This window comes from Enterobacter sp. RHBSTW-00593 (assembly GCF_013784105.1).
GTDB lineage: Bacteria > Pseudomonadota > Gammaproteobacteria > Enterobacterales > Enterobacteriaceae > Enterobacter > Enterobacter ludwigii.
This window is the reverse complement of record NZ_CP056393.1, coordinates 1,267,071-1,324,741: the sequence shown is the minus strand read 5'-3', so window position 1 is coordinate 1,324,741 and position 57,671 is coordinate 1,267,071. Positions and strand designations below refer to the sequence as shown.

Annotated in this window: 55 protein-coding genes and 7 tRNA genes (1 of these 62 only partly in view); 46 read left to right on the top strand and 16 right to left on the bottom strand. The window is 53.6% G+C overall.

Going from position 1 to position 57,671, the window contains the following annotated elements; translation table 11 throughout:
* Positions 1–9: 9 nt before the first annotated feature.
* The 3 genes from chiP to nagE form a co-directional block, all read right to left on the bottom strand.
* Positions 10–1,407 carry a chitoporin ChiP gene (chiP, locus tag HV242_RS06220; RefSeq protein ID WP_020884980.1) on the bottom strand — a complete coding sequence of 466 codons (1,398 nt, stop codon included), beginning with the start codon at positions 1,405–1,407 and terminating at the stop codon, positions 10–12.
* Positions 1,408–1,853: 446 nt separating this feature from the next.
* Positions 1,854–3,521, bottom strand: coding sequence for a glutamine--tRNA ligase (gene glnS / locus HV242_RS06215; protein ID WP_025204665.1), 1,668 nt, complete (start codon positions 3,519–3,521; stop codon positions 1,854–1,856).
* Positions 3,522–3,690: 169 nt separating this feature from the next.
* On the bottom strand, positions 3,691–5,640 hold the full coding sequence (nagE, locus tag HV242_RS06210) for a PTS N-acetyl glucosamine transporter subunit IIABC (RefSeq protein WP_040016938.1): 1,950 nt from the start codon (positions 5,638–5,640) through the stop codon (positions 3,691–3,693).
* Positions 5,641–5,966: 326 nt separating this feature from the next.
* On the opposite strand from nagE, the gene nagB reads away from it, so the two are divergent.
* The 12 genes from nagB to HV242_RS06150 all read left to right on the top strand — a co-directional run bounded on the left by nagB (position 5,967) and on the right by HV242_RS06150 (position 12,839).
* Entirely contained in the window at positions 5,967–6,767 is an 801-nt protein-coding gene (nagB, locus tag HV242_RS06205; protein WP_008501061.1) for a glucosamine-6-phosphate deaminase, read from the top strand.
* Positions 6,768–6,822: 55 nt separating this feature from the next.
* Entirely contained in the window at positions 6,823–7,971 is a 1,149-nt protein-coding gene (nagA, locus tag HV242_RS06200) for an N-acetylglucosamine-6-phosphate deacetylase (protein ID WP_032681419.1), read from the top strand.
* Between the two features lie 8 nt (positions 7,972–7,979).
* Positions 7,980–9,200, top strand: a complete 1,221-nt coding sequence (nagC, locus tag HV242_RS06195) for a DNA-binding transcriptional regulator NagC (protein ID WP_014169139.1) — start codon at positions 7,980–7,982, stop codon at positions 9,198–9,200.
* Between the two features lie 45 nt (positions 9,201–9,245).
* Positions 9,246–9,998, top strand: coding sequence for a ribonucleotide monophosphatase NagD (gene nagD / locus HV242_RS06190; protein ID WP_020884984.1), 753 nt, complete (start codon positions 9,246–9,248; stop codon positions 9,996–9,998).
* Between the two features lie 249 nt (positions 9,999–10,247).
* The gene (asnB, locus tag HV242_RS06185; protein ID WP_050737388.1) at positions 10,248–11,912 is read left to right on the top strand and encodes an asparagine synthase B; all 1,665 of its coding nucleotides are present in this window, start codon (positions 10,248–10,250) and stop codon (positions 11,910–11,912) included.
* Between the two features lie 227 nt (positions 11,913–12,139).
* Positions 12,140–12,216, top strand: a tRNA-Met gene (locus HV242_RS06180).
* Positions 12,217–12,224: 8 nt separating this feature from the next.
* Positions 12,225–12,309 (top strand) — tRNA-Leu (locus tag HV242_RS06175).
* Positions 12,310–12,332: 23 nt separating this feature from the next.
* Positions 12,333–12,407, top strand: a tRNA-Gln gene (locus HV242_RS06170).
* Positions 12,408–12,439: 32 nt separating this feature from the next.
* Positions 12,440–12,514, top strand: a tRNA-Gln gene (locus HV242_RS06165).
* Positions 12,515–12,531: 17 nt separating this feature from the next.
* Positions 12,532–12,608 (top strand) — tRNA-Met (locus HV242_RS06160).
* A gap of 44 nt (positions 12,609–12,652) precedes the next feature.
* Positions 12,653–12,727, top strand: a tRNA-Gln gene (locus tag HV242_RS06155).
* A gap of 37 nt (positions 12,728–12,764) precedes the next feature.
* Positions 12,765–12,839 (top strand) — tRNA-Gln (locus tag HV242_RS06150).
* Between the two features lie 96 nt (positions 12,840–12,935).
* On the opposite strand, the gene ubiF is transcribed toward HV242_RS06150, so the two are convergent.
* Positions 12,936–14,111: a 3-demethoxyubiquinol 3-hydroxylase gene (gene ubiF / locus HV242_RS06145; protein ID WP_050737389.1), complete on the bottom strand. Its 1,176-nt coding sequence runs from the start codon at positions 14,109–14,111 to the stop codon at positions 12,936–12,938.
* Positions 14,112–14,247: 136 nt separating this feature from the next.
* Here ubiF and miaB point away from each other — a divergent pair, with 136 nt between their 5' ends.
* The 10 genes from miaB (at position 14,248) to rihA (ending at position 24,456) form a co-directional block, all read left to right on the top strand.
* Complete coding sequence (gene miaB, locus HV242_RS06140) at positions 14,248–15,672, top strand: tRNA (N6-isopentenyl adenosine(37)-C2)-methylthiotransferase MiaB (RefSeq protein WP_020884986.1); 1,425 nt, start codon at positions 14,248–14,250, stop codon at positions 15,670–15,672.
* A 164-nt stretch (positions 15,673–15,836) separates the two neighbouring features.
* Positions 15,837–16,883: a PhoH family protein gene (locus HV242_RS06135; protein WP_020884987.1), complete on the top strand. Its 1,047-nt coding sequence runs from the start codon at positions 15,837–15,839 to the stop codon at positions 16,881–16,883.
* Entirely contained in the window at positions 16,880–17,347 is a 468-nt protein-coding gene (ybeY, locus tag HV242_RS06130; RefSeq protein WP_040016936.1) for an rRNA maturation RNase YbeY, read from the top strand. Before HV242_RS06135 ends, ybeY begins: the two co-directional genes overlap by 4 nt.
* Before the next feature lie 89 nt (positions 17,348–17,436).
* On the top strand, positions 17,437–18,315 hold the full coding sequence (corC, locus tag HV242_RS06125; RefSeq protein ID WP_014169132.1) for a CNNM family magnesium/cobalt transport protein CorC: 879 nt from the start codon (positions 17,437–17,439) through the stop codon (positions 18,313–18,315).
* Between the two features lie 5 nt (positions 18,316–18,320).
* A complete protein-coding gene (lnt, locus tag HV242_RS06120; RefSeq protein WP_044857535.1) occupies positions 18,321–19,859 on the top strand; it encodes an apolipoprotein N-acyltransferase in 1,539 nt (512 codons plus the stop codon).
* A gap of 331 nt (positions 19,860–20,190) precedes the next feature.
* On the top strand, positions 20,191–21,096 hold the full coding sequence (locus HV242_RS06115) for an amino acid ABC transporter substrate-binding protein (protein WP_020884991.1): 906 nt from the start codon (positions 20,191–20,193) through the stop codon (positions 21,094–21,096).
* Positions 21,097–21,251: 155 nt separating this feature from the next.
* Positions 21,252–21,992 (top strand): amino acid ABC transporter permease, encoded by a 741-nt coding sequence (locus HV242_RS06110; protein WP_020884992.1) that lies wholly within the window; start codon positions 21,252–21,254, stop codon positions 21,990–21,992.
* Positions 21,992–22,666 carry a glutamate/aspartate ABC transporter permease GltK gene (gltK, locus tag HV242_RS06105; RefSeq protein ID WP_014169128.1) on the top strand — a complete coding sequence of 225 codons (675 nt, stop codon included), beginning with the start codon at positions 21,992–21,994 and terminating at the stop codon, positions 22,664–22,666. The genes HV242_RS06110 and gltK overlap by 1 nt, the downstream gene beginning before the upstream one ends.
* The gene (locus HV242_RS06100) at positions 22,666–23,391 is read left to right on the top strand and encodes an amino acid ABC transporter ATP-binding protein (RefSeq protein WP_014169127.1); all 726 of its coding nucleotides are present in this window, start codon (positions 22,666–22,668) and stop codon (positions 23,389–23,391) included. Before gltK ends, HV242_RS06100 begins: the two co-directional genes overlap by 1 nt.
* Positions 23,392–23,511: 120 nt before the next feature.
* Positions 23,512–24,456: a pyrimidine-specific ribonucleoside hydrolase RihA gene (gene rihA, locus HV242_RS06095; RefSeq protein WP_032681425.1), complete on the top strand. Its 945-nt coding sequence runs from the start codon at positions 23,512–23,514 to the stop codon at positions 24,454–24,456.
* Between the two features lie 79 nt (positions 24,457–24,535).
* Here rihA and HV242_RS06090 read toward each other — a convergent pair whose 3' ends face one another.
* Entirely contained in the window at positions 24,536–25,018 is a 483-nt protein-coding gene (locus HV242_RS06090; protein ID WP_025204671.1) for a zinc ribbon-containing protein, read from the bottom strand.
* A gap of 214 nt (positions 25,019–25,232) precedes the next feature.
* Here HV242_RS06090 and leuS point away from each other — a divergent pair, with 214 nt between their 5' ends.
* From leuS to lipA, 14 genes are all read left to right on the top strand, one after another.
* Positions 25,233–27,815, top strand: a complete 2,583-nt coding sequence (gene leuS, locus HV242_RS06085; protein ID WP_020884994.1) for a leucine--tRNA ligase — start codon at positions 25,233–25,235, stop codon at positions 27,813–27,815.
* A 14-nt stretch (positions 27,816–27,829) separates the two neighbouring features.
* On the top strand, positions 27,830–28,399 hold the full coding sequence (gene lptE / locus HV242_RS06080; RefSeq protein WP_020884995.1) for an LPS assembly lipoprotein LptE: 570 nt from the start codon (positions 27,830–27,832) through the stop codon (positions 28,397–28,399).
* Positions 28,399–29,430: a DNA polymerase III subunit delta gene (holA, locus tag HV242_RS06075; RefSeq protein WP_040016926.1), complete on the top strand. Its 1,032-nt coding sequence runs from the start codon at positions 28,399–28,401 to the stop codon at positions 29,428–29,430. The genes lptE and holA overlap by 1 nt, the downstream gene beginning before the upstream one ends.
* Positions 29,423–30,088 (top strand): nicotinate-nucleotide adenylyltransferase, encoded by a 666-nt coding sequence (gene nadD, locus HV242_RS06070; protein WP_047743931.1) that lies wholly within the window; start codon positions 29,423–29,425, stop codon positions 30,086–30,088. The genes holA and nadD overlap by 8 nt, the downstream gene beginning before the upstream one ends.
* Positions 30,089–30,358: 270 nt before the next feature.
* Positions 30,359–30,676, top strand: coding sequence for a ribosome silencing factor (rsfS, locus tag HV242_RS06065; RefSeq protein ID WP_003858696.1), 318 nt, complete (start codon positions 30,359–30,361; stop codon positions 30,674–30,676).
* Between the two features lie 3 nt (positions 30,677–30,679).
* Positions 30,680–31,147, top strand: a complete 468-nt coding sequence (gene rlmH / locus HV242_RS06060) for a 23S rRNA (pseudouridine(1915)-N(3))-methyltransferase RlmH (RefSeq protein ID WP_003858701.1) — start codon at positions 30,680–30,682, stop codon at positions 31,145–31,147.
* A gap of 28 nt (positions 31,148–31,175) precedes the next feature.
* Positions 31,176–33,077 (top strand): peptidoglycan DD-transpeptidase MrdA, encoded by a 1,902-nt coding sequence (mrdA, locus tag HV242_RS06055; protein WP_014169119.1) that lies wholly within the window; start codon positions 31,176–31,178, stop codon positions 33,075–33,077.
* A gap of 2 nt (positions 33,078–33,079) precedes the next feature.
* Complete coding sequence (gene mrdB, locus HV242_RS06050) at positions 33,080–34,192, top strand: peptidoglycan glycosyltransferase MrdB (RefSeq protein ID WP_014169118.1); 1,113 nt, start codon at positions 33,080–33,082, stop codon at positions 34,190–34,192.
* A gap of 16 nt (positions 34,193–34,208) precedes the next feature.
* Positions 34,209–35,321: an endolytic peptidoglycan transglycosylase RlpA gene (rlpA, locus tag HV242_RS06045; protein ID WP_025204674.1), complete on the top strand. Its 1,113-nt coding sequence runs from the start codon at positions 34,209–34,211 to the stop codon at positions 35,319–35,321.
* A gap of 139 nt (positions 35,322–35,460) precedes the next feature.
* Positions 35,461–36,672 carry a D-alanyl-D-alanine carboxypeptidase DacA gene (gene dacA / locus HV242_RS06040; RefSeq protein ID WP_014169116.1) on the top strand — a complete coding sequence of 404 codons (1,212 nt, stop codon included), beginning with the start codon at positions 35,461–35,463 and terminating at the stop codon, positions 36,670–36,672.
* A 105-nt stretch (positions 36,673–36,777) separates the two neighbouring features.
* The gene (gene ybeD, locus HV242_RS06035) at positions 36,778–37,041 is read left to right on the top strand and encodes a DUF493 family protein YbeD (RefSeq protein WP_003858718.1); all 264 of its coding nucleotides are present in this window, start codon (positions 36,778–36,780) and stop codon (positions 37,039–37,041) included.
* Between the two features lie 95 nt (positions 37,042–37,136).
* The gene (gene lipB, locus HV242_RS06030) at positions 37,137–37,778 is read left to right on the top strand and encodes a lipoyl(octanoyl) transferase LipB (RefSeq protein ID WP_020885000.1); all 642 of its coding nucleotides are present in this window, start codon (positions 37,137–37,139) and stop codon (positions 37,776–37,778) included.
* A 291-nt stretch (positions 37,779–38,069) separates the two neighbouring features.
* Positions 38,070–39,023, top strand: coding sequence for a YbeF family transcriptional regulator (locus HV242_RS06025; protein WP_020885001.1), 954 nt, complete (start codon positions 38,070–38,072; stop codon positions 39,021–39,023).
* Between the two features lie 207 nt (positions 39,024–39,230).
* A complete protein-coding gene (gene lipA, locus HV242_RS06020) occupies positions 39,231–40,196 on the top strand; it encodes a lipoyl synthase (protein WP_014169113.1) in 966 nt (321 codons plus the stop codon).
* A gap of 81 nt (positions 40,197–40,277) precedes the next feature.
* Here lipA and tatE read toward each other — a convergent pair whose 3' ends face one another.
* Positions 40,278–40,481 (bottom strand): twin-arginine translocase subunit TatE, encoded by a 204-nt coding sequence (gene tatE / locus HV242_RS06015; RefSeq protein ID WP_014169112.1) that lies wholly within the window; start codon positions 40,479–40,481, stop codon positions 40,278–40,280.
* Positions 40,482–40,607: 126 nt separating this feature from the next.
* Positions 40,608–41,396 (bottom strand): deaminated glutathione amidase, encoded by a 789-nt coding sequence (locus HV242_RS06010; protein WP_047357100.1) that lies wholly within the window; start codon positions 41,394–41,396, stop codon positions 40,608–40,610.
* Positions 41,397–41,463: 67 nt separating this feature from the next.
* On the opposite strand from HV242_RS06010, the gene crcB reads away from it, so the two are divergent.
* Positions 41,464–41,847, top strand: a complete 384-nt coding sequence (gene crcB, locus HV242_RS06005) for a fluoride efflux transporter CrcB (RefSeq protein ID WP_014169110.1) — start codon at positions 41,464–41,466, stop codon at positions 41,845–41,847.
* 219 nt (positions 41,848–42,066) lie between these two features.
* Here the strand turns inward: crcB and cspE are convergent, their stop codons facing one another.
* Both cspE and pagP read right to left on the bottom strand, forming a co-directional pair.
* The gene (gene cspE / locus HV242_RS06000; RefSeq protein WP_002439184.1) at positions 42,067–42,276 is read right to left on the bottom strand and encodes a transcription antiterminator/RNA stability regulator CspE; all 210 of its coding nucleotides are present in this window, start codon (positions 42,274–42,276) and stop codon (positions 42,067–42,069) included.
* A 190-nt stretch (positions 42,277–42,466) separates the two neighbouring features.
* Entirely contained in the window at positions 42,467–43,084 is a 618-nt protein-coding gene (gene pagP / locus HV242_RS05995) for a lipid IV(A) palmitoyltransferase PagP (protein WP_014169108.1), read from the bottom strand.
* 495 nt (positions 43,085–43,579) lie between these two features.
* Between pagP and dcuC the strand changes: the two genes are divergently transcribed.
* Both dcuC and rna read left to right on the top strand, forming a co-directional pair.
* Positions 43,580–44,947, top strand: a complete 1,368-nt coding sequence (dcuC, locus tag HV242_RS05990) for an anaerobic C4-dicarboxylate transporter DcuC (protein WP_020885003.1) — start codon at positions 43,580–43,582, stop codon at positions 44,945–44,947.
* A 94-nt stretch (positions 44,948–45,041) separates the two neighbouring features.
* Positions 45,042–45,851, top strand: coding sequence for a ribonuclease I (rna, locus tag HV242_RS05985; RefSeq protein WP_020885004.1), 810 nt, complete (start codon positions 45,042–45,044; stop codon positions 45,849–45,851).
* Here the strand turns inward: rna and HV242_RS05980 are convergent.
* Positions 45,845–46,462 (bottom strand): flavin reductase family protein, encoded by a 618-nt coding sequence (locus HV242_RS05980; RefSeq protein WP_025204679.1) that lies wholly within the window; start codon positions 46,460–46,462, stop codon positions 45,845–45,847. The genes rna and HV242_RS05980 overlap by 7 nt on opposite strands.
* A gap of 89 nt (positions 46,463–46,551) precedes the next feature.
* Positions 46,552–47,382 carry an alpha/beta fold hydrolase gene (locus HV242_RS05975; protein WP_020885006.1) on the bottom strand — a complete coding sequence of 277 codons (831 nt, stop codon included), beginning with the start codon at positions 47,380–47,382 and terminating at the stop codon, positions 46,552–46,554.
* Positions 47,383–47,636: 254 nt separating this feature from the next.
* Here HV242_RS05975 and rnk point away from each other — a divergent pair, with 254 nt between their 5' ends.
* Both rnk and yldA read left to right on the top strand, forming a co-directional pair.
* Positions 47,637–48,047, top strand: a complete 411-nt coding sequence (rnk, locus tag HV242_RS05970) for a nucleoside diphosphate kinase regulator (protein ID WP_014169101.1) — start codon at positions 47,637–47,639, stop codon at positions 48,045–48,047.
* Positions 48,048–48,184: 137 nt separating this feature from the next.
* Entirely contained in the window at positions 48,185–48,274 is a 90-nt protein-coding gene (gene yldA / locus HV242_RS24390) for a small membrane protein YldA (RefSeq protein WP_271661446.1), read from the top strand.
* 9 nt (positions 48,275–48,283) lie between these two features.
* Here the strand turns inward: yldA and HV242_RS05965 are convergent, their stop codons facing one another.
* The gene (locus HV242_RS05965; RefSeq protein ID WP_047357099.1) at positions 48,284–49,522 is read right to left on the bottom strand and encodes a zinc-dependent alcohol dehydrogenase; all 1,239 of its coding nucleotides are present in this window, start codon (positions 49,520–49,522) and stop codon (positions 48,284–48,286) included.
* 180 nt (positions 49,523–49,702) lie between these two features.
* Here HV242_RS05965 and uspG point away from each other — a divergent pair, with 180 nt between their 5' ends.
* Positions 49,703–50,131: a universal stress protein UspG gene (gene uspG, locus HV242_RS05960; protein WP_020885008.1), complete on the top strand. Its 429-nt coding sequence runs from the start codon at positions 49,703–49,705 to the stop codon at positions 50,129–50,131.
* A gap of 59 nt (positions 50,132–50,190) precedes the next feature.
* Here uspG and ahpF read toward each other — a convergent pair whose 3' ends face one another.
* Complete coding sequence (ahpF, locus tag HV242_RS05955; RefSeq protein WP_032681429.1) at positions 50,191–51,756, bottom strand: alkyl hydroperoxide reductase subunit F; 1,566 nt, start codon at positions 51,754–51,756, stop codon at positions 50,191–50,193.
* Between the two features lie 175 nt (positions 51,757–51,931).
* Complete coding sequence (ahpC, locus tag HV242_RS05950) at positions 51,932–52,495, bottom strand: alkyl hydroperoxide reductase subunit C (RefSeq protein ID WP_008501015.1); 564 nt, start codon at positions 52,493–52,495, stop codon at positions 51,932–51,934.
* A gap of 639 nt (positions 52,496–53,134) precedes the next feature.
* Here ahpC and citR point away from each other — a divergent pair.
* Positions 53,135–54,034, top strand: a complete 900-nt coding sequence (gene citR / locus HV242_RS05945; RefSeq protein ID WP_050737394.1) for a DNA-binding transcriptional repressor CitR — start codon at positions 53,135–53,137, stop codon at positions 54,032–54,034.
* Positions 54,035–54,188: 154 nt separating this feature from the next.
* On the opposite strand, the gene HV242_RS05940 is transcribed toward citR, so the two are convergent.
* Entirely contained in the window at positions 54,189–55,349 is a 1,161-nt protein-coding gene (locus HV242_RS05940) for a pyridoxal phosphate-dependent aminotransferase (RefSeq protein WP_050737395.1), read from the bottom strand.
* 123 nt (positions 55,350–55,472) lie between these two features.
* Here HV242_RS05940 and HV242_RS05935 point away from each other — a divergent pair, with 123 nt between their 5' ends.
* Genes HV242_RS05935 through HV242_RS05925 form a run of 3 tightly spaced genes read left to right on the top strand, consistent with a single transcriptional unit; the run spans position 55,473 to position 57,312 of the window.
* Entirely contained in the window at positions 55,473–56,087 is a 615-nt protein-coding gene (locus HV242_RS05935; RefSeq protein WP_050737396.1) for a methylthioribulose 1-phosphate dehydratase, read from the top strand.
* Positions 56,084–56,773 carry an acireductone synthase gene (mtnC, locus tag HV242_RS05930; protein WP_050737397.1) on the top strand — a complete coding sequence of 230 codons (690 nt, stop codon included), beginning with the start codon at positions 56,084–56,086 and terminating at the stop codon, positions 56,771–56,773. Before HV242_RS05935 ends, mtnC begins: the two co-directional genes overlap by 4 nt.
* Positions 56,770–57,312 (top strand): 1,2-dihydroxy-3-keto-5-methylthiopentene dioxygenase, encoded by a 543-nt coding sequence (locus HV242_RS05925; protein WP_014169089.1) that lies wholly within the window; start codon positions 56,770–56,772, stop codon positions 57,310–57,312. Before mtnC ends, HV242_RS05925 begins: the two co-directional genes overlap by 4 nt.
* A 40-nt stretch (positions 57,313–57,352) precedes the next feature.
* Here HV242_RS05925 and HV242_RS05920 read toward each other — a convergent pair whose 3' ends face one another.
* Positions 57,353–57,671 carry the 3' portion of an SRPBCC family protein gene (locus HV242_RS05920; RefSeq protein WP_050737398.1) on the bottom strand. It continues 152 nt past the right edge of the window, so 319 of the gene's 471 nt are visible here — the last part of the coding sequence; the start codon falls outside the window, past its right edge; its stop codon occupies positions 57,353–57,355.

The following is a 57,671-nucleotide window of genomic DNA, read 5'->3' as shown; positions in this document are numbered from 1 at the left end:
GAGCGTTCATCAGAAGATAGTGAATGGTGCGATAACCATGAATTTCACGTCACGTTCATCCTGGAAGATGTTGCCGTAACCGCCCGCGTAGCTTGGAATATCAGAGTGGTTGTCATACTGCGTGAAGTGCAGCTTGAACATCGTGCCTTTCGCACGTCCGTCCTGCACGGTATAGATGGCATCCAGGCTGTAAGAGGACTCTTTCAGACGGTAGTTCGGATCGTAGTACGCATCCGGTGTGGCCATGTCGCCCGGTTTAGCGTCCCAGGCATACGCGTAGGAGGCGCCCACCGCCCAGCCCGGCAGGTTCCAGTTTTTCAGGTCATACATTGCGCCGAAGAAGACCGCTTTTTCGCCGTCGGCGTTGAAATCAGAGCGGTTATCCCACCAGATATCCAGACGACCGTTGGAAGATGCGTAAGTCGGGGTCATACGCTGCAGGAAGTAACCCTGCTGCCCTTCCGCCTTCACCCATGTCCCTTCCAGACGCAAATCCACCTGACCCACTTTGTAGCCAAAGGTCAGCGCCTGCAGCCAGGCCGTGCCGTCATAAATATCGTTGACGCCACCATCGCTGACTTTATCTCGCGTGCCGTAGAACTGGTAACTGGTACTCAACGGACTCCCTGCGATATCAAACTTGTAGCTGGCTTTGGCAAAATACTGATCGATATAACCTTCAGCCTGACCAAAAGCGGCTTCTAACACGAGGTCGTTTTTAAAATCGTACTTCGCACCCAGCGAGTGGAGGTAATCCACTTTGGTCTTTTTATCGTTCTGGTAAAACTTATCCATTTCGATATGCCACGGGGCTTTGTATTCGTTGGTCCACATATAGGAGAAACTCAACGCACCCGCATCACCGTAGTCAAAGTTAGCGCCAGCTTCAGCGCCCTGGTAAGTACCAGGCATAAAACTCCAGTGTGGCGCTAACAGGGTTTGGCCAGTTGGCTGAATATATCCGCCGCGCGCCCAGACTGGACCATATTTGAATTTTGCAGCGGCTTTATACAGACTGATACCGCTTTTATCGCCGGACCAGTCTTCTTTATAGGCCTTATTGCTGGACGAGAAGGCAATTTCGTTCGGGTGTCCGCTGTCGCCATTTTCCGCCATTTCAATTGCCGTGAATGCGGCAATATCCAGGCCGAACATATCGGCGGCATAGCCTGACTGGAAGTCGAGGTTGGCGTTCCAGGTAGAGTGAGAAAGGTTGGTTTTGTATTTGTCTTCGGTAACGTCTTTACGGTCACGTTCACGCTGCCAGTAATAAATACCGCCCGTGAGGGTAGAATCTTCGATGAAGCCTGCTGCCTTAGCCTCTGGCGCAATCACCAGGCCTGACATTGCTGTCACACCGGCGATAGCCAGCGCCAGCGCACTACGTTTGCCACTGAACGTACGCATAGATTATTCCTCTTTGACGAATTAAAACGCCTGAACGGCGAAAAATATAAAAGACCAAAAGGTCAGGGGTAGTCAGAAATACCCTCGAATTAACTACCGCCTTTAGGTTATTTTTCGCGACGCGAATTATCAATGCTTTTCAGTGGGCAAAAGTCAGGATTATGACGAAGTGCACATAATTCGTAGTGCTTTGTAACATTTAGCGGGAGACGAGATTTGGCGGGGCAAGTCATTAAATTTAAGCCAGTAATTGTGTAAATTACTGGTTATTTTCAGGTCTTCACTATTTTCAGAAATATACAAACTTTTTTTAGAAAAATAAGTAGCACCACATTGACCTGAATATTGCGCAGACATTATTTTTGCTCGCGCTTAACGATATGATCATTCAATAAAAAAACGCCGCATTACGCGGCGTTTGTCTCTCATTGACCAGAGCAGCGTTATTATTCGCCGACTTTAGTCCAGGTATCACGCAGGCCAACGGTACGGTTAAACACCGGTTTTTCCGAGGTACTGTGACGGCTGTCGAGGCAGAAGTAGCCTTCACGTTCGAACTGGAACGCTTTGCCCGCTTCAGCGGCTTTCAGAGACGGCTCAGCATAACCCTGCTTGATGACCAGAGATTCCGGGTTGATTGTCGCCAGGAAGTCTTCTGCTGCACCTGGGTTAGGCACGCTGAACAGACGATCATACAGGCGAATTTCAACCGGCAGCGCATGTGTTGCACTTACCCAGTGGATCACGCCTTTCACTTTGCGGCCATCTGCCGGATCTTTGCTCAGGGTTTCAGCGTCGTAAGAGCAGAAGATGGTGGTGATATTCCCTTCCGCATCTTTCTCAACACGCTCAGCTTTGATCACGTATGCGTTACGTAGACGCACCTCTTTACCCAGCACCAGACGCTTGTACTGCTTGTTCGCTTCTTCGCGGAAGTCAGCACGATCGATCCAGATTTCACCGCTGAACGGCACGTCACGGGTGCCCATTTCCGGTTTGTTCGGATGGTTAGGCATGGAGACCATTTCGCTCGCGCCTTGCGGGTAGTTTTCGATAACCAGTTTTACCGGATCGATGACGGCCATTGCGCGCGGCGCGTTGTCGTTCAGATCTTCACGGATGCAGGATTCCAGAGAGGCGATCTCAATGGTGTTATCCTGCTTGGTCACGCCGATGCGCTTACAGAACTCGCGAATAGACGCGGCAGTATAACCACGGCGACGCAGACCCGAGATGGTTGGCATACGCGGATCGTCCCAGCCCTCAACGTGCTTGTCGGTCACCAGCAGGTTCAGCTTACGCTTGGACATCACCGTGTATTCCAGATTCAGACGAGAGAATTCGTACTGACGCGGATGCACCGGGATCGTGATGTTATCCAGAACCCAGTCGTACAGACGGCGGTTGTCCTGGAACTCCAGCGTACACAGGGAGTGCGTAATGCCTTCCAGCGCATCGCTGATGCAGTGGGTAAAGTCGTACATCGGGTAGATGCACCACTTGTTACCGGTCTGATGGTGTTCAGCGAACTTGATACGGTACAGAACCGGATCGCGCATCACGATGAACGGTGATGCCATGTCGATTTTGGCACGCAGGCAGGCTTTACCTTCCTCGAAGCCACCCGCACGCATTTTTTCAAACAGCGCCAGGTTCTCTTCAACGCTGCGATCGCGGAACGGGCTGTTTTTACCCGGCGCGGTCAGCGTGCCGCGGTATTCGCGGATCTCTTCAGCAGACAGCTCGTCGACATACGCCAGACCTTTATTGATAAGCTCGACCGCATAGGCGTACAGCTGATCAAAATAGTCAGAGGAGTAGCAGATATCGCCAGACCAGTTGAAGCCCAGCCATTGCACGTCATTCTTAATAGACTCAACGTATTCGATGTCTTCTTTTACTGGGTTGGTGTCATCGAAACGCAGGTTGCACTGTCCCTGGTAGTCTTGCGCGATGCCAAAGTTCAGGCAGATCGATTTTGCATGACCAATATGCAGGTAGCCGTTTGGCTCCGGCGGGAAACGGGTATGAACTGTGGTGTGCTTACCACTGGCCAGATCTTCATCGATGATCTGACGAATAAAGTTACTCGGGCGGGCTTCAGCCTCACTCATCGTGGATTCCTCAAAGCGTAAACAACGTATAACGGCATATGATCTTATAAGCCGGACGTAGTGACAACCCTTAAAACGTCTCTGAAGAAAATAATGGGGGCAATTGCTGCAAAAAAAAGCGGCGGAGGAAAACCCCCGCCGCTTAAGGCATGACTCTACTCAGGAGCGATTACTTGCCTTTAATCTCATATAGTGGCGTCTGGCCCGCAACGACCTGACCTTTCGCCTGAATCACCAGGCCGCTGAAGTCGTCGATATTGCTGCAAACGACCGGGCTAATCATGGAGCGCGCGTTAGCGTTCAGGTAATCCAGATCCATTTCCAGAATCGGCTGACCTGCCACCACGTCGGCCCCCTCTTCCACCAGGCGAGTGAAGCCCTGGCCGTTCAGCGCGACGGTATCGATACCCATATGGACAACGATCTCCGCGCCCTTTTCAGTTTCGAGGCAGAACGCATGGTTGGTGTTGAAGATTTTAACGATGGTCCCGGCAGCCGGTGACACCACGGTTTTGTCCGTTGGTTTCACCGCCACACCGTCACCGACAGCTTTGCTGGCAAACGCTTCGTCAGGCACCTGCTCAATCGCAACCACTTCACCGGTAATCGGTGAAACCAGCGCGGCAATGGTCGTTGCGTTAGGGACGGCCTGCGGTTTTGCCACTGGGGCTTCCGTCACTGGCGCGCTGTTCGCTGCAGAAGCCGCGATCGGTCCACGGGCAACCACTTTCTTCATTTCATCGCCAATCGATTCCGCTTTCGCACCCACGATAACCTGGATGGTCTGCTTGTTCAGTTTCACCACGCCGGATGCGCCAAGGCGTTTACACATGGCATCGTTAACGCGCGCAGAATCACCTACCGTCAGGCGCAGACGGGTAATACATGCATCGATAGCTTTCAGGTTATCCGTACCGCCTACTGCGGCAATATAATTGGTTGCCAGCTGGGTCAGCCCTTCTTCGGTATTGCTGTTAGCTTCGCCAGTAACGATGTCGTCTTTCGTATCTTCGCGGCCTGGTGTTTTCAGGTTAAACATACGAATGACTGCGGTGAACAGAACGAAGTAGATAACGAAGAACACCAGACCCATTGCGACCAGCATCCAGACGTTCTTGCTCGCCGCGGGCAGGTTGTACATCAACACGTAGTCGATCGCGCCGGCGGAGAAGGAGAAGCCCGCATGGATACCCAGCAGCGTTGCAACAAACAGGCTAATACCCGTCAGCACAGCGTGCATGAGGTACAGCAACGGAGCCAGGAACATGAACAGGAATTCCAGCGGCTCAGTAACACCGGTCAGGAACGCGGTGATGGCAACTGACAACAGCATCCCGCCAACCATTGGACGACGCGCTTTCGGTGCGGCCAGGTACATAGCCAGCGCCGCGCCCGGCAGACCAAACATCATGATAGGGAAGAAGCCCGACATGAACATGCCCGCGGTGCCGTCACCTGCATAGAAGCGGTTGATATCCCCGTGGAATACCGCGCCAGCGGCGTTGGTAAACTCACCAATCTGGAACCAGGCAATGGTGTTCAGCACCTGATGCAGGCCGGTTGGGATCAACAGACGGTTGATGAAACCGAAGATACCCGCACCCACTGCGCCAGCGGAAACAATCCACTCACCGCCCGCATGGATAGCGTGCTGCACCGGTGGCCAGATGTAGCCGAAGATCGCGGCCAGAATCAGACAGAAGAAGCCTGTCGCAATCGGCACAAAACGTTTTCCACCGAAGAAGCTCAGGAAGTCTGGCAGTTTGATCCCCGCCCAACGGTTATAAACAGCCCCGCCGACCAGACCGGTAATGATACCTGCCAGAACGCCCATGTTAATTTCTGGGTTTATCGTCACCATCGCTTTCGTCAGGATGAAGTAACCGACAGCCCCGGCCAGCGCCGCTGCACCCGCGCTGTCTTTTGACCAGCTGGATGCCACACCGATGGCGAAAATCAGCGCCAGATTGTCAAAAATCGCGCCACCCGCTTGCGCGATAAATGGCACATTAAGCAGATCGGGTTGCCCGAATCGCAGCAGCAGTGCTGCAACCGGTAGCACGGCGATAGGGAGCTGCAAAGCCCTACCGAGGCGCTGGAAAAAACCTAAAATATTCATCCTATTCCCCCTACGAGACCCTTATTAAGGCTCGTGCATAAACTATGTTTTTATTGTGTCGACAACGATAAATACAGTTGATGATTCACTGGCATTGTGAGTGTGTGAAAAATTAATTCGTATCGCAAATTAAACACGTATTTTTTGTGATTTTTGTCACCAAATATCGTTAATAACCCTCCCTTTCTCTGGCTAACAGTGAAAACTTATTTTATCATTCAAAAAATCAAGACGGATTGATCCGGCCTGAAAGGTTCCAGGTTACGCTTAGTTCAGGTTCCGATAGCCATCCGCCCACTCTTCTACTTTAACTCTTGAGGTGAACAATGAGACTGATTCCCCTGGCAACTGCTGAACAAGTCGGTAAATGGGCCGCCCGTCATATCGTTAACCGTATTAACGCGTTCAAACCCACCGCCGATCGTCCTTTCGTTCTCGGCCTTCCTACCGGCGGCACGCCGCTGACCGCGTATAAAGCCCTGGTTGAGATGCATAAAGCAGGCCAGGTTAGCTTCAAACATGTTGTGACCTTCAACATGGATGAGTATGTCGGCTTACCCAAGGATCATCCGGAAAGCTACCATAGCTTTATGCACCGTAATTTCTTTGATCACGTTGATATTCCGGCTGAAAATATTAACCTGCTGAATGGAAACGCGCCTGATATTGACGCAGAATGCCGTCAGTATGAAGAAAAAATCCGTTCCTACGGTAAAATCCACCTGTTCATGGGTGGCGTGGGCAACGATGGTCATATCGCGTTCAACGAACCGGCCTCTTCTCTGGCTTCCCGTACGCGTATTAAAACCCTGACCCATGACACGCGCGTGGCAAACTCCCGCTTCTTTGACGGTGATGTTAACCAGGTACCAAAATACGCCCTGACCGTAGGCGTAGGCACCCTGCTGGATGCCGAAGAAGTGATGATTCTGGTTCTGGGCGGCGTGAAAGCGCAGGCGCTCCAGGCTGCCGTTGAAGGCAACGTTAACCACATGTGGACCATCAGTTGCCTGCAGCTGCATCCAAAATCAGTCATCGTGTGCGACGAACCGTCCACGATGGAGTTGAAAGTGAAAACGCTGAAATACTTCAACGAGTTAGAAGCTGAGAACATCAAAGGTCTGTAATTGAATAACCGCCTCTTCATCAAGAGGCGGCCGCTTTTTTTAACCGGGGGTCGTTATGTACGCTTTAACCCACGGTCGGATTTATACCGGCCATGATATTCTGGATGACCATGCGATTGTTATCGCCGATGGCCTGATTGAACGTGTTTGCCCACTGGCAGAGCTGCCGCCGGGGATTGAACAGCGCTCACTCAATGGAGCAGTAATCTCCCCCGGTTTCATCGACGTACAGCTGAACGGCTGCGGCGGTGTGCAATTTAATGATACCGCGGAGGCGGTGACGGTCGACACGCTGGAAATCATGCAGAAAGCCAACGAGAAATCGGGCTGCACCAGCTATCTGCCAACCCTCATCACCAGCAGTGATGAGCTCATGAAACAGGGTATCCGCGTGATGCGCGACTACCTGGCAAAACACCCTAATCAGGCGCTGGGTCTGCATCTTGAAGGACCGTGGCTGAACATCGTGAAAAAAGGGACGCATAACCCGGATTACGTGCGTAAACCTGACGCTGAGCTGGTCGACTACCTGTGTGCCAACGCCGATGTGATCACCAAAGTGACGCTGGCTCCTGAAATCGCGGGACCTGACGTTATCAGCAAACTGGCCGCCGCCGGGATTGTCGTTTCAGCGGGCCATTCAAACGCAACGCAAAAAGAAGCGAAAGCAGGTTTCCGCGCCGGCATTACCTTTGCGACGCACCTGTACAACGCGATGCCGTATATCACCGGTCGTGAACCTGGGCTGGTCGGGGCAATTCTCGATGAGCAGGACGTTTACTGCGGCATTATTGCTGACGGCTTGCACGTTGATTACACCAACATTCGCAACGCCAAGCGCCTGAAAGGTGACAAACTCTGTCTGGTAACCGATGCCACCGCACCGGCAGGGGCAAATATTGAGCAGTTCATTTTTGCCGGTAAAACAATATACTACCGCAATGGACTGTGTGTTGATGAAAACGGTACGCTGAGTGGTTCCTCCCTGACGATGATAGAAGGGGTGCGTAACCTGGTTGAACATTGCGGGATTGCGCTTGATGAAGTCCTGCGTATGGCGACCCTTTATCCTGCGCGCGCGATGGGCGTAGATAAACAGCTTGGCGGAATTGCACCAGGTATGGTTGCAAACCTGACGGCATTCACACACGATTATAAAATTATCAAGACCATCGTTAATGGTAACGAGGTCGTCACTGAGTAAGTAAAAGTATGACACCAGGCGGACAAGCTCAAATCGGTAATGTCGATCTCGTTAAACAACTTAACAGCGCGGCGGTTTATCGTCTGATTGACCAACACGGGCCAATCTCGCGCATTCAGATAGCCGAACAAAGCCAGCTTGCTCCCGCCAGCGTGACAAAAATTACCCGTCAGCTCATTGAGCGCGGACTGATCAAAGAAGTCGATCAGCAGGCCTCCACCGGAGGCCGCCGCGCCATCTCTATTATTACCGAAACCCGCAATTTTCAGGCGATTGGCGTCCGTCTTGGTCGTCATGACACCACCCTTACGCTCTATGATCTGAGCAGCAAAGCCATCGCGGAAGAACACTACCCGCTTCCGGAGCGCACTCAGGAGACGCTGGAACACGCGCTGCTGAATACCATTGAACACTTTATCGAGAGCTGTCAGCGCAAAATCCGTGAACTGATTGCGATCTCGGTGATCCTGCCAGGCCTGGTAGACCCCGAAAGCGGCGTGATCCGTTATATGCCCCATATAAAGGTTGAGAACTGGGGGCTGGTAGATGCGCTGGAAAAACGCTTTAAAGTGACCTGTTTCGTGGGGCACGACATCCGCTCACTGGCCCTGGCAGAGCACTACTTTGGTGCGAGCCAGGATTGTGAAGATTCGATTCTGGTGCGCGTACACCGCGGGACAGGAGCAGGCATCATCTCTAACGGCCGCATTTTTATTGGCCGCAACGGTAACGTCGGTGAGATTGGTCATATTCAGGTAGAGCCGCTTGGCGAACGCTGCCACTGCGGAAACTTTGGCTGTCTGGAGACGATTGCCGCCAACACGGCGATTGAACAGCGGGTGCGCCATCTGCTTGAACAGGGTTACCAGAGCCGCGTCACGCTGGACGATTGCAAGATAGGGACTATCTGCAAAGCCGCCAACAAAGGCGATGCGCTGGCCTGTGAAGTTATTGAGCAGGTGGGTCGCCATCTGGGTAAAACCATCGCCATCGCCATCAACCTGTTTAACCCGCAAAAAGTGGTGATCGCCGGTGAGATTGTGGAGGCCGAGAAGGTCCTGCTGCCCGCCATTGAAGGCTGCATTAACACTCAGGCGCTGAAAGCCTTCCGCCAGAACCTTCCCGTCGTTCGTTCTAAGCTTGACCATCGCTCAGCGATAGGCGCATTTGCGCTGGTTAAACGCGCCATGCTCAACGGTATTCTGTTGCAACATTTGCTGGAAAGTTGATCGGGTCTTATAGTAACGCCTTCTTTTTTTGATGTCGGAATGTCCATGACCATTAAGAATGTAATTTGTGATATCGACGGCGTGCTGATGCACGACAACGTTGCTGTACCAGGTGCTGCGGAATTTCTTCACCGCATCATCGACAAAGGAATGCCTCTGGTTCTTCTCACGAACTACCCTTCTCAGACCGGTCAGGACCTGGCAAACCGCTTTGCCACAGCAGGCGTCAACGTGCCGGACAGCGTGTTTTATACCTCTGCCATGGCCACCGCTGATTTCCTCAAGCGCCAGGAAGGAAAAAAGGCCTACGTGGTGGGTGAAGGGGCGCTGATCCACGAGTTATATAAGGCAGGGTTTACCATCACAGATGTGAACCCGGACTTTGTGATCGTTGGCGAAACGCGCTCCTATAACTGGGAGATGATGCACAAAGCCTCCTACTTTGTTGCCAACGGTGCGCGTTTTATTGCCACCAACCCGGATACCCACGGCCGTGGTTTTTACCCTGCCTGCGGCGCGCTGTGTGCCGGTATCGAAAAGATCTCTGGCCGGAAACCGTTCTACGTGGGCAAGCCCAGCCCGTGGATCATCCGTGCCGCGCTGAACAAGATGCAGGCCCACTCCGAAGAAACGGTGATTGTCGGCGACAACCTGCGCACCGATATCCTGGCCGGATTCCAGGCGGGCCTGGAAACCATTCTGGTGCTTTCCGGTGTCTCCACGCTCGACGATATTGACGCCATGCCCTTCCGACCGAGCTGGATTTATCCCTCCGTCGAAGAAATTGATATTATCTGATCCCAAACCACGCCTCAGCGCGTGGTTTTTTATTTTCACGCCCGACAAACAACCTCACATCTAACAAAACAGCCGATTTATTGCATAATCATCAATAAAAGCGTTCATGACGTACTCGTTTTTCACTATTCGGCAATCAGCATTGCACTATTTCCGTTTTATCCCGTAAAACCCTTGCGCGCCCTCCCCCTTTGCGGCATTTTCATAAGCAAGCAACATTACAAAGCAACAGGGTTAACGGAGAAGGTTATGTGTTCAATTTTTGGCGTACTGGATATTAAAACTGACGCAGGCGAACTGCGTAAAAAGGCACTCGAATTGTCCCGCCTGATGCGCCATCGCGGCCCGGACTGGTCCGGCGTTTACGCCAGCGATAAAGCCATCCTGGCACACGAACGTCTGTCCATTGTTGACGTCAACGCCGGTGCGCAGCCGCTGTATAACGAGAAAAAAACACACGCGCTGGCTGTCAACGGTGAAATCTATAACCATCAGGCGCTGCGCGCCGAGTACGGCGACCGTTACGCCTTCCAGACCGGTTCTGACTGTGAAGTGATCCTGGCGCTGTATCAGGAGAAAGGCCCGGAATTCCTCGATGATCTGCAGGGTATGTTTGCCTTCGCCCTGTACGACAGCGAAAAAGATGCCTATCTGATTGGCCGCGACCATATTGGTATTATCCCGCTGTATATGGGTCACGATGAACACGGCAACTTTTATGTCGCCTCAGAAATGAAAGCCCTGGTGCCGGTTTGCCGCACCATTAAAGAGTTCCCGGCAGGAAGTTACCTGTGGAGTAAAGACGGCGAGATACGTCAGTACTATCAGCGCGACTGGTTCGACTATGATGCGGTTAAAGACAACGTGACTGATAAAGCCGAACTGCGTCAGGCGCTGGAAGATTCTGTTAAAAGCCACCTGATGTCAGATGTGCCTTACGGTGTACTGCTCTCCGGCGGGCTGGACTCGTCCGTGATCTCCGCGATCACCAAGAAATTCGCCGCGCGTCGTGTTGAAGATCAGGAACGTTCAGAAGCCTGGTGGCCGCAACTGCACTCCTTTGCTGTGGGCCTGGAAGGCGCACCGGATCTGAAAGCCGCGCAGGAAGTGGCAAACCATCTCGGTACCGTGCACCATGAGATCCACTTCACCGTGCAGGAAGGCCTGGATGCGATCCGCGATGTTATCTACCACATCGAAACCTACGATGTGACCACCATTCGCGCTTCCACGCCGATGTACCTGATGTCGCGTAAGATCAAAGCGATGGGCATAAAGATGGTGCTCTCCGGTGAAGGGTCTGACGAAGTGTTTGGCGGCTACCTCTATTTCCACAAAGCGCCGAACGCAAAAGAGCTGCACGAAGAGACAGTACGTAAACTGCAGGCGCTGCATATGTTTGACTGCGCACGCGCCAACAAAGCGATGTCTGCCTGGGGGGTGGAAGCCCGTGTTCCCTTCCTGGATAAGAAATTCCTCGACGTGGCAATGCGCATCAACCCGCAGGACAAAATGTGCGGCAACGGCAAAATGGAGAAACATATCCTGCGTGAATGTTTCGAATCCTACCTGCCGGCGAGCGTGGCATGGCGTCAGAAAGAGCAATTCTCTGACGGTGTCGGGTATAGCTGGATCGACACCCTGAAAGAGGTGGCGGCAAAACAGGTTTCCGATCAGCAACTGGAAACCGCGAGCTTCCGCTTCCCGTACAACACGCCAGGCTCCAAAGAAGCGTATCTGTACCGTGAAATCTTTGAAGAGTTGTTCCCGGTGCCGAGTGCGGCGGAGTGTGTTCCGGGCGGCCCGACCGTTGCCTGTTCTTCGGCTAAAGCCATTGAATGGGATGAATCTTTCAAGTCAATGAACGATCCATCAGGACGTGCGGTAGGCGTACACCAGTCTGCCTATAAGTAATCGAAAAGCATCCAATCAGGCCCTGCGGGGCCTGATTTTTTTTGCCCCCTATTTCACTCCCCAAAAACGATAAATAACCAATAATTGCCGAATATTCGGTCACGCTGTTCGCAACCTAACCAAACAGTCACATTCCGGCTATTTTCGTTGAAAAAGGTGTTGACGCTGCAAGGGTCTATACGCATAATGCGCCCCGCAACGCCGATAAGGTAACGCGAAAAAAAGATGGCTACGTAGCTCAGTTGGTTAGAGCACATCACTCATAATGATGGGGTCACAGGTTCGAATCCCGTCGTAGCCACCATCTTTTTTGCGGGAGTGGCGAAATTGGTAGACGCACCAGATTTAGGTTCTGGCGCCGCAAGGTGTGCGAGTTCAAGTCTCGCCTCCCGCACCATTCCCAGGTAAGCGTTGCACGGATGGGGTATCGCCAAGCGGTAAGGCACCGGTTTTTGATACCGGCATTCCCTGGTTCGAATCCAGGTACCCCAGCCATATTTCTTCGATTTTGCGGTTCTCCGCGGTATTGGGGTATCGCCAAGCGGTAAGGCACCGGTTTTTGATACCGGCATTCCCTGGTTCGAATCCAGGTACCCCAGCCATCGAAGATTGCAGTACTGGCTACGTAGCTCAGTTGGTTAGAGCACATCACTCATAATGATGGGGTCACAGGTTCGAATCCCGTCGTAGCCACCAAATTAGTCATCTGTCGAATGATTCGGTAGACGAGAAAAAATTGTTGGGGTATCGCCAAGCGGTAAGGCACCGGATTCTGATTCCGGCATTCCGAGGTTCGAATCCTCGTACCCCAGCCAATTTAAAAAAGTCGTTAAGCACATTGTTTAACGCAATTGGGGTGTCGCCAAGCGGTAAGGCTCTGGTTTCTGATACCAGCATTCCGGGGTTCGAATCCCTGCACCCCAGCCACTTAGTAACAAAAAAGCCCGCTCTGCGGGCTTTTTTGTTTTTGTTGGATTATGTACCGCATCCGAAAGCCCTCTCCCGCAGGAGAAGGCGCCCAGATTAAAGGCCTAACGCGTACTTCAGCGCCTGACGCTTCAGCCCACCGGCACGCTCCGCCGCCATCAAACCAATGTTACGCAGAATGCGCACCGGACCAAGATCGTTACTGAACCCGGCGTAAAACAGATCCATCCCCGACTGCATGATAAAGTTATCCGCCATACGTCGCGTCTGGTAACGTTTCAGTACCGGATGGCTGGCCCAGGCCTCCGCGTGGGCGCGCGCATTGCCCAGCACATCCAGTAAAGCCTCAACGTCACGGTATCCCAGGTTCACGCCCTGCCCCGCCAGCGGGTGAATGGTGTGTGCCGCATCCCCCACCAGCGCCAGCCCTGCACGGGCATACTGCAATGCATGGCGACGGGTAAGCGGAAACGCCCCGGCGGCAACCGGCATGACGTTGCCCAGACGGCGTGGGAAGTGCTGATGGATCTCTCGCTGCAGCTGCTCCATTGACAGCCCCTGCAACTGACGAATGCGCGCCGGTTTGTCATACCACACCAGCGACGCCCAGCGATCAAACAACGGTAAAAAGGCATGCGGGCCATTCGGGGTAAAGTGCTGCCAGGTGCTCTCACCCGGGTCATTCTCACACTGCACGGTGATCAACATGCACGCCTGCTGGTACTGCCAGGCATGAATGCCAATTCCCGCCATTTGCCTGACCTGTGAGTTGGCACCATCCGCTCCGACAACCAGCCTCGTGGCCAGCTCATCCCCCTTATCCAGCTCAAGCAAATACCCGCCTTCGTGGGGATGCAGTGCGTTAAGTGACGCCGGGACGCGCAGCGCCACTTTCGGATGCGCCTCCAGGGCCTGCCAGAGCGCCAGCTGGAGGACCGTGTTTTCCACCATATAGCCCAGACGGGGCAGCTTCAGTTCAGCGGCATCAAACGCGACATGCGCATTCTCCCACTCCCAGGTTTCGAGACGGCTGTAAGGGTGCGCGCGCATCCCGAGCACGGCATCCCAGACGCCCAGCCCGCGCAGCAGATCGACAGAGGCGGCGCTGATAGCTGAAATTCGCACATCCGGCTTTGCCGTCGGGTCAAACGCAACAGGGGCAGCCTGCTCGATAACCGTCACCTCAAATCCCTGCTGCGCCAGCCCCAGCGCGAGTGCGCCGCCGACCATACCGCCGCCGACAACGGCAATTTCGGTTTGTTGGAGAGTCATGGTCAATTATCCTTAATGGTATATACCTTAAGTTTACCGGATTTTTTCGGTCTTGAGGTTGACAACCTTCATACTGGTCACAACCGCAGCAAAGCATTACAATACGCGCCCTGCATTCCTGAGCATGAGCAAGTCGATGACAAAAAAACTCCATATAAAAACCTGGGGCTGTCAGATGAACGAATACGATTCATCCAAGATGGCCGATCTGCTGGATGCCACGCACGGGTATCAACTGACTGACAACGCGAACGAAGCGGACGTGTTGCTGCTCAATACCTGTTCGATCCGTGAGAAGGCGCAGGAGAAGGTGTTCCATCAACTGGGCCGCTGGAAGCTTATCAAACGCAAAAGACCCGATGTGATCATTGGCGTGGGTGGGTGTGTGGCCTCGCAGGAAGGCAAACTGATCCGCCAGCGTGCTCACTATGTTGATATTATTTTTGGCCCGCAGACGCTGCACCGCCTGCCGGAGATGATCAACGCCGTTCGCGAGAATCGCCGCCCGGTGGTTGACGTAAGCTTCCCGGAAATCGAAAAATTTGACCGTCTGCCAGAACCACGCGCGGATGGTCCAACAGCCTACGTCTCCATTATGGAAGGCTGTAACAAGTACTGCACCTATTGTGTCGTACCGTATACCCGCGGCGAAGAAGTGAGCCGTCCGACTGACGACATTCTGTTTGAAGTGGCGCAACTGGCGGCACAGGGTGTGCGTGAAATTCACCTGCTGGGCCAGAACGTCAACGCCTGGCGCGGCGAGAACTACGACGGTACCACCGGCAGCTTTGCAGAACTGCTGCGCCTGGTGGCCGCGATCGACGGCATCGACCGCCTTCGCTTCACCACCAGCCACCCGATGGAATTTACCGATGACATCATTGATGTGTATCGCGACACGCCAGAGCTGGTGAGCTTCCTGCATCTGCCGATTCAGTGCGGTTCCGACCGCGTGCTGAACTTGATGGGACGTCCACATACGGTACTGGAGTACAAATCCATCATCCGCAAGCTGCGTGAAGCCCGTCCTGACATCCAGATTAGCTCCGACTTTATCGTTGGCTTCCCGGGCGAAACCACGGATGACTTTGAGCGCACGATGAAGCTCATTGGCGAAGTGAATTTTGACGTCAGCTACAGCTTTATCTTCTCAGCGCGTCCAGGTACTCCTGCGGCCGATATGGTCGACGATGTGCCGGAAGAAGAGAAAAAGCAGCGTCTGTATATTCTGCAGGAGCGTATCAACCAGCAGGCCAACGCCTGGAGCCGTCGTATGGTCGGCACCGTCCAGCGTATTCTGGTGGAAGGCACTTCCCGTAAGAGCATTATGGAGCTGTCAGGACGCACCGAAAATAACCGCGTCGTGAATTTTGAAGGCACGCCAGACATGGTCGGTAAATTTGTGGACGTGGAGATTGTCGACGTACTGACCAACTCCCTGCGCGCGAAAGTGGTCCGTACCGAAGACGAAATGGGTCTGCGCATCGCACAGTCGCCGGAATCCGTCATGTCCCGCACCCGCAAAGAAAGCGACGCTGGCGTCGGCATTTACCAGCCATAACGCCATCCGGCCTGCCGGTTCGGCAGGCCTTGTATTTCCTCTCATCGCCCCCAATATCTTCCGCAACGCTTGCGCCTTTATTCTATGGCGTGAATAATTTCGGTAATGACCGTTTTATTACGCCAGGTGGCACCGGGTCAGTTAATCAATCAAAGAGGAACAGTTTGAACATAGATACGCGTGAAATTAGCCTTGAGCCAGCAGACAACGCTCGCCTGCTGAGCCTGTGCGGGCCGTTTGATGACAACATCAAACAACTGGAGCGACGTCTGGGTATCGAAATCAATCGTCGCGATAATCATTTCAAACTCACCGGACGCCCTCTCTGCGTCAACGCCGCTGCGGATATTCTGCGTAGCCTGTATGTGGATACCGCCCCAATGCGCGGTGAAATACAGGATATCGAGCCAGAACAGATCCACCTCGCGATCAAAGAGGCGCGCGTGCTTGAGCAAAGCGCAGAAAGCGTGCCGGACTATGGCAAGGCCATCAATATTAAGACCAAACGTGGCGTCATTAAGCCGCGTACGCCAAACCAGGCGCAGTACATCGCCAACATTCTCGACCATGACATCACCTTCGGTGTGGGCCCGGCGGGTACGGGTAAAACCTATCTGGCCGTTGCCGCGGCGGTTGATGCGCTCGAACGCCAGGAGATTCGTCGCATCCTGCTGACCCGTCCGGCGGTGGAAGCGGGTGAAAAACTGGGCTTCCTGCCAGGCGATCTGAGCCAGAAGGTTGACCCTTACCTTCGTCCGTTATACGACGCGCTGTTCGAGATGCTCGGCTTTGAGAAAGTTGAGAAGCTGATTGAGCGTAACGTGATTGAAGTTGCCCCGCTCGCCTATATGCGCGGCCGTACGCTGAATGATGCATTCATTATTCTCGATGAAAGCCAGAACACTACCATCGAACAGATGAAAATGTTCCTGACACGTATTGGCTTTAACTCAAAAGCGGTCATTACCGGTGACGTCACGCAGATTGACCTGCCGCGCAGCACCAAATCGGGTCTGCGCCATGCCATTGAAGTGCTGGCCGACGTCGACGAAATCAGCTTTAACTTCTTCCACAGCGAAGACGTGGTCCGTCACCCGGTTGTGGCGCGCATCGTTAACGCTTATGAAGCATGGGAAGAAGCAGATCAGAAGCGTAAGGCCGAACTGGCCGCAGAACGTAAGCGCGAAGCGCAGGAGCAAGAACAAAAATGAGTCAGGTGATCCTCGATTTACAACTGGCATGTGACGATAATTCCGGCTTGCCAGAAGAGGCACAGTTTCAGACATGGCTGGATGCGGTTATCCCCCCGTTTCAGGAAGAATCAGAAGTCACGATTCGTCTGGTGGATGAAGCCGAAAGCCATGAGCTTAACCTGACCTACCGCGGGAAAGATAAGCCGACCAACGTGCTCTCTTTCCCCTTCGAAGCCCCACCGGGAATTGAGATGCCGCTGCTGGGCGATCTGATCATCTGCCGCCAGGTCGTGGAACAGGAAGCTAAAGAGCAGCAAAAACCGCTGGAAGCCCACTGGGCGCATATGGTGGTACACGGTAGCCTGCATCTGCTCGGCTACGACCATATTGAAGATGACGAAGCGGAAGAGATGGAGTCCCTCGAGACAGAGATAATGCTTGCTCTGGGCTATGAGGATCCGTACATTGCCGAGAAAGAATAGTCAGTCGACCGACTGACTAACATGCCGCCGCGTAGGGAAATAGCGCGGCGGTAAACGTTGAACTAACAAGAGAACCCTTAACAAACGCCATGAGCGACGACAATTCACACAGTAGCGACACGACAAACACCAAAAAGGGATTTTTCTCCCTCATTCTGAACCAGCTTTTCCACGGCGAACCTAAAAACCGTGACGAACTGCTGGAGCTGATTCGTGATTCCGGGCAAAACGACCTTATCGATGAAGATACGCGCGAAATGCTCGAAGGGGTAATGGACATCGCCGACCAGCGCGTTCGCGACATCATGATCCCCCGCTCGCAAATGATCACCCTGAAACGTAACCAGACTCTGGACGAGTGCCTCGATGTGATCATCGAATCCGCACACTCGCGTTTCCCGGTCATCAGCGAAGACAAAGATCACATTGAAGGGATTTTGATGGCGAAAGATCTGCTGCCGTTTATGCGCAGCGATGCCGAAGCCTTCAGCATGGAAAAAGTGTTACGCCAGGCCGTGGTTGTGCCGGAAAGTAAACGTGTGGATCGGATGCTGAAAGAGTTTCGCTCTCAGCGCTACCACATGGCGATTGTTATTGATGAATTTGGTGGCGTTTCCGGTCTCGTCACGATCGAAGATATCCTTGAGCTGATCGTGGGCGAAATCGAAGATGAGTATGACGAAGAAGAGGATATCGACTTCCGTCAGCTTAGCCGCCACACCTGGACCGTCCGCGCGCTGGCCTCGATTGAGGACTTTAACGACGCCTTTAGTACCCATTTCAGCGATGAAGAGGTCGATACCATTGGCGGGCTGGTGATGCAGGCCTTTGGCCACCTTCCGGCACGCGGCGAGACCGTTGACATCGACGGTTACCAGTTCAAAGTGGCAATGGCCGACAGCCGACGTATTATACAGGTTCATGTCAGAACGCCGGACGACTCACCGGTGCCAAAACTGGAAGATTAATGTAAATGGCATTTGCCCCATTACTTGAACGCCAGCGCGTACGTCTGCTGCTGGCGCTGTTACTCGGAGCCAGCGGAACGCTGGCTTTTTCTCCTTACGATATCTGGCCTGCAGCCATTCTCTCCCTGATGGGACTTCAGGGTTTAACCCTGAATCGTCGTCCCGTCCAGGCGGCAGCGATTGGCTACTTCTGGGGACTGGGGCTGTTTGGCTCCGGCATCAACTGGGTCTATGTCAGCATCGCCCAGTTTGGCGGTATGCCAGGACCCGTTAACGTCTTCCTCGTGGTGCTGCTGGCCGCTTATCTCTCGCTCTATACCGGCCTGTTCGCGGGTATCCTTTCTCGCCTGTGGCCAAAAACCACCTGGCTGCGCGTTGCCATTGCTGCGCCGGTTGTCTGGCAAATTACCGAGTTCCTTCGCGGCTGGGTACTGACTGGCTTCCCGTGGCTGCAGTTCGGTTACAGTCAGATTGATGGCCCGCTAAAGGGGCTTGCTCCGGTAATGGGCGTTGAAGCGATTAACTTCCTGTTGATGGTGGTGAGCGGACTGCTGGTCCTGGCGCTGGTCACACATAACTGGAAGACGCTGGTCGTGGCGCTGGTGTTGTTTGCCCTGCCTTTCCCACTGCGTTATATCCAGTGGTACAGCCTGGTGCCAGAGCGCACCACGCAGGTTTCAATGGTGCAGGGGAATATCCCTCAGTCAATGAAATGGGACGAGAAAGAGCTGCTGAACACGCTGAAGATCTACGCTAACGCCACCGAGGCGGTCATGGGTAAATCGCAGTTGATCATCTGGCCAGAGTCGGCGATTCCGGATCTGGAAATTAACCAGCAGCCGTTCCTGAACATGATGAACGATCTACTGCTGGCTCGCGGCAGTACGCTGGTTACCGGGATTGTCGATGCGCGTCTGAATCAGCAGAACCGCTACGACACCTACAACACCATCATTACGCTGGGTAAAGACAGCGAATACAGCTACAACTCCACTGACCGATATAATAAGAATCACCTGGTACCGTTTGGCGAATTTGTACCGCTGGAGTCCATTCTGCGCCCGTTAGCACCGTTTTTTGACCTGCCGATGTCCTCATTCAGCCGTGGTCCGTACGTTCAGCCTCAGCTACATGCGCACGGTTTTGCCCTGACAGCGGCCATCTGCTACGAAATTATCCTCGGCGAGCAGGTGCGCGATAACTTCCGTCCGGACACTGACTTCCTGCTGACTATCTCCAACGATGCCTGGTTTGGTAAGTCGATTGGCCCGTGGCAGCACTTCCAGATGGCGCGGATGCGCTCCCTGGAGCTGGCGCGCCCGCTGCTGCGTAGCACCAACAACGGCATTACCGCCGTGATTGGCCCGCAGGGCGAAATCCAGGCCATGATCCCGCAGTTCACCCGTGAAGTGCTGACGACCAACGTCACGCCTGCGACGGGCCTGACGCCTTATGCCCGCACCGGCAACTGGCCGCTGTGGATCCTGACCGCGCTGTTCGGATTTGGCGCGGTGCTGATGAGCTTGCGTCAGCGTCGTCGATAATTTCCCCTCTCTTCCCCTCTCCCGTTGGGAGAGGGCATTTCTGGCACGTCTCTTGCTTTATTTCCCCACGTAAACGCAGTTTGGCTTAACGTGCAACTTCGTCGCACCAGCGTAGATCACCGGTAGCACCGAAACGGTGCAACGAGAGATATTTGCCTCTGATTGGTGCGGCGCGCTTCGCAAAAATAAACAATAACGCAGCAAAATCTTTACATTAAGCCAGACTAAATGTTAACAAGCTTGCATAACACTGCACTCGCATAGCGCGAGATATAACAACATCACAATGGGTATCAATGCGTCACTGGCGCTGATAAGAAAGGAGTTGGGTATGCAATTACGTAAACTGGCCACAGCAATGCTGGTTATGGGGATGTCGGCAAGCGTCGTTCACGCTGAAGATGCTCCGGCTGCCGGGAGCACTCTCGACAAGATTGCCAAAAACGGCGTGATCGTGGTCGGCCACCGTGAATCTTCTGTCCCGTTCTCTTACTACGACAACACGCAAAAAGTCGTGGGCTATTCACAGGATTACTCCAACGCTATCGTTGAAGCTGTGAAGAAAAAGCTGAACAAACCTGACCTGCAGGTGAAGCTGATTCCAATCACTTCACAAAACCGTATTCCACTGCTGCAAAACGGCACGTTCGATTTTGAGTGCGGTTCCACCACCAACAACCTTGAGCGTCAGAAACAGGCTGCCTTCTCTGACACCATCTTCGTCGTGGGCACCCGCCTGCTGACCAAGAAAGGCGGCGAGATCAAAGACTTTGCGGACCTGAAAGGCAAAGCCGTTGTTGTTACCTCCGGTACCACTTCCGAAGTGTTGCTGCACAAGCTGAACGACGAGAAGAAAATGGATATGCGCATCATCAGCGCGAAAGATCATGGCGACTCTTTCCGTACCCTGGAAAGTGGCCGTGCTGTGGCGTTTATGATGGATGATGCCCTGCTGGCAGGCGAACGTGCAAAAGCGAAGAAACCAGACAACTGGGATATCGTCGGCACGGCGCAATCTAAAGAAGCGTACGGTTGTATGCTGCGTAAAGACGATCCGCAGTTCAAGAAGCTGATCGATGACACCATCGCTCAGGTTCAGACCTCCGGTGAAGCGGAAAAATGGTTCGATAAATGGTTCAAGAACCCGATTCCACCCAAAAATCTTAACATGAACTTCGAACTGTCTGACGACATGAAAGCGCTGTTCAAATCACCAAACGACAAGGCTCTTAACTAATTAGAACAACAGGGGCGGGATCTCCTGCCCTCTCGATTGTCGGGAAGCATGGACAGACTATACGTTGAGTGGTCGTTCCCCACTCAACGCGAAAAATGAGCTTCTCACCAATCTTCGAGGGTAGCGCTGCTACCCTTTTTTTTCTGGAGTTTATTATGTCAATAGACTGGAACTGGGGCATATTCCTGCAACAAGCCCCGTTCGGCAACACCACCTATCTTGGCTGGCTGTGGAGCGGTTTTCAGGTTACCGTCGCCTTATCGATCACGGCGTGGATTATCGCGTTTCTTGTCGGTTCACTGTTCGGTATTTTGCGCACCGTGCCTAACCGTTTTCTCTCATCTCTCGGCACCCTGTATGTGGAACTGTTCCGTAACGTTCCGCTGATTGTGCAATTTTTCACCTGGTATCTGGTCGTCCCGGAACTGCTGCCGGAAAATATTGGCATGTGGTTTAAGTCGGAACTGGATCCGAACGTGCAGTTCTTTGTCTCCTCCATGCTCTGCCTGGGGCTCTTCACCGCCGCGCGCGTTTGCGAGCAGGTGCGTGCCGCCATTCAGTCACTGCCGCGCGGACAAAAAAATGCTGGCCTGGCGATGGGCCTGACGCTGCCACAAACTTACCGCTATGTACTGCTGCCTAACGCTTACCGCGTCATTGTTCCACCAATGACGTCTGAGATGATGAACCTGGTGAAAAACTCGGCCATCGCCTCGACCATCGGTCTGGTGGATATGGCCGCACAGGCGGGCAAGTTGCTGGATTATTCCGCCCACGCGTGGGAATCCTTCACGGCGATCACACTCGCCTATGTTCTGATTAACACTTTCATCATGCTGGTGATGAACCTGGTTGAACGCAAAATCCGCCTGCCGGGCAATCTGGGGGGCAAATAATGTACGAATTTGACTGGAGTTCTATCGTTCCATCCATGCCTTACCTGCTGGATGGTCTGCTGATCACCTTAAAAATCACCGTGATTGCTATTGTGGTGGGTATCGTCTGGGGCACCCTGCTGGCGGTCATGCGCCTGTCGGCCTTTAAACCGTTCGCCTGGTTTGCCACGGCCTACGTTAACGTTTTCCGCTCCATCCCACTGGTGATGGTACTGCTGTGGTTTTACCTGATTGTTCCCGGCTTTCTGCAAAACGTGCTGGGGCTATCGCCGAAAACCGATATCCGCCTGATCTCCGCGATGGTCGCGTTCTCAATGTTTGAGGCTGCCTACTATTCAGAGATTATCCGAGCGGGTATTCAGAGTATTTCCCGTGGGCAGTCCAGCGCCGCGCTGGCGCTGGGGATGACGCACTGGCAATCCATGCAGCTCATTATTCTGCCGCAGGCGTTTCGCGCCATGGTTCCCCTCCTGCTGACCCAGGGCATCGTACTGTTCCAGGATACCTCTCTGGTCTACGTACTGAGCCTGGCAGACTTCTTCCGTACCGCGTCTACCATCGGTGAACGTGACGGTACGCAGGTCGAAATGGTGCTCTTCGCGGGTGGCGTCTATTTTGTGATTAGTTTAAGCGCGTCGCTGTTGGTCAGCTGGCTGAAGAAAAGGACTGTATAATGATTTCCCTGAAAAATGTTTCTAAATGGTATGGGCACTTTCAGGTGCTGACCGACTGCTCAACCGAAGTGAAAAAAGGTGACGTGGTGGTGGTATGTGGGCCATCCGGCTCCGGTAAATCCACGCTGATCAAAACCGTTAACGGCCTGGAGCCGGTGCAGCAAGGTGAGATCCTCGTCAATGGCACCAAAGTCAATGACAGGAAAACCAACCTTGCTCAGCTGCGTTCCCACGTCGGCATGGTGTTCCAGCACTTTGAGCTGTTTCCGCACCTCTCCATTATCGAGAACCTGACGCTGGCGCAGGTAAAAGTGCTGAAACGCGATAAAAAGCTCGCGCGCGATAAAGGTCTGAAACTGCTGGAACGCGTGGGGCTCTCTGCGCATGCTGATAAATTTCCGGCGCAGCTCTCTGGCGGTCAGCAGCAGCGTGTGGCTATTGCCCGCGCCCTGTGTATGGATCCGGTCGCCATGCTGTTTGATGAACCGACTTCCGCTCTCGATCCCGAGATGATCAACGAAGTGCTGGACGTAATGGTTGAGCTGGCGCACGAAGGGATGACGATGATGGTGGTGACCCACGAAATGGGCTTTGCCCGCAAAGTGGCGAACCGCGTGATCTTCATGGACGAAGGGAAGATTGTTGAAGACTCGCCGAAAGAAGAGTTCTTCGCCAATCCAAAATCCGAGCGAGCAAAAGACTTCCTCGCCAAAATCCTGCACTAATCTCCCCGGTGCGCAATCTGCGGATTGCGCACTGCTTCACGCTTTAGCTCTCTTCTTCTCGTCGGCGTCACATTGCAGCGTTAACCTTGTCACAAAATAATGCTACGTATGGAGCACGCTATGGCACAACCTATCCTTCTCGATTGCGACCCGGGTCATGATGACGCGATCGCCCTCGTCCTTGCACTTGCCTCCCCTGAACTGGACATCAAAGCCGTTACGTCCTCTGCCGGAAACCAGACCCCGGAGAAAACGCTGCGTAATGTCCTGCGTATGCTGACGTTGCTCAAACGCACCGATATACCGGTCGCCGGTGGTGCTGTCAAACCGCTCATGCGCGATCTGATCATTGCCGACAACGTGCACGGTGAAAGTGGGCTGGATGGCCCGGCACTGCCCGAACCGGGGTTTGAAGCGCAACCCTGCACCGCCGTAGAGTTGATGGCGAAAGTGCTGCGTGAAAGCGCGGAACCGGTCACGCTGGTGGCCACCGGCCCGCAAACCAACGTTGCGCTGCTGCTCAACAGCCATCCGGAATTGCACAGTAAAATCGCCCGAATCGTGATCATGGGCGGCGCAATGGGACTCGGGAACTGGACGCCAGCGGCGGAGTTCAACATTTTTGTCGATCCGGAAGCCGCAGAGATTGTCTTCCAGTCTGGCCTGCCGATTGTCATGGCCGGCCTGGACGTCACCCATCGCGCACAAATAATGGCGCACGACATTGCGCGCTTTCGTGCCATTGGCAACCCGGTGGCGACAACCGTCGCAGAATTGCTGGACTTCTTTATGGCGTATCACAAAGCCGAGAAATGGGGTTTTCACGGCGCGCCGCTGCACGATCCGTGCACCATTGCCTGGCTGCTCAAACCGGAGATGTTTACCACAGTAGAACGGTGGGTGGGCGTGGAAACCCAGGGGAAATACACTCAGGGTATGACGGTGGTGGACTACTATTCACTGACGGGCAATCAACCCAATACCACGCTGATGGTGGATATCGACCGGGAAGCGTTCGTGGATTTGCTGGCGGAAAGACTCAGCTATTACAGTCAGGCCCGGTAAGCGATGGCCACCGGGCATGGTAGACTGCTCTGTGGCCTGATGCCCTCCCTCTGACCTGAAGGCAGAGGGCGGCTTTTACTTAGGGCTCAAACGGCCGACGCTGGAACTGATCGTGTCCACACTTTGGACACAGCGGCAACACATCCGGCGTATAGACTGCAATGTGGTGATGGCATTTCTCGCACACCAGATTCCCCAGTCCGACCACTTCTCCGCTGTGATAGACCCCGTGGTGGTTGAGATCCTGAAAGACTTCACGCCACTCCAGCTGCGTTTTATCGGTGATATCCGCCAGCTCCTGCCACAGGCTTTCTTTAATTACCCGCATAAAAACGCTGTCGGTAACCTCGTTCTGACTCTCTTCGTAGCTTCGCGCAAACTCTTCCAGGTCGCGGCGTACGGCGCGCGTCACCTCTTCCACTTCGGTTCGCGTTAACTCACCCGTTTGCGTCACGCGGGCCCGCGCCTGTTCCACCAGCGCATCGATATCACGCTCGCCGTTACGCAGCCGTTCCGTCAGTGTTGTCACCAGTTCTCGGTAAAATTGAGCAACCTTGTTCATCATTTTGCCTCCCGGGTAAGTAACTGACTCTAATAATAGACCTTATTTCGCCACTGCTTTGCCAGGTGAACCACAGACCCGACAAATTCCTCACGCGCGCATTTGTGCGAAAGGCTGTTTTGGCGCGGGCGTTTGGGCTATGCTATGCGGATCTGAATTACCACATCCATTGGCTACATTTGTAGCTGTATTGAAAACAGGACCACTGGCTGCCATGCAAGAGCAATACCGCCCGGAAGAGATAGAATCAAAAGTCCAGCAACACTGGGACGAGAAGCGCACCTTTGAAGTAACCGAAGACGAGAGCAAAGAGAAGTATTACTGCCTGTCGATGCTTCCCTATCCTTCTGGTCGACTACACATGGGCCACGTGCGTAACTACACCATTGGTGATGTGATTGCCCGCTATCAGCGTATGCTCGGCAAAAACGTCCTGCAGCCAATCGGCTGGGATGCGTTTGGTCTGCCTGCAGAAGGCGCGGCGGTCAAAAACAACACGGCACCTGCCCCGTGGACGTACGACAACATCGCGTACATGAAAAACCAGCTCAAAATGCTGGGCTTTGGCTATGACTGGAGCCGCGAGCTGGCAACCTGCACCCCGGAATACTATCGCTGGGAACAGAAATTCTTCACCGAGCTGTACAAAAAAGGCCTGGTGTACAAGAAGACTTCTGCCGTTAACTGGTGCCCGAACGACCAGACCGTACTGGCGAACGAGCAGGTTATCGACGGCTGCTGCTGGCGTTGTGATACCAAAGTTGAGCGTAAAGAGATCCCGCAATGGTTTATCAAAATCACCGCCTACGCTGACGAGCTGCTGAACGATCTGGATAATCTGGATCACTGGCCTGATACCGTCAAGACCATGCAGCGTAACTGGATCGGCCGTTCAGAAGGCGTGGAGATCACCTTCAACGTTGAGAACGACGATCGGACCCTGACCGTCTACACTACCCGTCCGGACACCTTCATGGGTGCGACCTATCTGGCCGTGGCCGCTGGTCACCCGCTGGCACAGAAAGCCGCGGAAAACAACCCGGAACTGGCGGCCTTCATCGACGAGTGCCGCAACACCAAAGTGGCCGAAGCCGACATGGCGACGATGGAGAAGAAAGGCGTTGATACCGGCTTTAAGGCTATCCATCCACTGACGGGCGAAGCAATCCCTGTCTGGGCAGCCAACTTCGTGCTGATGGAGTACGGTACGGGTGCCGTCATGGCCGTTCCAGGCCACGATCAGCGTGACTACGAATTTGCCACCAAATATGGCCTGACCATCAAGCCTGTCATCCTCGCGGCTGACGGTTCTGAGCCAGACCTCTCCGCACAAGCCCTGACCGAAAAAGGCACCCTGTTCAACTCGGGTGAATTCAGCGGTCTGAGCTTTGAAGATGGCTTCAACGCGATTGCCGACAAGTTAGCGTCGCTGGGCGTCGGTGAGCGTAAAGTCAACTACCGCCTGCGCGACTGGGGTGTCTCTCGCCAGCGCTACTGGGGAGCACCTATCCCAATGGTGACGCTGGAAGATGGTACCGTGATGCCAACGCCAGAAGATCAACTCCCGGTGATCCTGCCGGAAGATGTGATCATGGACGGTATCACCAGCCCAATCAAAGCCGATCCTGAGTGGGCAAAAACGACCGTTAACGGCCAGCCAGCGCTGCGTGAAACTGACACCTTTGATACCTTTATGGAATCGTCATGGTACTACGCGCGTTACACCTGCCCGCAGTATCAGGAAGGCATGCTGGATTCCGATGCAGCAAACTACTGGCTGCCTGTGGACATCTACATCGGTGGTATTGAACACGCCATCATGCACCTGCTCTACTTCCGCTTCTTCCACAAGCTGATGCGCGACGCAGGCATGGTCAACTCTGACGAACCAGCAAAACAGCTGCTGTGTCAGGGAATGGTGCTGGCCGATGCCTTCTACTACGTCGGGGCGAACGGCGAGCGTAACTGGGTGTCTCCGGTTGACGCGATCGTTGAGCGCGACGAGAAAGGCCGTATCGTGAAGGCGAAAGACGCCGAAGGTCATGAACTGGTTTATACCGGCATGAGCAAGATGTCGAAGTCTAAAAACAACGGCATCGACCCTCAGGTGATGGTTGAGCGTTACGGCGCAGATACCGTGCGTCTGTTTATGATGTTTGCCTCTCCGGCTGACATGACCCTGGAATGGCAGGAATCGGGCGTTGAAGGGGCTAACCGCTTCCTGAAGCGTGTCTGGAAACTGGTTTATGAGCACACCTCTCAGGGTGATGCTCCGGCAGTGAACGTCGCGGCACTGACTGAAGATCAGCAGGCGCTGCGTCGTGATGTTCATAAAACGATTGCAAAAGTGACCGATGATATTGGTCGTCGTCAGACCTTCAATACCGCAATTGCGGCTATTATGGAACTGATGAACAAGCTGGCAAAAGCCCCGCAGGATGGCGAGCAGGATCGTGCCTTAATGCGTGAAGCGCTGCTGGCCGTCGTTCGCATGTTGAACCCGTTCACCCCGCACGTCAGCTTCACCCTCTGGCAGGAGCTGAAAGGCGAAGGCGATATCGACAACGCACCGTGGCCAGTGGCTGACGAATCCGCGATGGTGGAAAACACCACGCTGGTTGTGGTCCAGGTTAACGGCAAAGTTCGCGGTAAAATTACCGTGGCGGTCGATGCTACCGAAGAACAGGTTCGCGAACGCGCAGGCCAGGAACATCTGGTTGCGAAATATCTTGAGGGCGTTACCGTACGTAAAGTGATCTACGTACCGGGTAAATTGCTGAATCTGGTCGTTGGCTAAGCGCGGGAGGAAACGTGCGACAACTGGCAACAATACTCTTATCTCTGGCGGTGCTTGTCACCGCTGGTTGTGGCTGGCATCTGCGCAATACCACGGCAGTGCCTGCTGAAATGAAAACGATGATTTTCGACTCATCGGATCCGAATGGTCCACTCAGCCGGGCAATTCGAAACCAGCTGCGGCTTAACGATGTTGAGTTGATTGAGAAAGGGACGTTACGTCAGGATGTTCCATCCCTGCGCGTTCTGGGCTCAACCTTAGCCAAAGACACGGCGTCCATTTTCCAGGACGGCCGTACCGCGGAGTATCAGATGGTCCTGTCGGTTAATGCCGCCGTTCTGATCCCGGGTAAAGACATCTACCCAATCAGCACGAAAGTGTACCGTTCGTTCTTCGATAACCCGCAGACGGCTCTGGCAAAAGACGCCGAGCAGCAGATTATCATTAACGAAATGTACGATAAGGCCGCAGAGCAGCTGATCCGTAAGCTGCCGGGCGTTGCCGCGTCAACGAAACAGGGTTCTGACATCATCGAAAAACCGGATGCCACCACGCCTCCTGTTTCTGCCTCCATGGGTAACTGATGATCAGGCTGTATCCTGAACAACTCCGCGCGCAGCTCAATGAAGGGCTGCGCGCGGCGTATCTGCTTCTCGGAAACGATCCGTTATTACTTCAGGAAAGCCTGGATGCCGTCCGACAGGCGGCGGCCGCTCAGGGCTTTGATGAACACCACACCGTCCAGCTGGATAACAACACCGACTGGAATGCCCTCTTCTCGCTTTGCCAGGCGATGAGCCTCTTCGCATCGCGCCAGACCATCCAGATCCTGCTACCGGAGAATGGCCCTAACGCGGCCATCAATGAACAGCTGGCAACGCTGGTCAGTCTGCTGCACAGCGATCTGCTGTTTATTGTGCGCGGCAACAAGCTCACCAAAGCGCAGGAAAACGCGGCCTGGTTTACCCAGCTCGCGGCCAATGCGGTTATGGTGACCTGTCAGACGCCTGAGCAAGCCCATCTGCCAAAATGGGTCGCGACAAGAGCGAAGCAAAACAATCTTCAGCTGGACGACGCCGCAAACCAGCTTCTCTGCTACTGCTATGAAGGCAACCTGCTGGCACTGGCGCAGGCGCTGGACAGGCTCTCCCTGCTCTGGCCAGACGGTAAGCTGACACTGCCACGCGTGGAGCAGGCCGTTAACGATGCCGCGCACTTTACGCCCTTCCACTGGGTGGATGCACTGCTGGCAGCGAAAAGCAAACGCGCCCTGCATATACTGCAACAGCTGCGTCTGGAAGGTAGCGAACCGGTTATTTTGCTGCGCACTCTTCAGCGTGAATTATTACTGCTGATTACCCTCAAGCGTCAGTCTGCACATACGCCATTACGTTCGCTGTTTGATAAACATCGCGTGTGGCAAAACCGTCGGGCGATGACCACCGAGGCCATCAACCGCCTGAGCCATGAACAGCTGCGTCAGGCCGTGCAGCTTCTGATGCGCGCTGAGCTTACGTTGAAACAAGATTATGGTCAGTCGGTCTGGGCGGAGCTGGAAAGTCTCTCTCTGCTGCTCTGCCATAAGGCGCTGGCAGACGTATTTATCGATGGATAGTATGCATTCTTTACAGGCCCTGTACGGTGGCACCTTCGACCCGGTCCATTACGGACATCTGAAGCCGGTTGAAATTCTGGCGAATCTGATCGGCCTTCAGCGCGTAATCATCATGCCCAATAATGTGCCGCCACACCGTCCGCAACCTGAGGCGAGCAGCGAGCAAAGAAAAGAGATGCTCACTCTGGCCATCGCGGATAAACCGCTTTTTAGCCTTGATGAGCGAGAACTGCGCCGCGACACACCGTCCTGGACGTCGCAAACGCTGCAGGAGTGGCGAGCCGAGCAAGGGCCGGACACGCCGCTGGCCTTTATTATTGGTCAGGACTCCCTGCTCAATTTTCCCACCTGGCACCAGTATGAAACCATTCTGGAAAACAGCCACCTGCTTGTCTGTCGCCGTCCGGGCTATCCGCTGACCATGCGAGAAGAGCAGTACCAGCAGTGGCTTGAGGCGCATCTCACAGACAATATTGAAGACTTGCACAACCAGCCTGCCGGGAAGATTTATCTGGCAGAGACGCCGTGGTTCGATATTTCTGCGACCCTCATTCGCGACCGTTTGCAGCAGGGATTAGCCTGTGACGATCTGCTGCCATCAGCTGTGCTGGACTACATTCACGCGCATGGGTTGTATCAGAAAAGCGCAGACGCATAGCGGGGGCGCATGAAAAAGCGGCGTAATGATTATCCTGCCTTGACAGGTTAAGCCATACTGTTATCCTCCGCTGCCAGACTTTCCCGCCGATCATTGCTTTACAGAAATTGTTTTACAAAAATGGCGATGCAATCTCAGGCGGAGGGTGGGATGATACCCGCCTTCAAAAGCCCGGCCGGAGACATTTGTCCCGACACTGGCGTCAGTTCAGGTATACTGTCTGGCCACGAATTCATAGTTATACAATCTCATTCACCCCAGGGGGAAAACTTGCAGGGTAAAGCACTCCAGGATTTTGTTATCGACAAAATTGATGACCTGAAAGGTCAGGACATCATCGCTATCGACGTTAAGGGTAAATCCAGCATCACCGACTGCATGATTATCTGCACCGGTACTTCAACGCGTCATGTTGTTTCGATTGCCGACCACGTTGTTCAGGAATCGCGCGCAGCAGGCCTGTTACCGCTTGGCGTTGAAGGTGAAGCGACCGCTGACTGGGTGGTTGTCGATCTCGGCGATGTGATTGTCCATGTCATGCAGGAAGAGAGCCGTCGCCTGTATGAGCTGGAAAAACTCTGGGGTTAATGCGTGAAGTTGCAACTGGTCGCCGTCGGCACCAAAATGCCGGACTGGGTACAAACCGGTTTTACTGAATATCTGCGTCGTTTTCCAAAAGACATGCCGTTCGAACTGGTGGAAATTCCCGCCGGGAAACGCGGCAAGAACGCCGATATCAAACGTATTCTCGATAAAGAGGGAGAGCTGATGCTGGCTGCCGCAGGCAAAAACCGCATCGTCACCCTCGATATTCCAGGTAAACCCTGGGATACGCCGCAGCTGGCGCACGAACTGGAGCGCTGGAAGCAGGATGGTCGTGACGTCAGTCTGTTGATTGGCGGGCCTGAAGGGTTATCTCCTGCCTGCAAAGCGGCGGCTGAACAAAGTTGGTCTCTCTCCGCGCTGACGCTTCCCCACCCGCTCGTTCGGGTACTGGTGGCAGAAAGCCTGTATCGCGCGTGGAGCATTACTACCAACCACCCATATCACCGCGAGTAGTGACTGACCAGGGTAGATTAAGCAGCGGATGAAACTACAGAATTCTTTTCGCGACTATACGGCTGAGTCCGCGCTGTTTGTGCGCCGGGCGCTGGTCGCCTTTACGGGGATTTTGCTGCTTACCGGCGTGCTGATCGCCAACCTCTATAATCTGCAAATTGTCCGCTTTACCGATTATCAGACGCGTTCAAACGAAAACCGTATCAAGCTGGTGCCCATCGCGCCCAGCCGCGGCATTATCTACGACCGTAACGGCACTCCGCTGGCGTTAAACCGCACCATTTATCAAATCGAAATGATGCCGGAAAAAGTCGATAATGTGCAGGATACGCTTGAAGCGCTAAAAGGCGTTGTCGATCTGACCGACGATGATATCGCCGCGTTCAAAAAAGAGCGTGCCCGCTCCCACCGTTTCACCTCAATCCCGGTTAAAACGAACCTGACGGAAGTCCAGGTGGCCCGCTTTGCCGTGAACCAGTATCGTTTTCCCGGCGTGGAAGTGAAAGGTTACAAGCGTCGCTACTACCCTTACGGTTCCGCGCTGACGCATGTCATTGGTTACGTTTCCAAGATCAACGATAAAGACGTTGAACGCCTCGATAAAGACGGCAAACTGGCGAACTACGCGGCGACGCACGATATCGGTAAGCTGGGGATCGAACGCTACTACGAAGATGTCCTGCACGGGCAGACCGGCTATGAAGAGGTTGAAGTTAACAACCGTGGCCGCGTCATTCGCCAGCTCAAAGAAGTGCCACCGCAGGCGGGGCATGACGTCTACCTGACGCTCGACCTCAAGCTGCAGCAGTATATTGAAACCTTACTGGCGGGCAGCCGTGCTGCCGTTGTCGTCACCGATCCGCGTTCCGGCGGCATTCTGGCGATGGTGTCCATGCCAAGCTACGACCCGAACCTCTTTGTCGATGGTATCTCCAGCAAAGACTATTCCGGTCTGCTCAATGACCCGAATACGCCGCTGGTGAACCGCGCCACACAAGGGGTTTACCCGCCAGCGTCAACGGTAAAACCGTACGTGGCGGTCTCTGCGCTGAGCGCGGGCGTCATCAACCGCAATACCAGTCTGTTTGACCCGGGCTGGTGGCAATTACCAGGCTCTGAAAAACGCTATCGCGACTGGAAAAAATGGGGCCATGGTCACCTCAACGTTACCAAATCGCTGGAAGAGTCTGCGGATACCTTCTTCTACCAGGTTGCGTATGACATGGGCATTGACCGCCTGTCAGAGTGGATGAGCAAATTCGGTTACGGACATTACACCGGCGTTGACCTTTCAGAAGAACGTTCCGGTAACATGCCAACCCGTGAGTGGAAGCTGAAGCGCTTTAAGAAGCCGTGGTATCAGGGTGATACCATTCCGGTGGGTATCGGTCAGGGCTACTGGACGGCGACCCCGATTCAGATGAACAAAGCGATGATGATCCTCATCAACGATGGCGTAGTGAAAGTTCCGCACCTGCTGCAAAGTACGGTTGAAGACGGCAAAAAAGTGCCGTGGATCCAGCCGCATGAAGCCCCGGTGGGTGACATTCATTCCGGTTACTGGGAAATTGCCAAAGACGGTATGTACGGCGTGGCGAACCGCCCGAACGGGACCGCACATAAGTATTTCGCCGGCACACCGTATAAAGTGGCCGCCAAATCCGGTACTGCGCAGGTCTTCGGTCTGAAAGCCAATGAAACCTATAACGCGCACCGCATTGCTGAACGTCTGCGTGACCATAAGCTGATGACGGCCTTTGCCCCTTATGATAACCCGCAGGTTGCGGTGGCGATGATTCTGGAAAACGGCGGCGCAGGTCCGGCCGTGGGGACCATCATGCGCCAGATCCTCGACCACATTATGCTGGGTGATAACAACACCGAACTGCCGGCTGAAAACCCGGCCGCCGCTGCGGCGGAGGACCAATAATCATGACGGATAATCCAAATAAAAAATCGCTGTGGGATAAAATCCACATCGACCCAGCCATGCTGCTGATCCTGCTGGCTCTGCTGGTTTACAGCGCCCTGGTTATCTGGAGCGCCAGCGGCCAGGACATCGGAATGATGGAGCGCAAAATCGGCCAGATCGCGATGGGTCTGGTCATTATGGTGGTCATGGCGCAGATCCCGCCGCGGGTCTACGAAGGCTGGGCACCGTACCTGTACATATTCTGTATTGTGCTGCTGGTTGCGGTAGATGCCTTTGGGGCCATCTCTAAAGGCGCGCAGCGCTGGCTGGATCTGGGCGTTGTCCGCTTCCAGCCCTCTGAAATAGCCAAAATAGCGGTTCCCTTGATGGTGGCGCGTTTTATTAACCGTGACGTCTGCCCGCCTTCGCTGAAAAATACCGCCATTGCGCTGGTGCTGATTTTCCTGCCGACGCTGCTGGTTGCGGCGCAGCCTGACCTCGGCACCTCGATTCTTATCGCCCTCTCCGGCCTGTTTGTCCTGTTCCTGTCGGGTTTAAGCTGGCGTCTGATTGGCATTGCAGTTGTGCTGGTGGCAGCGTTCATCCCGATTCTCTGGTTCTTCCTGATGCATGATTACCAGCGACAACGCGTCATGATGCTGCTCGATCCGGAAACCGATCCGCTGGGTGCGGGCTATCATATTATTCAGTCCAAGATTGCGATCGGTTCCGGCGGCCTGCGCGGTAAAGGCTGGCTGCACGGCACCCAGTCCCAGCTGGAGTTCTTACCGGAACGCCACACCGACTTTATCTTTGCGGTTCTGGCGGAAGAGCTGGGCCTGGTTGGCATCCTGATTCTGCTGGCGCTGTATGTGCTGTTGATCATGCGAGGGCTGTGGATCGCCGCGCGTGCGCAAACCACCTTTGGCCGCGTGATGGCAGGCGGGTTGATGCTGATTTTATTCGTTTATGTCTTCGTAAATATTGGTATGGTGAGTGGTATTCTGCCGGTTGTTGGCGTCCCGCTCCCGCTGGTGAGCTACGGAGGCTCGGCACTGATCGTGTTGATGGCCGGGTTTGGTATCGTGATGTCGATCCATACCCACAGAAAAATGTTGTCAAAAAGCGTATAAAAATAAGGGGATCGGAATGCGTAAGCAGTGGCTGGGGATCTGCATTGCGGCAAGTTTACTTGCGGCCTGCACAAGTGATGATGGTCAGCAACAGGCAACCGTCGCGCCGCCGCAGCCTGCGGTTTGTAATGGCCCGATCGTTGAAATCAGCGGTGCCGATCCCGTTTATGAACCGCTCAATGCCAGCGCGAATCAGGATTACGAGCGCGACGGCAAAAGCTACAAAATTGTTCAGGATCCCTCCCGCTTTAGCCAGGCTGGCTTTGCCGCCATTTATGATGCCGAGCCAGGCAGCAACCTGACGGCGACCGGCGAAGCGTTCGATCCGATGCAACTGACGGCGGCTCACCCGACCCTGCCTGTCCCGAGCTACGCCCGTATCACCAACCTGGCGAATGGTCGTATGATCGTGGTACGCATTAACGATCGTGGTCCCTACGGTAACGACCGGGTGATCTCCCTGTCACGCGCGGCTGCAGACCGCCTGAACACCTCGAACAATACCAAAGTCCGTATTGACCCGATTATCGTGGCGCAGGATGGCACCCTCTCCGGGCCAGGTACCGCGTGTACGACGGTGGCGAAACAGACTTACGCCCTTCCTGACCGCCCGAACCTGGACGGCGGCATGGGAAGCGTCTCTTCTCCGGCAGAGCCTTCTCAGCCAGCAGGAGAAGTGCGCCCAATCAGCAATGATACGTTGCAGAGCGAAGACACGACGGGTGCGCCGGTAAAGAGTAGCGGCTTCCTTGGCGCGCCGACCACGTTAGCCACCGGCGTGCTGGAAGGCAGCGAACCAACGCCAGCACCGGCTCCTGTTGCCGCTCCTGCCACAGAGCCTGCGCCCGTAACGGCTCCGGCGACGGCGCAAAGCACACCGGTTGCGGCTCCAGCGGCGGCCAGTGGCGGCTTTGTGGTTCAGGTTGGGGCGGTAAGCGATCAGGCCCGTGCGCAGCAGTATCAACAGCGTCTGAGCCAGCAGTTTGGTGTTCCGGGACGCGTTGCGCAAAACGGCGCAGTATGGCGTATTCAGATGGGGCCGTTTGCCAGCAAATCGCAGGCAGCGTCTCTGCAGCAGCGCCTGCAAAATGAAGCCCAACTACAATCATTTATCGCTGTAGCGAAATAATGAACTGGCGGTATCCAAAGTGTCAATTTGTGTAAAACACATTCACAAACTCATGCTTAAAGTCGGATGCCTGCCTGAATAGCATTTGCTATAGTAAGGCACTTTTTTTAATTCCATCACGGATGTCGTTGTTCTGACCATGAAGACCACTTTTTCTGCTCGTTTTGTGCAGCGCATGGCGCTGACCACGGCCCTTTGCGCAACTGCTCTCTCTGCAGCTCACGCCGATGACCTGAATATCAAGACCATGATCCCTGGCGTTCCGCAAATCGACGCGGAATCGTATATCCTGATCGACTACAACTCTGGCAAAGTGCTGGCTGAACAGAATGCCGACGCCCGCCGCGATCCGGCCAGCCTGACCAAAATGATGACCAGCTACGTTATCGGCCAGGCCATGAAAGCAGGGAAGTTCAAAGAAACGGATCTGGTCACCATCGGTAACGATGCGTGGGCAACCGGCAACCCGGTATTTAAAGGTTCATCATTGATGTTCCTGAAACCGGGCATGCAGGTTCCTGTTTCTCAGCTGATCCGTGGTATTAACCTGCAATCCGGTAACGATGCGTGCGTGGCAATGGCCGATTTCGCCGCGGGAAGCCAGGATGCCTTCGTCGGTCTGATGAACAGCTACGTCACCGCGCTGGGTCTGAAGAACAGCCATTTCCAGACCGTACATGGTCTGGACGCAGATGGTCAGTACAGCTCCGCACGTGATATGGCGTTGATTGGTCAGGCGCTGATCCGTGACGTGCCGAACGAATACTCCATCTATAAAGAGAAAGAGTTCACCTTCAACGGTATCCGTCAGACCAACCGTAACGGCCTGCTGTGGGATAACAGCCTGAACGTTGACGGCATCAAAACTGGCCATACCGATAAAGCTGGCTACAACCTGGTTGCTTCTGCCACCGAAGGTCAGATGCGTCTGATCTCTGCCGTGATGGGCGGTCGTACCTTCAAAGGTCGTGAGACAGAAAGCAAGAAACTGCTGACCTGGGGCTTCCGTTTCTTCGAAACCGTGAACCCGCTGAAAGCCGGTAAAGAGTTTGCTTCTGAGCCAGTCTGGTTCGGTGATAACGACCGTGCTTCCCTTGGCGTGGATAAAGATCTGTACCTGACCATTCCTCGTGGTCGCATGAAAGATCTGAAAGCCAGCTACGTGCTGAACACCACTGAGCTGCACGCGCCACTGCAGAAAAACCAGGTGGTAGGCACCATCAACTTCCAGCTGGATGGTAAAACCATCGATCAGCGTCCGCTGGTTGTTCTGCAAGAAATCCCGGAAGGCAATTTCTTCGGCAAAATCATTGATTACATTAAATTGATGTTCCATCACTGGTTTGGCTAAAAATTGAACACTTGAAAGTGTGATTTTGATCCCCATATACTAGATATCCTGATAACTCCCACCTGTCGTGGGAGTTATTCTTTTTGACGTTACGCCGGAGCTGACATGAAAACCAAACTTAACGAACTGCTTGAATTCCCTACCCCGTTTACCTACAAAGTAATGGGTCTGGCGAAACCTGAGCTGGTTGATCAGGTGGTTGAAGTGGTACAGCGCCATGCGCCGGGTGACTACTCTCCGTCAGTAAAACCAAGCAGCAAGGGCAACTACCACTCGGTATCCATTACCATTACCGCAACCCACATTGAGCAGGTTGAGACGCTGTACGAAGAGCTCGGCAATATCGAAATTGTTCGTATGGTGCTGTAGTCCCTCTGCGGTTACCCGGTTTGCCGGGTAACCCACCTCCCCGCTTGTGATATACTCTCCCTCACCTTTTGTCCCTCGTCTTCGGAGACGTCCTTTTGTATCAGGATAAAATTCTTGTCCGTCATCTCGGGCTGCAACCTTACGAGCCTGTCTCCCAGGCCATGCATGATTTCACCGATTCACGCGATGACACCACCCCTGATGAGATCTGGCTGGTCGAACACCTGCCGGTATTTACACAGGGACAGGCGGGAAAAGCGGAACATTTATTGATGACGGGTGATATCCCGGTAATTCAAAGCGATCGCGGTGGGCAGGTCACGTACCACGGACCTGGGCAGCAGGTGATGTACGTTCTGCTGAACCTGAAGCGCAGAAAGCTCGGCGTTCGCGAACTGGTTACCCTGCTGGAACAAACCGTGGTTAACACGCTGGCGGAATACGGTATTGAAGCCCATCCGCGTGCCGATGCGCCGGGCGTCTATGTGGGAGAAAGTAAGATTTGCTCACTGGGGCTGCGTATCCGCAAGGGCTGCTCCTTCCATGGGCTGGCACTGAATATTAATATGGATCTTACCCCCTTCCAGCGCATAAACCCCTGCGGCTACGCCGGAATGGAGATGACGCAAATGCGCCAGTGGGTTGAAAGCGCAACGCCAGAGAATATTCGTCCTGTGCTTTTGAAGAACGTTTTAGCCCTACTTAACAATCCATCTTACGAATATATCACTGCTTAATATATCATGCATCATGGCTCGATTATTTGACGGGCCACTGCTTATTTACCGCTTTTACGCTTTACAATAATCCGCTTATTCTATATTTTCGAAGCGCCCGAATATTACCGCTACATATTATTTAGCCTCCAGCCAGAACTGCATACAGGGCGTAAGTAACTTGCGTGATAATCACACAACTGTTTGTTTTTGATAAACAAGTGAAACAAAACCAACACTTTACGAATCTCTACAAGCATAATAAATAAATTCAACTATCATTCATAATGTGAATGTATACGGAGTGAAAGCGTGGAGTATAATAATTTACCAGCCAAACGACTGAATGACCCAGGTGGTGAGGACAAGCCACAAATTTTTCGGACTTTACGTAATATTGATCTCAATTTGTTGACTATTTTTGAGGCAGTATATGTCCATAAGGGTATCGTTAATGCTGCGAAAATTCTTAATCTCACGCCTTCAGCAATAAGCCAGTCAATTCAAAAACTGCGCGCTATATTTCCCGACCCGTTATTTATTCGTAAGGGCCAGGGGGTTACGCCGACGGCCTACGCTACCCATCTGCATGAGTACATCAGCCAGGGGCTGGAGTCGATTCTGGGTGCGCTGGATTTAACCGGCAGCTATGACAAACAGAGAACCATCACTATCGGCTGCACCCCGTCTGTCGGCGTGCTGGTGATGCCCGCTATTTTTCAGGCGATAAAAGAGCATGTTCCCCAACTCCTGCTGCGAAATGTGCCGCTCAACGAGCCTGATATTCAGCTTGCTCAGTTTCAGACCGACCTGATTATAGAAAGCGGCAGCTTTAGCGCCCGAGCGCTCGGACAACATGTCCTGTATGCGGATAACCTGGTGCTGGTGTGCCGCCAGCAGCATCCCGCCCTGAGCGGGCCGTTGACCATTGAAAATCTGCGTAACTATGATCATTCGTCTTTCATGACCGAAGGACAGTCCAATCATGCGCTGCGTCAGCGAATCGATGAGATATTCCCGGAACGCCAGATCAGCTTCAGTAGTTACAATATGTTCACCACTGCCTCCCTGATTGGCAGCAGCGACATGCTCTGCATCATGCCTTCGCGTCTGTATACCTTGTTGCGTAAATGTTGGCCGCTGGAGAGCATTCCTCTCAACCAGCTCAATGCGGAATCTATCGAGATTTCACTGCATTACAACAAACTCAGCTTGCGCGATCCGGTGCTGGAAAACGTTATCCGCGTCATCCGCCAGGCCTTCTGACTGGTTGATACAGCACAAGCCCCTGCCCCCTGCCGGGTAAAACGCACAAAACAACAACTATTTTACAAATTGGCGACCTGGCAGGCTGCTTTACCGACCGTTTCAATGATATACTGCCTGTCGTTCGTTCAAAAATAGTTGATAAATACAACATTCCCTTGAATAGAAACGCTTTCCTTCGATATTCGCAACTGGAACACGCACGCTATGAGTAAACCCATTGTGATGGAACGCGGTGTTAAATACCGCGATGCCGATAAAATGGCCCTTATCCCGGTTAAAAACGTGGCTACAGAGCGCGAAGCGCTGTTAAGAAAACCGGAATGGATGAAAATCAAACTTCCGGCTGACTCTTCGCGTATCCAGGGGATCAAAGCGGCGATGCGCAAGAACGGCCTTCACTCCGTCTGTGAAGAAGCCTCTTGCCCGAACCTTGCTGAATGTTTCAATCACGGTACCGCGACGTTTATGATTCTGGGTGCCATCTGTACCCGCCGCTGCCCGTTCTGCGATGTGGCTCATGGCCGCCCGGTAGCGCCCGACGCTAACGAACCTCAGAAACTGGCACAGACCATCGCCGATATGGCGCTGCGTTATGTCGTTATTACCTCCGTTGACCGTGACGATCTGCGTGATGGCGGTGCTCAGCACTTCGCTGACTGCATTACCGCTATTCGCGAGAAAAGCCCGAACATCAAAATTGAGACGCTGGTTCCAGACTTCCGCGGCCGTATGGATCGCGCGCTGGACATCCTGACCGCGACGCCACCAGACGTGTTTAACCACAACCTGGAGAACGTGCCACGTCTCTACCGTCAGGTACGTCCTGGTGCGGACTATAACTGGTCTCTGAAGCTGCTGGAGCGTTTTAAAGAAGCGCATCCCCATATTCCAACCAAGTCAGGCCTGATGGTTGGTCTCGGTGAAACGAATGCTGAGATCATCGAAGTGATGCGCGATCTGCGCCGCCACGGTGTGACCATGCTGACGCTGGGACAGTATCTGCAGCCAAGCCGCCACCACCTGCCCGTGCAGCGCTACGTGAGCCCGGATGAGTTTGATGAGATGAAAGCCGAAGCGATGGCGATGGGCTTTACCCACGCAGCCTGCGGCCCATTTGTTCGCTCCTCTTACCATGCCGATATGCAGGCAAAAGGCGAAGAAGTGAAATAAGACTGTAATATTCACTTACAGTAATGCAAAAAAACCGGCCTCTTGAGCCGGTTTTTTTTCGCAAGCCCTCAGGCATTGCCGTTACTCTTTGTGAGAAAGCTTCTCTGCCGGGATGTCACCCTCGGCGCTTTTCTTCGCAGCCGCATCATCGTCGTTCATTGCTTTCTTAAAGCCTTTGATGGCGGCACCCAGGTCACCACCCAGCGTGCGTAACTTCTTGGTACCAAACAGCAGGACGACCAGTGCGGCAACCACCAGCAGTTTGGTAATACTAATCTCACCCATAGATACCTTCTTTACATAAACCAGGCTGCATTCAGCGCCAAAAACCTGATTGTATTAACGGTCATTTGACGCGTGCACACAATAGCAATCTGTAACAAGGTGAATCAAGCATTGTTGAAAAAAACATCACAATAATTGCGGTGGCGCAAACCGACGGTTGCGAAGAACCGGTAATTGCTGCCGTGCAAGCGTAATCCTCTCCCGCTGTAACTCTGTCATCAGCAAAACCGGGGCCTCCGCCGCAGCGGCTATCGTAACACCCAGCGGATCCACCACCCTGCTCTGCCCAATGTTCTTATTGCCGCACTCCCCCGAGGCCACAACATAACAGGTAGTATCCAGCGCACGCGCTGTAAGGAGCGTTGCCCAGTGATGCTCTTTAAGCGGTCCCTTGACCCACGCGGCAGGCACTACCAGCACGTCAGCCCCCTTTAACGCGAGCGTAAGAGCCAGCTCAGGAAAACGCAGGTCGTAGCAGGTCATCAACCCAATCTTAAAGCCATCGACATCAAGCAGCGGTGGGATGCTGTCTCCCGGATCCACCCGCCGTGACTCCTGAATGCTGAAGGCATCATAAAGATGGAGTTTGGCATAGCGCGCAACGACCGCGCCGTCACGGATGGCCACGAGGGTATTTACCGCCCGTCCCGCCGTCGAGGGGACATGCACCGTAAGGAGGGTGGTCAAACGATTGCCCGCACTTTCCGCCAGCAGGTGCTGTAAAAATCCGCCGTCCAGAGGCTGGGCAGACTTCACCGACAGGTCCGGGTCGTGGTCATCTCTTGCCAGCAGCGCCTCCGGCAGCACCAGCAAGGATGCTTCTTTCAGGCGGGCCTGCCTCATCAGAGAGACACATTTATCTGCATTCTCTTGCCAGTCAGGCGTAACCGCAAACTGTCCTACCGCAACATACATATTTGTCCCCTCAGCAAAAACCGCGTTAAACTCGCCACTCTTACACATCAAATAGCAGGTATTTACAGTGTTACAACTACTTTTAGCCGTTTTTATTGGTGGGGGTACGGGTAGCGTTGCGCGGTGGTTTTTGAGTATGCGTTTTAATCCCCTGCATCAGGCTATTCCAATGGGTACGCTGGCGGCTAACCTGATAGGGGCTTTCATTATTGGCGTGGGGCTGGCCTGGTTTAACCGTATGACGCATATCGATCCCGTGTGGAAGCTATTGATTACCACCGGCTTTTGCGGCGGTTTAACCACCTTCTCAACGTTCTCGGCGGAAGTGGTTTTCCTGTTTCAGGAAGGGCGTGTCGGCTGGGCGCTGATGAACATTGCGATTAATATGCTCGGCTCCTTTGCGATGACGGGGATCGCATTCTGGCTATTTTCCTCCGCCACGACGCACTAACAGACGCTGCGTTAATGTTGGCTTAATTTTTCTCTGTCACTCTGAACGCAATACTGAACGAGGGTGACAGAATGAAACAGAACCTGATGAGCGCAGGTGTGGTGTTGTTGAGCGTGCTGATCGTTGCCAGCTTCCTCAAAATGTATCTGCTTAGCTGATTCCACGCGAAAAAAACCCGCTCAGTGAGCGGGTTTTGAAATTCTTGCTGACGCGTCTGAATTACAGAGCGATTACGTTAGCAGCAGAAGGGCCTTTGGCACCGTTAGTGATTTCGAACTCTACACGCTGACCTTCAGCCAGAGTTTTGAAACCATTAGACTGGATTGCAGAGAAGTGTACGAACACGTCTTTGCTGCCATCTTCAGGAGTAATGAAACCGAATCCTTTGGACTCATTAAACCACTTAACGTTACCTTTAATCTTAGACATCAAAATTACCTTTACATTAAAAAACGACACAAATGCTGTGTCGGGTACCAGTACATCAATTGTGGGACCTTTTGTCCAGCGGTTCTTTGATAAAAAGTGACTAAAGTCGCGTTAATTTCTGCTGACGGTTTTTTATCTCAACGGAATCAACGACTGCACACTTTTTCACCAGTACGTGACGTTTTTTCAGTTAAAACTGAAAACGCATCCAGGCGAAGTAAACGTTACCGTTGTTGTATGTCCCCGGGATATAGGTCATCTGGAACGTTGCCGGACCATAGCCGATAGAGGCCAGAGGCAGCAGCACCGGAATCGGAATGTAGTTCCAGTTGTCGCGTGCGGTCACACCGGCGGTGTAGCCCAGCCCCACATGGAAGTTTTCATCGGCTAACGGACGCCAGGTTTTCTCCCAGCCATAACCCCCGATCGGTTCCCATTTGTTAAAGGAATCTTTAAAGGCCATCAGATAGATGCCATGCCAGTTCCCTTTTTCGTCCCAACGCGACTGACCAAAACCAGCCCCCCACGGGCGCTCGTTATATTTGTCAGTCTTTTCTTTGTCATAGGCAAAACGCGCATGCCACGTTATTGCCGGAACATACAGGTCATAATGCTCTGGCGCAGTCCAGGTCTGCGATACATTATCAGTGAAGGTGGAGAACCAGCCTTTATCGGTTGCATTGCTCTCGGCGTGTGCAACAGACGACAATGCTAACTGCCCAAAAATAAACAACAAAATGAGGAAAAATTTATTACGTACAATCACAATGCAATTACCATTCTTAGTATTCGAGGCAAAGTTTACCATAAAATAGTTTAATCAAAGCTTAACAGCATCAGCGTTATTCCTAATTAATCAGCGTCTTCCTGGGAATATTCTGAGAGGAACATACCTTCACGCCATAATAAGCACATAAAAAGTAAGTCTTTATTAGACTTTAATACACTGGACAACCTCACCAACGCCAGCAATGACGGTCTCCAGGGCCCGTTCCGGAGGGCTGCCGGCAGCCATTAAAAACTCAATTCCCAAAGGGTTTTTGCCTTTTCTTTCTGCGGCGAATTTAAACCCACAAAATATTTAACAACCCATTATCATTTGATTGACATATAGTAATATCTATACCGGTCAATATGCGCATGAGATAAATGCCGGGGCGATGGCAAAAATGCCGTTAATATCTTCTTTAGTAGTCTGTTTATTGATTTTAATCAGCAAGGACAGAACATTAATTCGGCACATTTCATCCTTCTTTTTTATTGATTATTTGTGCTCTCGGGCAGCAAGGACACAGGGGAAACCATGCTTACGTTTATCGAGCTCCTTATCGGAGTCGTCGTCATTGTCGGTGTAGCGCGCTACATCATTAAAGGTTACTCGGCCACAGGGGTGTTATTTGTCGGCGGGCTAACCCTGCTCATTATCAGCGCCATCATGGGCCATCAGGTGTTACCGGCCAGCGCAGACAGTACGGGCTACACCGCCACTGACATTGTTGAATACATTAAAATCCTGCTCATGAGCCGCGGTGGCGACCTGGGTATGATGATCATGATGCTGTGCGGTTTTGCGGCGTACATGACCCATATCGGCGCGAATGATATGGTGGTTAAACTGGCGTCCAAACCGCTGCAGTACATTAACTCCCCCTATCTGCTGATGGTCGCGGCCTATTTCCTTGCCTGCCTGATGTCCCTCGCCGTGTCGTCCGCCACCGGTCTGGGCGTACTGTTAATGGCCACCCTGTTCCCGATTATGGTTAACGTCGGTATCAGCCGCGGCGCGGCCGCCGCGATTTGCGCCTCGCCGGCCGCCATTATTCTTTCCCCCACCTCCGGTGATGTCGTGCTCGCAGCCAAAGCCGCTGAAATGTCGCTTATCGACTTTGCGTTCAAAACCACGCTGCCCATTTCTATCGTCGCCATTGTCGGCATGGGCATCGCGCACTTCTTCTGGCAGCGTTATCTCGATAAGAAGGAGAACATCAGCCACGAGATGCTGGACGTGAGTGAAATCACCACCACCGCGCCGGCGTTTTATGCCATTCTGCCGTTCACACCTATTATTGGCGTGCTTATTTTTGACGGTAAATGGGGCCCGCAGCTGCACATCATCACCATTCTGGTGATCTGCATGCTGCTGGCCGCCCTGCTGGAGTTTGTGCGTGGGTTTAACACGCAGAAAGTCTTCTCGGGTCTGGAAGTGGCCTATCGCGGTATGGCGGATGCGTTTGCAGGGGTCGTTATGCTGCTGGTTGCAGCAGGCGTCTTCGCCCAGGGTCTGAGCACCATCGGCTTTATTCAGAGCCTGATTTCCATCGCCACCTCGTTCGGCTCGGCCAGTATTATCCTGATGCTGGTTCTGGTGGTGCTGACCATGCTGGCCGCCATGACCACCGGTTCAGGTAACGCGCCGTTCTACGCCTTCGTTGAGATGATCCCGAAACTGGCTCACTCCTCAGGCATTAACCCGGCCTATCTCTCCATCCCCATGCTGCAGGCGTCAAACCTCGGTCGCACCATTTCGCCGGTATCGGGAGTAGTCGTAGCCGTTGCCGGGATGGCAAAAATCTCGCCTTTCGAAGTGATCAAACGCACCTCCGTCCCCGTGATTGTGGGGCTGATTATCGTGATTATTGCCACGCAGGTGCTGGTACCCGGCGCAGCTTAAGCTAAATTCCTGATATCCAGAAAGCGCCTGCGGGCGCTTTTTGTGCTTTAATAATTTCCAGAAATTATTCATGCTCATTCGATCAGGAAATCACATGTTCAGGAAGGATATCGTTATTCCGTCTGGCGCAATCGCGCTGGCACTCTGTGTATTCTCCGCACAGGCCGACCCACTCAAGGCAACGCAGTATGGCGATTTCGATCGCTACGTTCTGGCTCTTTCCTGGCAAACCGGGTTCTGCCAGAGCATGGCCGACCGTAACCGCAACGAGCCCGAAGAGTGCCGTTTACAAAAAGAGAGTGATAACAAAACCGATTTTCTGACCGTGCACGGATTATGGCCGGGGCTGCCAAAATCTGTTGCCGCACGGGGTGTGGATGAACGTCGCTGGATGCGTTTTGGCTGCGCGACCCGTCCAATCCCGAACATGCCGGAGGTGAAGGCCAGCCGCAAATGCGCTGCCGCCGAAACCGGACTGTCGCTTTCAGGTGCTGCGAAGCTGAACAGCGTTATGCCAGGTGCTGGCGGTAACTCCTGCCTGGAACGCTACGAATATGCCAAACACGGCGTATGCTTTGGTTTTGATCCTGACGCGTATTTCGGCACAATGGTGCGCATGAATCAGGAGATAAAAAACAGCGCGGTCGGCAAGTTCCTCGCCGATAACTATGGAAAAACCGTAAGCCGCAGCGATTTTGACAGCGCCGTGGCCAAGGGCTGGGGCAAGGAGAATGTCAAAGCGTTCAAACTTACCTGTAATGGCAACCCGTCCTACCTGACCGAAATGCAGATCTCACTGAAGGCAGACACCATTAATAACCCGCTTTCTGCAACCTCATTTGCTCCGCAGCCACACCCGGGTAACTGCGGAAAACAATTCGTCATTGATAAAGCCGGTCACTGATTGACGATTGGTCGGGTCATGTCAAACCGGTGCTCGTCACTGATGCCATAGTAAGCCGTCGGCCCACCCGCACGCAGGATGGGCTGCGCTTTCGCCGTCTGATAAATCCCCTCTTCCAGCAACGTTTCGGCGATGTGAATACCCACCACTTCGCCGAGCACCAGCCAGGTATCAACCGGTGTGCCGTCGGCCCCGGTAAGCTGAATACACTGCGACAGGCGACACTCAAAGTTAACCGGGCTTTCTGCCACCCGCGGGGCGTTCACCAGCTGGCTGGCCGCTGGCGTTAATCCCGCAAAGGTAAATTCATTTTCATCGTGGGGAAGCATCGCCGAGGTCGCATTCATCGCTTCAGCCAGATCGCGCGTCGCCAGGTTCCAGACAAACTCGCCGGTTTCGGTAATATTACGCACGCTGTCTTTCCAGCCGTTGCTGGAAAAACCGATGATGGGCGGACGATAGTTAAAGCAGTTAAAGAAGCTATACGGCGCGAGATTCAGCTGACCGGCGTTGTCGCACGAGGAGATCCAGCCAATCGGGCGTGGGCCAATAATCGCGTTCAGTGGGTCATGCGGCAGGCCGTGTCCCAGAGAAGGTTGATAGAAATACATAGTGCTCTCTTAATGGTGGGGCAGACACGAATTGCGTTTCGCTCAGTACCCTGGATCAGGACACTCAGCGTAACGCAATCCGCCAGGAATTAAGACTGAATAAATTTCAGCAAATCGTCATTGATCTGGTGCTTATGCGTGGTGCATATGCCGTGAGAACCCCCGGCATAGACCTTCAGTTCAGCGTTCGGCAGGATCTCTGCAGCCACCCGACCACAGGTCTCGATCGGGACTATCTGGTCGTCGTCGCCGTGGATCACCAGCGTCGGGATAGTCATCTTTTTCAGATCTTCACGCAGATCGGTTTCAGAGAACGCTTTTACGCAGTCATACAGCGCCTTGATCGACCCCTGAAGCCCCTGCTCAACGAAGCTCTCCCGCACCGCTTTGGACTCTTTCGCCCCCGGGCGGTTATAGCCATAAAACGCCTCGGTCAGCGCATAGAAGAAAGCTGCGCGATCGTTAATCACGCCTTCCCGAATACCATCAAACACCTCTTTCGGCACACCGTTCGGGTTGAAATCGGTTTTGATCATAATCGGTGTCACGGCACCAATAAGTACCGCTTTCGCCACGCGATCCGTACCATGGCGACCAATATAGCGCGCCACTTCGCCACCGCCGGTTGAATGCCCCACGTGAACAGCGTCTTTCAGATTCAGACGCGCCGTCAGCTCAGCCAGGTCGTCGGCGTACTGATCCATATTGTGCCCATCCCACGGCTGCGCTGAGCGGCCATGTCCGCGGCGGTCATGTGCAATTACGCGAAATCCTTTTGATCCCAGGTATAACATTTGGTCTTCAAAGGCATCCGCCGTCAGCGGCCAGCCGTGGCTAAACACCACGGGTTGCCCGCTTCCCCAGTCTTTAAAATATAAATAACTGCCGTCTTTCAACGTAATTTTGTCGTAATCGCTCATGAGATCTCCTGAGAAGAAACACTGAATGCGGATAGTCGCCCGCAGGGGGCGCTTAAAAAGAATAATGCAAATTGGCAAGGGAGCACGTTTTTCACCGAAAATTCATATGACCCATGAATGTGACCTGTATCACTTCAAAGTTGTGCGCTCAGCCAGTATCATCAGAAGAGTTAAACCCTCGCTGCCAGACGGCGAGGGTTTTCTTTTGGATTGGTTTCTGCGTTACACGCAGCATTAACGACATGGAGTAAAAAATGTCCAGACCCACCATTATCATCAATGAGCTTGACGCAGAACGTATTGACAGACTGCTGGAAAAAGCAGAATTCGCTTCGCTTCCGGTGGCTGACGCCCTGAATGAAGAGCTTGACCGGGCGCAGATGTGCACGCCTGAATCCATGCCGCACGACGTGGTCACCATGAACAGCCGGGTTAAATTCCGTAACCTGGCCACCGGTGAAGAGCTGACCCGAACGCTGGTCTACCCGGCGCAGATGACCGACAGCAGTGCACAGCTTTCGGTCCTTGCTCCTGTGGGTGCCGCGCTTCTTGGTCTGCGTACGGGAGACACTATCAACTGGGCGTTGCCGGGCGGTGCTGCGGCGCATCTGGAAGTGCTGGAGCTGCTCTACCAGCCAGAAGCCGCGGGCGACTACCTGCGTTAACCCCATCTGAACAAACGCTCCCGCGTTGCACAGAGGATGCACCCGCATCCTCTTTCCGCAAATTCACCCGATTATCCTATATCGCCCGAAAACCCCTTAACCCACGCTTAATCTGTTTGGGTGCCGCGGGGACGGTCATGAGTGAGATAGTTGTTATCACACTTATTTTTCTCATTATTCTGGCGATCATCGTCATGGCGGTGCTTTATCTTGAGCGTCATCGGTAAGCGATAATCTCACACCACCCCACCAGGGAAAGCATTGACCAGGCCTTTCACCTGCTGTGCCGCCGCGTCAGGCGTTTCCGCCCCCGGCACCAGAATGACCTTGCGGCACTCCTCCTCCCGTTTTTCGAAAATCTTGTAGGCGCGTTCCGCATCCGCCAGCGGCAGATAGTGGGTCACAATCTCCTCCGGCGTAAGCAGCCCTTTTTCGATAAGCGGCAGCAACTCGCCCAGCCAGGCGTGGACGTGTGTCTGCCCCATCCTGAAACTCAGCCCTTTATCGAAGGCATCGCCAAACAGGAAGCCGTGAATAAACCCGGCGTAAACGCCAGGGACGCTGACAACGCCGCCGCGCCGGACAGCCGCGATACACTGACGCAGCGCTTTGCCGCTGCTGCCTTCAATTTTAAGGTTGCTGAGGATTGTTTCCGTGGTGCTGCCTTTGGCTTCGAACCCGACGGCATCAATCACCGCATCGACACCACGCTGGCCGGCAGTTTGCTCAATGATTTTTTCGGCGGCATCGCTATCATCATCAAAGTTGACAGGGATTGCGCCGTAGCGCGCCTGAGCGAATCGCAGGCGATACGGGTGGTGGTCAATGACGAAGATCTGTTCCGCCCCGAGCAACCGCGCGCAGGCAATGGTCAGCAACCCCACCGGCCCGGCGCCGAACACGGCCACGCTCGATCCTTTCTCGATCTGCGCATTTTTTGCCGCCTGCCAGGCGGTGGGTAAAATATCTGACAGGAACAGCGCTTTGTCATCGGACAACAGCGGCGGCACCTTGAACGGCCCAACGTTCCCCTTCGGTACGCGAACATATTCCGCCTGGCCTCCCGGCACGCCGCCGTAAAGATGGCTATAGCCAAACAGCGCGGCTGGCGCGGGAATTTGCTTTTTGTTCAGCGCGGCGCCCTGCCCGGCGTTGGTCGTCTCGCAGGCCGCGTATTGCTGCAGACGGCAGAAGAAACAGTCACCGCAGGCAATCACAAACGGGATAACCACGCGATCGCCCTTCTGTAAATTCTTCACCTCCCTGCCGCACTCAACGATTTCCCCCATAAATTCATGACCAAAAATATCGCCGTGTTGCACCTTCGGGATTTTGCCGCGATAGAGATGCAGATCGGACCCGCAAATCGCCGTAGCCGTGACCCGCAGAATAATATCGTCTGGCTGTTCAATGATGGGATCGGGGACATTCTCGACGCGAACATGATGTGGGCCGTGATACGTGAGTGCTTTCATGCAACCTCCGAAAGGATCCAGGACAGTGTATAAAGGGTAGCTACCCCAGAAGACTTGCCCGTGATGACGGATCTTTTGAGATTTTTCCTGGCGAGATCAAAAAGTGGCGCCGCGCTTACAGAAACCATTCATATTTTGTGGTTGAATGAATTCAGCGTTTATAAACAAGGAGAAACGGGTATGTATCAGACAATCATTATGCCGGTTGATGTTTTCGAGATGGAGCTGAGCGACAAGGCCGTACGCCACGCGGAGTTCCTGGCGCAGCAGGACGGGATCATCCATCTTTTACACGTGTTACCGGGTTCCGCCAGCCTGAGTCTGCACCGCTTTGCCGCCGATGTACGTCGCTTCGAAGAGCATCTTCAGCACGAAGCTGAAAATCGTCTACAAACCATGGTCGGGCATTTCAGCATCGACCCTTCACGGATCAAAACTCACGTCAGGTTCGGCAGCGTGCGGGATGCCGTTAATGAACTGGCCAATGAACTGAAAGCAGACGTCGTGGTGATCGGTTCCCGTAATCCTTCCATTACCACCCACCTGCTGGGCTCTAACGCGTCGAGCGTGATCCGCCACACCCACATTCCGGTGATGGTCGTCAGGTAAAAAAAAGAGGCCACCTTTCGGTGGCCTCTTGCTGTTGCAGGTGTAGTCTTGCTTTCTTTTTATGCCGTTTTGGTGCGAATCAGATAATCGAACGAGCTCAGAGACGCTTTCGCCCCTTCACCGGTGGCAATGATGATCTGTTTGTACGGAACCGTGGTGCAGTCCCCTGCCGCGAACACCCCTTTCACGCTGGTTTCGCATTTCGCATCGATAATAATTTCGCCCATGCGGTTGCGCTCAATCGCGCCGTCCAGCCAGGTGGTGTTTGGCAACAGACCAATCTGTACGAAGATCCCCGCCAGCGCCACGCTATGCACGTCACCGCTCACGCGGTCGCGGTATTCCAGACCGGTCACTTTGCTGCCGTCACCTTTCACTTCCGTGGTCTGCGCATTCAGCACGATATCGACGTTTTTCAGGCTACGCACTTTGTCCTGCAGCACCTGGTCCGCTTTCATTTCTGGGGCGAACTCCAGCAGGGTGACGTGTTCAACGATACCCGCCAGGTCAATCGCCGCTTCCACACCGGAGTTACCGCCGCCGATCACCGCCACGCGTTTACCTTTAAACAGCGGGCCGTCGCAGTGCGGGCAGTAGGTGACGCCTTTGGTGCGATACTGATCTTCACCCGGGACGTTCATGTTGCGCCATTTGGCGCCGGTGGCAATGATAATGCTGCGCGCTTTCAGCACCGCGCCGGAGGCGGTTTCAATCTGGTGTAACCCCCCTTCAACCGCGGCCGGAACCAGCTTGCTGGCGCTCTGGCTGTCGATCACATCCACTTCATAATCGCTGACGTGCGCCTTCAGTGCGCCAGCCAGTTTCTGGCCTTCGGTCTTCGGCACAGAGATGTAGTTTTCGATATCCACGGTGTCGAGCACCTGGCCACCGAAGCGTTCGCCCATCAGGCCGGTACGAATGCCTTTACGGGCGGAGTAAACCGCCGCCGCCGCGCCCGCCGGGCCGGAGCCGACAATCAGAACATCATACGCGTCACGTTTGTTCAGCGCTTCTGCCGCACGTTTTTCGGCACCCGTGTCCACTTTGGCAACGATTTCGGTCAGCGTCATACGGCCCTGGCCAAACTCCTGACCGTTCATAAAGACCGCCGGAACGCCCATGACGTTACGGTCGGTGATTTCGTTCTGGAACGTACCGCCGTCAATCGCCGTATGCTTAATGCGCGGGTTCAGCACCGACATCAGGTTCAGCGCCTGCACCACGTCCGGGCAGTTATGGCAGGAGAGTGAGTAATAGGTTTCAAACTCAAAATCGCCGTCAATGTCGCGGATCTGCTCGAGCAGCGCCTGCGCCTCTTTTGACGGATGACCTCCGGTCCACAGCAGTGCCAGCACCAGCGAGGTAAATTCGTGGCCCAGTGGAGAACCGGCAAAACGCGGCCCCTGGTCAGAACCCGGATTGGTGATCAGGAAGGAAGGCTTGCGCACCGCCAGACCGTTATCTTCTTTGAAGGTCACGTTCGGTGACAGTTCGGCGATCTCTGCCAGCAGTTCCTTGATCTCTGCCGATTTAGCGCTGTCGTCCAGCGTGGCAATCAGCTCAACAGGTTTGGTCAGTTTCTCAAGGTAGGCCTTGAGCTGGGTTTTCATATTGGTGTCGAGCATTGTTCTTCCCTCTCTAAAAACGTCATCATGCAAGCTGCCTTATTCGGGCGGCCTGAATGCAACTTGCATCATGGTGCTGGAATAAAATGGGCGCGGGCGCGCCCATTACGACTGTCATTTCCGGAGCCTGTCGCGTCAGAGCAGGCGATGCTCTGCGCGAAAGACGGCGGGAAACTTAGATTTTGCCAACCAGGTCTAAAGACGGTGCCAGAGTCGCTTCGCCTTCTTTCCATTTCGCCGGGCAAACTTCACCTGGGTGAGAAGCAACGTACTGCGCCGCTTTCACTTTACGCAGGAGGTCAGAAGCATCACGGCCGATACCTTCAGCGGTAACTTCGATTGCCTGGATAATGCCCTGCGGGTCAACAACGAAGGTAGCACGGTCAGCCAGGCCTTCATCTTCACGCATGTTGTCGAAGTTACGGGTCAGGGCGCCAGTCGGGTCGCCGATCATCGCGTATTTGATTTTCGCGATGGTTTCAGAGCTGCTGTGCCATGCTTTGTGGGTGAAGTGGGTGTCGGTAGAAACAGAGTAAACGTCTACGCCCAGCTTCTGCAGTTCGTCGTAATGGTCTGCAACGTCACCCAGTTCCGTCGGGCAAACGAAGGTGAAGTCAGCCGGATAGAAGAAGAAGACGCTCCAGCGGCCTTCGGTATCTTTCTCGGTCACTTCGATGAATTCACCGTTTTTGAACGCCTGGTTTTTGAAAGGTTTAATTTTGGTATTAATCAAAGACATCTGTACTTCCTCCGTGTTTTCGTTGAGATGTAAGGTAACCAACTTTCGCCGGGTGGGCTAATGCGTTTGCTTTATCAAATCAATCAGCCATACCTAACAACCCGAACAAGACAACGTGATGAACTGAATTAACGAAAAGCCAAAAGTAAAAAGGCCGCCCTGGTGGGCGGCCCTGATACCTGAACTTTCCACAGGAACTTTCAGTGCCAGCAATTGCTGGCGTTGCGTTGCGCTCTACATACCTCATATCAAGGCCGTAACAGCGCCTTGATTACAACACCCGCACAGCGCGAGGGCAATGCACATGAGCGCCAATCGTATCTATGACTGTGATAGGTTTCATCGAACACGGTTTATCGCGCAGGAGTGAAGACGCGCCGGCGAGGATTAATAAAAATGAATGATAATTATTTGTCTATATATAATTGAGACTATTTTAATGCAAACACCCTCGCAGTTTTAGAGATAAAAATATCTTAATATTCATTGAAGCTCTATTTTATAAATCTGCCATCGTGATATATTAAGTCAACATACAACTCTAATTAAGTAAGTTAATTGCATGGATGGTAAATGATTAACTTCCTTCTATAGTTATCAGTGATGTGTTAACGCAACGCAGTCCACTCAGGATGAAACATGGCTAATCTCTACGATCTGAAAAAATTTGATCTTAATCTGCTGGTAATTTTCGAGTGTATTTATCAGCACTTAAGCATCAGCAAGGCAGCAGAAACGCTCTATATTACGCCCTCGGCGGTCAGCCAGTCGCTGCAAAGGTTGCGTAATCAGCTCAACGATCCCCTGTTCATTCGTTCCGGGAAAGGGATTACGCCCACCACGGTAGGCGTGAACCTGCACCATCATCTTGAGCAAAACCTCAACCAGCTTGAGCAGACGATTAACATCATGCATGGCTCAACGCTAAAAAAGAATTTTGTGGTGTACAGCCCGCAAATCCTGACCACCGAAAACCTGCTGGGTCCGCTTAAATTATTGATGCGTGAGCACAATTACGAGATTGAACTGCATGATATGCTGCTCTCTGCTGACTCCGCAGAGGATCTGCTGGCATACCGTAAGGCAGACTTAATTTTCTCAATGGCCCCGGTTAGTAACCGTTCAATGATTTGTGTGCCATATGCATCTTATTCCGTCCTGCTGGTCTGCAGCCAGGATCATCCGCGGATGAAAGAGGTGGCCACCATGGAAGAGCTTCAGGAAGAGAAGTTTACGATATTCCTCAGTGATGAGCCGGGCGTTAAAACCTATCAATCGATGGCAGAAAAAGTGCATGCGGAAAAGACAATCGGTTTTCGCTGTGATTCCATGTTTACGATTATTTCTATGATAAGCGCTTCTCACTTAATTGGTTACATACCCAAAGTGTTATTTGATAAATACAGTGAAGTGCTAAGACTCAAAAAAATCACTGCCCCCTTCACCCTTCCCTCGCTTGACATTTTTATGATTTATAACCGTTCGGCATTAAACAGTACGGCATTCGCGAAATTTATTAACGAAGTAACAGAAAAATAACAGCGACGGGCTGTGTCGCTCACAGCCCGTTCTCTTTGTTAATACATAATCCTGACTTATATTTTATAACGCGCTTTCGCGTTATTTTGACTGATATTACTCTCACTTATTATGGGCAGACCGCCGTTATTCTAACGCGAGAGGGATGACACGCTCAGAGTGTATTCAGCCGCTCCGCCGCCGCGAGAAGCGTCGATTCCTGTTTCGCAAAACAGAGCCGGATCAGCTTATGCGGGAACGGGTCGGCGCAAAATACGGACAGCGGAATGGCAGCAACGCCCACTTCTTTTGTCAGCCACTGGCAAAAACTCACGTCATCCCGATCCGAAATCGCGCTGTAGTCCGCCAGCAGGAAGTAGGTCCCTTCGCAGGGTAAAATCTCCAGACGGCTCTGGCTTAGCGCATTCACAAACAGATCCCGACGCTGACGGTAGAATGCCGGCAGGTCGCGGTAGTGCTCCGGTTCGGCGCGCAGCATATCAGCCAGGGCCAGCTGGGCCGGCGTGTTTACGGCAAACGTCAGGTATTGATGCACTTTACGCAGTTCAGCGCTGATGGCCGCGGGAGCCACGCAGTACCCCACCTTCCAGCCGGTCATGTGATAGGTTTTACCAAATGACGATACCGCCACGGCACGCTCGCGAAGCTGCGGATGGGCCAGCACGCTGGCATGCCCTTCCTGCGCAAAACAGATGTGCTCATACACTTCATCGCTCAGCACGTAAATTTCACGCCCGGCAATCGCCTGCCACAGCTTTGCGAAATCGGCTTTCTGCCATGCGGTCGCCGACGGGTTGTGCGGAGTATTGATAATAACCAGACGGGTTTTGTCGCTCAGCAAGGCAGCAAACGCCTGCCAGTCCGGACGGAAATGCGGTGGCTGTAGCGCGATACGTTTCACCACGCCGCCGGAGAGTTCAACCGCCGGCGCGTAGCTGTCATAACTCGGGTCAAAGCAGATCACCTCATCACCCGTGCGCACCAGCGCGGTAATTGCGGCATACAACGCTTCGGTCGCCCCTGCCGTCACCGTGATGTCGCTGGTAGCGTCTGGCTTAAAGCCATACAGCTCAGCCGTTTTGTCTGCTATGGCGTCCCGCAGTGCCTGCACGCCCGTCATCGGTGCATACTGGTTCGCCCCCTGCGCAACGTGGTACGCCAGACGTTCCTGCAAATAACGCGGGCCATCAAAATCCGGGAACCCTTGCGAGAGATTAATGGCGTTGTGCTGCTGGGCCAGTGCGCTCATTTGCGTAAAGATGGTGGTACCAAGACTGGGAAGTTTACTCTGAGGAATCAATGCGTTATTGCTCATTGTGTTGTGCCTGCATGTAATACTTATGTTGCTGACACTATAACACGATGTTAGTCTTTGGCAATCAAGACGCTTAGACGTCTAAACAATATGAATATTCCTGACCGAGAGGGAAAAAGGAAGATGACCGACAACCTGCAACTCACACACCTGGTCGACGCCTGCCGCTGGATCGGCGCCAAAGGCTGGGCTCCTGCGACCGGCGGCAACATGTCCGTGCGTCAGGATGCACATCTGTGCTGGCTCAGTGAATCCGGTAAAGATAAAGGCAGCCTGACCACCGACGATTTTCTGCAGGTGGAGATTGCGACCAACCGTGCACCCTCTGGCCGCACGCCGTCGGCTGAAACCGGGCTTCACACGCTCATCTATCGTCTGTTTCCCGAAGCCAACGCGGTTCTGCACGTCCATACCGTCAATGCCACGGTCTTGTCGCGGCTGGTCAAAGAGCCTGAGCTGAAGATCACCGGCTTTGAGATGCAAAAATCCCTCTCCGGGCAGAGTACGCATCTGGATACGGTCGCCATCCCGGTGTTTGATAACGACCAGGATATCAATGCGCTCGCCGCGCGCATTGCCGAATACGCTCAGTCGCACCCGCTTAATTATGGTTTTCTTCTGCGCGGTCATGGCTTAACCTGCTGGGGACGCGATGTGGCCGAGGCCCGCCGTCATCTGGAAGGACTGGAATTCTTATTTGAATGCGAAATGCGTTTACGACACTGGGAGAGAGTATGATTCGCGCGATTGTGACGGATATTGAAGGGACCACCAGCGATATCCGTTTTGTCCATGATGTTTTGTTCCCCTACGCGCGTGAGCGTCTGTCGGCCTTTGTGTCCGCGCAGCAGTACGCCGAGCCGGTCAAATCGATTCTGGACAACCTGCGTGATGAAATTAACCATCCGCACGCCAGCGTAAGCGACCTTATCGACACACTCTTTACGTTTATGGATGAAGACCGCAAGTCAACCGCGTTAAAGGCGCTGCAGGGGATCATCTGGCACGACGGCTACGTTAACGGCGATTTTACCGGCCACCTCTACCCGGACGTACTGCCTGCGCTGGAAAAATGGAAAGCGCAGGGTATTGATCTCTATGTTTATTCCTCAGGCTCCGTCGCGGCGCAGAAACTGTTATTTGGCTACAGCGACGAAGGTGATATTACTCATCTGTTCAGCGGCTATTTTGATACCCACATCGGTGCCAAGCGCGACGTCCAGTCTTACCAGAACATTGCGGCACAAACGGGTATCCCCCCGTCGCAGATCCTGTTCCTGTCGGATATACATCAGGAGCTGGACGCCGCTGAGCAGGCAGGTTTTCGCACCCTGCAGCTGATTCGCGGCGATGATGACGGTGCAAGCCATCACCATCAGGTACACCAGTTCGACGAGATTAACCCGGAGCAGATCCCTTCATGAGCGCATTGACCATTTATTCCGATAAAGACCCCAGTCAACCTCGCTGGCACAGCACCGACGCTGCCGACATCGCCCAACAGCTCAACGCCAGAGGGGTGCGTTTTGAACGCTGGGCCGCAGACCGCGACTTAGGCCGCGATCCTGCCCCCGATGCGGTTATCGCGGCTTATCAGCATGCGATCGACACGTTAGTGGCAGAGAAAGGTTATCAGAGCTGGGATGTCATCAGCCTGCGTGCCGACAACCCGCAAAAAGAGGCGCTGCGCGCAAAGTTCCTGAACGAGCATACTCACGGGGAAGATGAAGTGCGTTTCTTTGTTGAGGGTGCGGGGCTGTTTTGCCTGCACATTGGCGACGAGGTGTGTCAGGTATTGTGTGAGAAAAACGACCTGATTTCCGTGCCTGCCGGAACGCCGCACTGGTTTGATATGGGCTCAGAGCCGAACTTTACCGCCATTCGTATTTTTGATAACCCCGAGGGGTGGATTGCGCAGTTCACCGGCGATGCGATTGCGGATGCGTATCCGCGTCTGGCATGATTTTTCCCCTCTCCCTCCAGGGAGAGGGGGCGAAAAAACGTCAGTGCTTCAATCCCTTCGTATACGCCACCAGCTGGTCCAGCACAATGCCCCACCCTTCGTGGAAGCCCATCTGTTCATGCTGCTCGCGGATTTCCGCCGTTGGATGGCGAGCAATGGCGGTATAACGTGTTTTGCCCTCCCCCACATCATCCAGCAGTAGAATGGCCGTCATAAACGGCTTTTCGGCGGGCTTCCGGCCTTCCGTGTAACCGTCGGTAAAGACCAGCTTCCTGCCGGGATCGATTTCGAGAAACACACCCCGGTTATCCATCCGTTGCCCGTCTACCTCAAACACCGTGTTAAACCGCCCGCCAACG

Bases quoted from the DNA above. Each gene is read 5' to 3' on its own strand.
- lnt (WP_044857535.1), top strand. From the start codon at position 18,321: ATGGCATTTGCCCCATTACTTGAACGCCAGCGCGTACGTCTGCTGCTG.
- gltK (WP_014169128.1), top strand. From the start codon at position 21,992: ATGTACGAATTTGACTGGAGTTCTATCGTTCCATCCATGCCTTACCTG.
- HV242_RS05965 (WP_047357099.1), bottom strand. From the start codon at position 49,522: ATGAAAGCACTCACGTATCACGGCCCACATCATGTTCGCGTCGAGAAT.
- nagD (WP_020884984.1), top strand. From the start codon at position 9,246: ATGACCATTAAGAATGTAATTTGTGATATCGACGGCGTGCTGATGCAC.
- tatE (WP_014169112.1), bottom strand. From the start codon at position 40,481: ATGGGTGAGATTAGTATTACCAAACTGCTGGTGGTTGCCGCACTGGTC.
- HV242_RS06115 (WP_020884991.1), top strand. From the start codon at position 20,191: ATGCAATTACGTAAACTGGCCACAGCAATGCTGGTTATGGGGATGTCG.
- HV242_RS06090 (WP_025204671.1), bottom strand. From the start codon at position 25,018: ATGAACAAGGTTGCTCAATTTTACCGAGAACTGGTGACAACACTGACG.
- dacA (WP_014169116.1), top strand. From the start codon at position 35,461: ATGAAGACCACTTTTTCTGCTCGTTTTGTGCAGCGCATGGCGCTGACC.
- dcuC (WP_020885003.1), top strand. From the start codon at position 43,580: ATGCTTACGTTTATCGAGCTCCTTATCGGAGTCGTCGTCATTGTCGGT.
- HV242_RS05940 (WP_050737395.1), bottom strand. From the start codon at position 55,349: ATGAGCAATAACGCATTGATTCCTCAGAGTAAACTTCCCAGTCTTGGT.
- mrdA (WP_014169119.1), top strand. From the start codon at position 31,176: ATGAAACTACAGAATTCTTTTCGCGACTATACGGCTGAGTCCGCGCTG.
- ahpC (WP_008501015.1), bottom strand. From the start codon at position 52,495: ATGTCTTTGATTAATACCAAAATTAAACCTTTCAAAAACCAGGCGTTC.
- miaB (WP_020884986.1), top strand. From the start codon at position 14,248: ATGACAAAAAAACTCCATATAAAAACCTGGGGCTGTCAGATGAACGAA.
- leuS (WP_020884994.1), top strand. From the start codon at position 25,233: ATGCAAGAGCAATACCGCCCGGAAGAGATAGAATCAAAAGTCCAGCAA.
- HV242_RS06010 (WP_047357100.1), bottom strand. From the start codon at position 41,396: ATGTATGTTGCGGTAGGACAGTTTGCGGTTACGCCTGACTGGCAAGAG.
- rihA (WP_032681425.1), top strand. From the start codon at position 23,512: ATGGCACAACCTATCCTTCTCGATTGCGACCCGGGTCATGATGACGCG.
- ubiF (WP_050737389.1), bottom strand. From the start codon at position 14,111: ATGACTCTCCAACAAACCGAAATTGCCGTTGTCGGCGGCGGTATGGTC.
- rlpA (WP_025204674.1), top strand. From the start codon at position 34,209: ATGCGTAAGCAGTGGCTGGGGATCTGCATTGCGGCAAGTTTACTTGCG.
- chiP (WP_020884980.1), bottom strand. From the start codon at position 1,407: ATGCGTACGTTCAGTGGCAAACGTAGTGCGCTGGCGCTGGCTATCGCC.
- lipA (WP_014169113.1), top strand. From the start codon at position 39,231: ATGAGTAAACCCATTGTGATGGAACGCGGTGTTAAATACCGCGATGCC.
- HV242_RS06100 (WP_014169127.1), top strand. From the start codon at position 22,666: ATGATTTCCCTGAAAAATGTTTCTAAATGGTATGGGCACTTTCAGGTG.
- mtnC (WP_050737397.1), top strand. From the start codon at position 56,084: ATGATTCGCGCGATTGTGACGGATATTGAAGGGACCACCAGCGATATC.
- mrdB (WP_014169118.1), top strand. From the start codon at position 33,080: ATGACGGATAATCCAAATAAAAAATCGCTGTGGGATAAAATCCACATC.
- HV242_RS05980 (WP_025204679.1), bottom strand. From the start codon at position 46,462: ATGTATTTCTATCAACCTTCTCTGGGACACGGCCTGCCGCATGACCCA.
- nadD (WP_047743931.1), top strand. From the start codon at position 29,423: ATGGATAGTATGCATTCTTTACAGGCCCTGTACGGTGGCACCTTCGAC.
- rnk (WP_014169101.1), top strand. From the start codon at position 47,637: ATGTCCAGACCCACCATTATCATCAATGAGCTTGACGCAGAACGTATT.
- ahpF (WP_032681429.1), bottom strand. From the start codon at position 51,756: ATGCTCGACACCAATATGAAAACCCAGCTCAAGGCCTACCTTGAGAAA.
- glnS (WP_025204665.1), bottom strand. From the start codon at position 3,521: ATGAGTGAGGCTGAAGCCCGCCCGAGTAACTTTATTCGTCAGATCATC.
- pagP (WP_014169108.1), bottom strand. From the start codon at position 43,084: ATGGTAAACTTTGCCTCGAATACTAAGAATGGTAATTGCATTGTGATT.
- HV242_RS05935 (WP_050737396.1), top strand. From the start codon at position 55,473: ATGACCGACAACCTGCAACTCACACACCTGGTCGACGCCTGCCGCTGG.
- HV242_RS05925 (WP_014169089.1), top strand. From the start codon at position 56,770: ATGAGCGCATTGACCATTTATTCCGATAAAGACCCCAGTCAACCTCGC.
- holA (WP_040016926.1), top strand. From the start codon at position 28,399: ATGATCAGGCTGTATCCTGAACAACTCCGCGCGCAGCTCAATGAAGGG.
- HV242_RS06110 (WP_020884992.1), top strand. From the start codon at position 21,252: ATGTCAATAGACTGGAACTGGGGCATATTCCTGCAACAAGCCCCGTTC.
- asnB (WP_050737388.1), top strand. From the start codon at position 10,248: ATGTGTTCAATTTTTGGCGTACTGGATATTAAAACTGACGCAGGCGAA.
- corC (WP_014169132.1), top strand. From the start codon at position 17,437: ATGAGCGACGACAATTCACACAGTAGCGACACGACAAACACCAAAAAG.
- ybeY (WP_040016936.1), top strand. From the start codon at position 16,880: ATGAGTCAGGTGATCCTCGATTTACAACTGGCATGTGACGATAATTCC.
- cspE (WP_002439184.1), bottom strand. From the start codon at position 42,276: ATGTCTAAGATTAAAGGTAACGTTAAGTGGTTTAATGAGTCCAAAGGA.
- nagC (WP_014169139.1), top strand. From the start codon at position 7,980: ATGACACCAGGCGGACAAGCTCAAATCGGTAATGTCGATCTCGTTAAA.
- uspG (WP_020885008.1), top strand. From the start codon at position 49,703: ATGTATCAGACAATCATTATGCCGGTTGATGTTTTCGAGATGGAGCTG.
- nagB (WP_008501061.1), top strand. From the start codon at position 5,967: ATGAGACTGATTCCCCTGGCAACTGCTGAACAAGTCGGTAAATGGGCC.
- yldA (WP_271661446.1), top strand. From the start codon at position 48,185: ATGAGTGAGATAGTTGTTATCACACTTATTTTTCTCATTATTCTGGCG.
- citR (WP_050737394.1), top strand. From the start codon at position 53,135: ATGGCTAATCTCTACGATCTGAAAAAATTTGATCTTAATCTGCTGGTA.
- rna (WP_020885004.1), top strand. From the start codon at position 45,042: ATGTTCAGGAAGGATATCGTTATTCCGTCTGGCGCAATCGCGCTGGCA.
- nagA (WP_032681419.1), top strand. From the start codon at position 6,823: ATGTACGCTTTAACCCACGGTCGGATTTATACCGGCCATGATATTCTG.
- ybeD (WP_003858718.1), top strand. From the start codon at position 36,778: ATGAAAACCAAACTTAACGAACTGCTTGAATTCCCTACCCCGTTTACC.
- nagE (WP_040016938.1), bottom strand. From the start codon at position 5,640: ATGAATATTTTAGGTTTTTTCCAGCGCCTCGGTAGGGCTTTGCAGCTC.
- HV242_RS05975 (WP_020885006.1), bottom strand. From the start codon at position 47,382: ATGAGCGATTACGACAAAATTACGTTGAAAGACGGCAGTTATTTATAT.